This is a genomic window from Neobacillus terrae (assembly GCF_011393025.1).
In the GTDB taxonomy this organism is placed as follows: domain Bacteria; phylum Bacillota; class Bacilli; order Bacillales; family Cytobacillaceae; genus Neobacillus_A; species Neobacillus_A terrae.
The window spans coordinates 1-57671 of sequence record NZ_JAAOEO010000021.1 but is presented as its reverse complement, the minus strand read 5'-3'; the positions used below and the strand labels follow the sequence as shown (position 1 = coordinate 57671).

The window sequence follows — 57671 nt, the reverse complement described above, 5'->3', positions numbered from 1 at the left end:
TGACGGCCAAATATACGTCAGACATTGCGACTCCTCCTTAGGAATTTGACCCAAATAAGGGAACTCCTTTTTGCTCTGCCCTGTTAAGGTCATCAGCAACTGTGTTTTTCTTGAAGTAATGAAACAGAACAAAGATAACGGAAAAGGCCAATATGGCATAAACAAGAACGAATAAAACAAACAACATGCCAATATTAGTGGAAGTTGTAACAGATTGGGCAGTTGTCAGCATGTGGTAGATCGTCCATGGCTGTCTTCCTGTGCAAGCAAAAATCCAGCCAAACTCAATGCCCATAACCGCCAAAGGCCCTGAAGCTACATAAACCCAAATCAGCCATTTGGGGAATCGGTCCTTTTTTAAGACTTTTCTCCAAAGCAATCCTCCAAAAGCTATTACAATTAGCAGGGAACCAACTCCGACCATTGCATTAAATAGTGTGTGCGCAAATAGGGGAGGCCAATCACTTTCCGGAAAATCATTTAAGCCTTTTACCTTTGTATCAAAACTGTTACCGGCTAAAAAGCTTAATGCCCAGGGTACTTCCACGCCCCATTTAACGGACTGAGTTTTTTTATCAGTCAGACCCCCAATAGTCAGTGGGGCATGAGTCTGTGTTTCAAATAACCCTTCTGCTGCTGCGAGCTTTTCTGGCTGGTAACGATGTAAATATTGCGCAGATTCGTGGCCATTTAATGCAGTAAGAAGTGAAAATACTCCTCCAATGACTAAACTAACCATGAGGGCTTTTTGATGAAATTTATAGACCCTTGAACCAAAATCGTTTTTCAGCATTTTGAAGGCTGAAACAGAAGCGATGACAAAGGCTCCAACGATATAAGCAGAGAGTGCAACATGCCCTGAGGTAACTAAAAAGCTCGGATTGAAAAATGCTTTCCATGGATGGACATCAACGATTCTGCCATTTACAATTCGAAAGCCATCGGGTGTTCCCTGGAAAGCATGGACATTTGTAATTAAAACAGCCGATGCCAATGCGCCTATGGCAACTGATATAAGGCTGACAATTCGCATCCAGGGGCGAATGCGTTCAGCAGCATAGACATAGATGGACATGAATAGTGCTTCGATAAAAAAAGCGTATATCTCGATCTGGAATGGCAGCGCCATTACTTTTCCAATGACAGCCATAAATCCAGGCCATAATAAAGACAATTGCATACCCGCAATGGTTCCGGTTGGTATTCCAACTCCCAGTTGAACAGCAAATACCTTTGTCCAGCGTTTGGCCATTACGGCATATTCCTGGTCCTTCGTTTTTTGGTACAGTAATTCAGCTGTTAAAATCATCAAAGGCAGTCCAACACCAATTGTCGCAAAAATAATATGAAATGCCATTGTTGTACCAAATAACGATCTTGCCAATAATAAATCACTCATTTACATGTTCCTTTCTTAAAATGTACTCTTTACCAATAGTGTGAACAAAAGGGAATAGTATTATGTAATATTTCCCACACATCCGAACAAAAATAAAAGCCCCCAGAAAAGGGAGCCTTAATTGTTAAGTGCTATTTTTAATGTTTCCAGATTTTTTTTCATGAGTGTAAAATATGTTTCTTTATCTTTAATGTTTTTATTAGTTAGAATTGCTAGATTATGAATAGGCAGTGCTTTAACTCCAGTTTCATTTCCAACAATTTCACCAAGCTTGGAATTAACATTTTGTTCAAACAGTATATATTTCAGGTGTTCTTTTTCAACTGCTGAAACAATTCCTTCAAGTTTTTTCTGAGATGGTTCATTTGCTGTTGAGAGTCCGGCTATACTGATTTGCTTAATTCCATACCTGGTTTCCCAGTAGCCAAAAGCAGCGTGGGTAACGATAAATTCTTTATGCACAGCATTGTCTGCTGTTTGTTTAAAGTCCTTGTTCAGCTGGTCTAATTCACCAGCAAGCTTATTATAGTTTTGGTTAAAATATTCTTTTTGACCAGGCATCTTTTTTATCATTGCGTCCCTTATAACAGCTGCCATTTCCTTCGAGTAAATAGGATCCAGCCAAACATGCGGGTTAACATCACTATGCCCATCCCCATCATCCGTATTTTCCGGGTTCTTTGGCAGTTTTAAGTTCTTTGCAGCGGCAAGCATTGTAACATTTTCATTTTTTAAGGTTTCCTTTGCTTTTCCGACAAAGCCCTCAAGTCCCAGCCCTATATATTCGAATAAGTCTGAGTCCGCCAAATTCATCATATCCTTCTGGGAAGGTTCAAAGGTATGCTCATCAGCACCTGGAGGATAAATAGTGCTAACCTTGACATATTTTCCGCCAATTCTTTCTGAAAAGTATTGAAGGGGGAAAACGGTGGTGTAAATGGATAAGACATTTTTCTTTTTTTCTGAAGAACTGTTACTCCCTGAACATCCTGATAAGATAAGTCCAAAGGCAAGGACGAGGGAAAAAGTGAAAGATAAATTTTTCATATTAGTCTCCTTAATAATAAGGGTTTTTAAAAAGCAAGTAGGAATGATTACGATTTACTTTATGTATCTTACAAAAAAAATAACCCTGAAGCAAGTAAAAAATTTGTATTACCTAGCTAAAGTTTTATATCCTAAAACATAGAAAGGAATGAGATAAGATGACTGAGAAAAAATTATTGAATGAAATTCTCGACTATAACCAAGAATTCGTCGGAAAAAAGGAATACGAAAAGTATCAAACAACAAAATTTCCAAAAAAGAAAATGGTCATGTTGACCTGTATGGATACCCGTCTGCTAGAATTGTTGCCAAAAGCAATGAATTTTAGCAATGGCGATGTTAAAACCATTAAAAACGCGGGTGCGCTGGTTACCCATCCTTTTGGGAGTATTATGCGGAGTATCCTTGTCGCTGTTTATGAGCTTCAGGCTGATGAAGTGATGGTAATTGGCCATCGTGACTGTGGAATGAGCGGACTTAAAGCGGAGCCTATGGTTGACAAAATGCTCCAAAGGGGAGTTAGCGAAGAAACACTGCAAACATTATCGTATTCCGGGATAGATGTTTATCAATGGCTGCAGGGGTTTGATAAAGTGGAAAATAGCGTAAAACACAGTGTGGATATTATTAAAAATCACCCACTGATGCCGAATGATGTAGTAGTTCATGGCCTGGTCATTGACCCTTCTACAGGTAAGCTTGATCTTGTTGTAGACGGCTACAACAAATAAGCAAAGACTTATTTTCTTCCTGGCCACTTTTCCGGTACTTGATCTATACCGCCAGGATGAAAAGGATGGCATTTTAAAATGCGCAGCAATGTCAGCCAGCCGCCTTTAATTGCCCCGAACCTTTTAACCGATTCAAGACCATACTGTGAGCATGTAGGATAGAATCGGCAGGAAGGGGGCTTTAAAGGTGAAATGGCAACCTGGTAAAAACGTATTAATCCAATAAAAGCTTTCTTTAACATCTATAAAAACTCCTTTTAAAAGCTGAGAAGGTTTATTTGAGTCCAACATACCACAAACAGACTTTAGAGTCTAAGTTATTCAATTCAGATTTTTTGGATGAAAAAGACCAGCGTAAGCGGTATAATAAAGAAAGATTTATAAAGGAGTGATACGCATGCCTTCAGTAGAAAGCTTTGATTTGGATCATAATGCCGTTAAGGCTCCGTATGTTCGCCATTGTGGTGTTCACAAAGTCGGCAGTGACGGTGTTGTTAATAAATTTGATATTCGTTTTTGCCAGCCTAACAAACAGGCCATGAAGCCTGACAGCATCCATACACTTGAGCATTTGCTTGCTTTTAATATTCGGGAGCATTCTGAGAAATATGATCATTTTGATATCATTGATATTTCTCCAATGGGCTGCCAGACAGGGTATTATCTGGTTGTAAGCGGCGAGCCGACTGTCGAGGAAATTATTGACCTTCTTGAAGACACTATGAAAGCGGCTGTGGAAATCACAGAAATTCCTGCGGCAAATGAAAAACAGTGCGGCCAGGCTAAGCTTCATGACTTAGAAGGTGCTAAGCGCTTAATGCGTTTCTGGCTGGAACATAACAAAGAAGAACTGAAACAGGTATTTGCATAAGAAAGTCTAAGCGTCTTCGCTGGATCTAAACACAATAATAAAAAGATTCCTATCCAAGTGAATGGGAATCTTTTTATTTATCTGCTTCAGACTTTTTCTCTTCTTTTTCGGTGTCTAAGTGTGGATTGCCTTCGAGGGGATCCACTGTATGTTTAAAAGTATAGGCCTTCGAAGTGGTAAGAACACTTAGCAGGAGTACGACAATGACAATAATAATCCCGACTACCATAATTGTTATCATAATTTTTCCCCCTTTCCGTATCCATTCTAACATGGCCCTGAATAAATGTGAGTTTTAATTTTTTAGGGATGGGTAAAATATTATTCGGAGGGATGTATATGCCAAATAAATTAGTTGATTCCGTAAATGTTCAAGTTGCCAACTTTACTGTAATGTATGAAAAACTTCATCATTATCACTGGTTTGTAAAAGGCCATCATTTTTTTGAACTTCATAAAAAATTTGAAGAGCTGTATGATGAAGTGACTCTTCACCTGGATGAAATTGCTGAAAGATTATTGATTAAAGGTGAAAAGCCAGTGTCTACATTAAAAGAGTGTCTTGAAACTGCTACCATTAAAGAAGCTGATGGTACAGAACAGAGTGAGCAGGAAATGGTACAGGCGGTTGTTAACGACTTTTCCCAAATAGTAGGGGAAATTAAAGAAACCATCTCCCAAGCAGAAGATGAAGGAGACCCTGTAACAGCTGACATGCTAACAGGAATTAATGAAAGCCTTGGAAAGCATGTTTGGATGCTTAAAGCATTTTTAGGATAAAAAAAGCGTTACTTATACAAAAAGGAACCTATGCCGCGGCATAGGTTCCTTTTTTAAAAGAAGACCTAATATTGATTTGTCACAATGCTAATAGTACCGGAATGTGCAAGACCCCGCGGAAAGGGAACGGCTTTCAGCAAATATGATTAAAAAATAAAAAAAGAAGCTGTTGAGCCACAGCTTCTTTGGTTCACTGGTATGTATGGTCAATGTATATTTCTTGGATAATAGGTTGGGGTGCGGTGCTGACGGAAATCTTCCTGAGCAAATTTCCCTTTTAGGCTCTCGATTAAATATATCCCCATTAGATCATATAATTCCTGCTTATCCATCTCCTGAATTAAACCAATCAGGTCTTCGTGGGACATTTCCTCCAAAAAAGCAAATGCCAGCATATCAATATCCTCTTCATCTCCGGTCAATTTATTGCGATACATCTCGTATAGTTCATCAACTAATTTCATCAGTTTCACCTCCTTAATACAATTCTACTCTTAATTATTCAATACCCCTTCCATAGAATTTTATTCCTTTTGGAAGATTTTTGTTTATTCATTTTATGTAATGACACTGTTGTTAAGTTCCATTAAATGAAAACAAAAAGAATAAATTTTTAAACATTGTGGGAAACGATAAATAACAAGTTAAAGGGGGAAAGTCATGGATCAGCAAAAAAAGACCTATTACATTGATGTAGGCACAGGAGAGATCTCCCGGAGTGAAACAAGTTCAACGTGGAATTATAAAATCAATGCCACCGACGAAGAAATTATCCAGCTTCGGGAATATTTTGATCAAAACTATTCTACTGACTGGCAAAACTTTTTTCGGTCACATGTTCCGGTTGTACAATATCATTATGACCGAGAAAATGATGCTTATGACCGTACCTCACAAAAAATATTTCAGATGCTTTATGATTTGGGAGATGAAGAAGCAAAAACACATATAAAGTCGATTAACATTCTTCCTCCAACACTTTAAGGGAAAATCCTTATCCTGTCCGGATAAGGGTTTTTTGTCGTTTAGGTAATTATAGATTTATACCTTGTGAATAACCTCGGACTAGGTTAATGTAATCTAGCTCCAGCGCCTAGCGACGAGTTTTTAACTCTGGGATGATTGGTTGGTATCTTGCATCAAGTATTACCTTTAAGTGATATTGGTGCATCTTGTATCCATCCCGTATCTCCCTGCGATAACTCAACAACGAAATCCCTTAGATTTCCGTTTATCCTTTATCTCAGTCAAAGCAGGTCTGCAGGACAAGGAAAACTTCAGCAGCTTTTGCATCGCACAAAGGAAAAGCTTCAGGTTTTTCGGGTAAGCAGGTCAGAAAGGCATTGCTCCAGGACGTGACAAATTTAGCCTTTCTTCATATGGCAGATGTCAACTCTTTAGACCAATGTAATACATTCATTTATAATTAACATTAAATAAATGAATGGGAAATGAGGATTATGATCAAGGAATTCTATGACTACTTCAATAATAAAGTTTTTTTTACCTTCGAAGAAGGATTATTTAACAAGGATACAAAGCATGTTTTAGTAATACCCCAAATTAACAATGGCTGGCTGCTGACCAGGCATAAGGAAAGGGGTCTGGAGTTTCCAGGCGGAAAAGTTGAGCCAGGTGAAACACTAGAAGGTGCAGCGCACAGGGAAGTTTACGAAGAAACAGGAGCTTCTCTATCCAGTTTGGTGAAAATCGCTGAATACATGGTTATGAACCATGCTGAATCATTCGTAAAAGCTGTTTATTGGGCGAAAGTCGAAAAGATTGAACAAAAACCTGGTTATATGGAAACGGATGGCCCCCAGATTATAAAAGGAAATTTAGAGGAACTTCGGTTTCAATCAGAATATAGTTTTATTATGAAAGATCAGGTTGTGGGTGAATGCCTGCAATATATTGAAAAAAATTTGAAGTGAAAAGCATAAAAGCACTGTAATTCCAGTGCTTTACGCCTTTATTCTTTTAAAAGTTTTTTCTCGATATAAGCAACAACTTGATACATAATGGTAGCAAAAACAGCTATGACCAGTAATGATAACAAAACAAGTGTGAAATTAAATACCTGGAATCCATATATGATCATATAGCCAAGCCCTTTAGAGGAAACAAGGAATTCACCTACTATAACCCCAACCCAGGATAATCCCACATTTACTTTTAATGTTGAGATAATAGTGGGAAAACTGGCAGGAAGGATCGCTTCCTTGAAGCACTGCGTTCGGCTGGCACCAAAAGTCTGAAGAACTTTAATGTAATTAGGATCTACTTCCCTAAAGGAAGTGTAAACGACGATGGCTGTAATAATAACCGAAATAATAGCGCCCATTGAAATAATAGAGGTAAATCCAGGACCAAGGGCCACAATTAGAATAGGTCCGAGAGCCACCTTAGGCATGGCATTTAAAATAACCAGATAGGGATCGAGTACCTTTGATAAAATAGGGGACCACCAGAGAATAGCTGCCAAAATAGTTCCCAGTAGTGTACCGAGAATAAAGCCCAGTACTGTTTCTGTTAAGGTAACTCCTAGGTTTGTTACTAAAGTGCCATCATGGATTTTATCAATTAATAAAAGTCCTATTTTAGAAGGGGAGCTGAAAATAAGCGGATCCACCCATTGTTTTGAACTGGTTACTTCCCAGCCACCAAAGAAAAAAAGGAAAATTAGGAACTGGGAAAACCTAACCCAGCGTTTTTCGATTATTTGAGAATGAATAAACTTTTCATGGAGGAGTTTAATGTTCAGTTTTTCCTGGCTCAAGAGACTCAAGCTCCTTCCATATTGTTTGAAATATTTTTTGGTAAGTTTCATTGTTTCTTGCTTTAAATGGCGTAAGCTTTCTTAGCTCCTCAGGAATGTCAAAAGTTCTATGAATCCTTCCTGGGCTTGGTGAAAATAGATATACCCGATCACTCATTGAAATGGCTTCCCCAATATCATGTGTAACCAGTATTGCGGTTTTTCCAAATGACTTTAATGTGCTGGAAACTAAATCTTCGAGTCTAAGCTTAGTCTGATAATCCAGAGCAGAAAAAGGTTCATCTAGCATAAGAAGCTTGGGTTCAGTTGCGAGAGTCCTTACCAGGGCAACCCGCTGCCGCATACCTCCTGACATCTGTTTAGGAAACTGGTTTCGAACCTCTGGTAGCCCCATTTGGGAAAGAAGGCTGAGAGCTGCAGCTTTACTGCTGGAATTTAACTTGTTAGATAGTTTTAATCCCAATAAAATATTTTCTTCAATTGTCTTCCAAGGAAATAAATAATCCTGTTGAAGCATATAGCCGATTTGTCTGTCTGAAGGAGAGACTGGATGGCCCTCAAGCAGAACATTGCCGCTTGTTGGTTCAATGAGTCCGGCTATTATAGACAAGAGTGTCGTTTTTCCGCATCCGCTTGGACCAAGGAAGGAGATAAATTCTCCTTCCCCTACCTCAAGCGAAATGTCGGAGAGGGCCGTAGTAGCAGAGGATTTGGAAAAGTAGGTGTGATGAATTTGATCGATCTCTAAGAAGCTCATGAAACGGCCTCCTCGATAATTTATTTTTTTACTTTTTCCGCGATAGCAGTGTTCACAAGTGTTTTATGGCTAATTTCCTTAGGAAGCTCTCCTGCTTCTTTCATAATATTTTGCAGGTTATTCCATTCTTCATTGTCGAGGATTGGATCGGTTGCATAGGTTCCCTGGCTCTTGTACCGGTCTACAACTGTAGTAATGATGGACATGTCAGTATCCGTGAAATAAGGCTGGATTGCTTTGGCGATTTCTTCTGCACTATGTGATTTCACCCACTGCTGTGCTTTGTAGACTGCACGAGTAAACTTTTCAAGATTAGCTTTATTTTTTTTCATATAGCTTTGTTTGGCCATAAAAGTGGTATATGGAACATGACCGGATTCTGTTCCGAAGGAAGCTACAATATGTCCTTTTCCTTCCTTCTCAAAAATACTTGCAGTTGGTTCAAATAATTGAACATAGTCACCTGTACCTGATGCGAAGGCATTTGCTATATTGGCAAAGTCGATATTTTGAATAAGGTTTAGATCCGCTTTTGGATCAATACCATGTTTTTTTAGCACAAACTCACCAACCATTTGCGGCATGCCGCCTTTCCGCTGGCCAAGGAAAGTGGTTCCCTTTAATTGATCCCAAGAAAAATTGTCAACTTTCTTTCTGGAAACTAGGAAGGTGCCGTCTGTTTGTGTCAGCTGTGCAAAGTTAATCACTGGATCATTAGAGCCTTGCGCGTATACGTAAATTGAAGTCTCAGAACCTACCAGGGCTATATCAGTCCCGCCGGAGAGCAAGGCAGTCATCGTTTTGTCACCGCCCCATGTGGTGGTTAACTTAACATCAAGGCCCTCATTCTTGAAAAAACCTTTCTCAAGAGCAACGTACTCTGGCGCGTAAAATATGGAACGAGTAACTTCTGCCACTCTTACCTTTTCTAGTTTCTTTACTTCCTTCTTACCATCGCTGCACGCTGCCAAAGGGAAAATAAGAATACAAATCAGTAAAAGGGAAAAACTGAATTTTAGCCATTTCTTCATGCTTTGTACCTCCTTTATAAAGATAAATCTGGGCTCCATTTTTCGCCTAGAATATCGTATGAAATAGATAAAAATGTGTGAATGCCTATCAGAAAGCGGTACCGAAGTAACTGCTTGAGAACACCGTGTTCATTATTTTTTGGGTAGACAGCATGCAGGATATGGATGGGCTGAACGGAATCTCTTTGCAATTATATCTGTGGCTTATCTGAGCAAACCCTTGATAAGGAAAAGTGGGATGGTCGTTTGGAGTCCTTCAAAAAACCAAGGGCTTTTCTTTATTTGATGTAAACATGTTCAATATTGCTTGTGTACCTGTTACTATAAATCAGCAATCGTTCAAAATTTAAGATCTAAAGTTTGGAGGCGGTTATTTGGAAAAGAAGAATGGATCCATAATAGCAATTTATCGTTTTCCTTCGCCTAATCCTCGAATTAATCTCCGGATTATTACATACTATTCCAATGGCCTTAGGGTAAAAGGAATGCTAGCTGAACCAAAAGGAGGCAGCAGGGATGGCTTTCTGTATCTGAGAGGAGGGATTAAAGGCGTAGGAAAGGTAAGGCCTTCCCGGATTGCCCAGTTCGCTTCAGAAGGATTTACCGTTTTTGCTCCCTTTTATCGTGGAAACCAGGGAGGAGAAGGTAATGAGGATTTTGCGGGGGATGACAGGGAAGATGCTTTCTCTGCATTTTTAATGCTGCAGGAATGGCCGGGAATAGAAAAAATTCATATCTTTGGATTTTCACGGGGCGGAGTTATGGCATTAATGACAGGAATACAATTTTCGGAGGCAGCTTCGGTCGTTACCTGGGGAGGGGTCAGTGATATGGAGCTCACATATTACGAAAGAGAAGATTTGCGAAGGATGATGAAGAGGGTGATAGGCGGTACTCCAGGAAAATATCCTGAACGTTATAAATTTCGTACTCCTCTTTATCAATTGGACAAGCTCGAGCCTCCGGTACTGATTATCCACGGGGCGAAAGATATGAATGTGTCGGCTGAACATTCTTACCGTCTGGAAAAGCGGCTTAAGGAATTAAATAAAAAAGTAAATAGCTGGTATTTCGAGGGCTTTACCCATTATTTTCCTCCTGCTATAAATAGAAAAGTTGTACGTGATTTAACGTTGTGGATGAAATCGCACACGAAAAAATGCTAAAATAAAATTAACTTTAAACTTACCGGCATAAGAGTAATTATTAAGCGGGGAGCGATAATGCATGGGAATGCCTCTTGAATTAAATACCATGATTGTGACAAAGGGAAGGGAAAAAAGAATTGAAGAAAACTTATTTTCCCTCGAAAAAGAAGGCTACAGGCTTTACCCAATTGATATACCTATCGAGGTCAAAAGGGCGATTGAAAGTGAATCAAGCGGAGTAGGGGTTATCCGAAAAGTGGAATGGCAGGGAAACACTACGGTAGTTACCTATCAATTAGTTTCATTAAATTCAACGAACTGAGCAGGATATATTTTTCCTGCTTTTTTATTTTGTAAAAAGTGTAATGCAGTACGCTATTTAACGTCTAATGGTTAAACAAATAGTTCCGAGGGCCTAATGCGGGGGGAGAGCTAATGGAAGCTTCAGAGCAAATCGAGCAATGGTTTTACAAGTACGAAAAAGATATTACTAATTATTTAGTCTACTATACAGGCAGCAGGGATGTAGAAGATATGGTACAGGAAACCTTTTTACGGGCCTTTAAAGGATTTAATCATTTCAGGCACAATTCGAATCATAAAACCTGGCTTATTTCCATAGCAAGAAATACTGCTGCGGATTCATTCAGGAAAAAGGGTATTCTGCAAAAAATTAAAACAAGACTTCTTGAACAGCCGGAAATGAGAATTCAGCCAAGAACAGAGGATAGCATTTTGTGGAAAAACGATTTGGCGGAGCTGTATAAATCTATCAACCAGCTGAAACCTAACTATCGTGATGTCGTTTTGCTAAGGGGCATTGCAGAGCTATCATCTGAAGAAACTGCCGAGGTGCTTGGATGGACTGCAAACAAGGTCAATGTCACTTTTTTTCGTGCCTGTAAAAAGCTAAATGAGAATCTTAAGGGGAGTGAAGAGTTTGGTCAATCTATCGGATAATCAAATGCTTGAACGCTTAAAGGATTTCCCAAAACATGAATTAAGCAGTGAACAAAAAGGACGGACAGTGGAAATGATCAGATCGTTTAAAACTCAAAAACCCAAGAGACAATATAATTTTCAAAGATTTAGGGCAGCTGCTGCAGTGGTTTTAATTTTAATAATGGTTCCTATTCTTTATTTAAGTACAACCAAAAATGACCAAAAAACCCACCAGTCATCAAATACTGCTTCAAGAGAAAAGGTTCCCAATGCTATCACATTTTCAGCAGTAGAAAATAAGGACGGTAAAAATAATATCTCTGGGAATTTAGTGGGAATCCCAAATAAAATTGGGATTAGTGGACCGAAGGAATGGATTGCCGAGGATGACAGGTCAGTGGCCAAAATAATGGTGCTTCTCTGGAATAAAAATAAGAAAGTACACAAGGGAAATTTGTTAATTGAGGGTACCCACGTAAAATCAGGGTTAACAGAACAGCTGGCATCCGTTCCTCTAACTGCCGGGATTTACGGTTCAGATGCTCATGGGATTACTGGATTTAAACCATTTTCTAAAGCTGGTATATGGAATCTTGCTTTTAAAATTGATGGTAAAAATATTGGTGAGTTTTCTATTGAAGTTAAGGAGCCATATGTTAAAATTGGCAGTTCCACTCTTATGTTATCTACCCAGGATGTCCAGGCAGGTGAGTTTAAGGATGTTCTGCTTGAAGTGGAGGGGGAGAATCTTCCAAATAAAATAAATGTTGAATTGTTTAACCCGGAAACAGGTGCTTCTCCGTCAAATTTTCCTTTTGTTAAAATTGATGACTATATAAAAACAGACGGCAAAAAGATTTCATTATACGAAGGTAACCTCATTTTTGAAAGAAGCGGGAATTGGAGAATTTCTGCCTTAAAACAATCCAATCTACTAGTTATCCATAAGCTGGGGGATAGAAAATAGAAAATAGAAAATAGAAAATAGAAAAGGAAAAAATGAAAATGACCCGCCGGAACTAAACCGGACGGGTCATTTTCGTTATATTTATAATACGGGACCGCCTTTTTTAGCTATATCATCTGTAACGTTTGAGAACTTTTTAAAGTTTTCTCGGAATTTTGCAGCTAGCTCTTTTGCTTTTAATTCGTAAGCGCTCGGGTCAGACCAGGTTTTTTGTGGCTGCAGGACCTCATCTGGCACACCTGCAACATGTAATGGAACATGGAGACCAAAGATTTCATCCTTCACAGTTTCAACATTATTAAGCTCTCCCTCAAGAGCAGCTTGAACCATTGCCCTAGTGTAAGATAGCTTCATCCGGCTGCCTGTTCCATATTCTCCGCCAGTCCATCCAGTATTGACCAAAAATACATTAGAATTATGCTCAAGGATTTTCTCGCCAAGCATTTCAGCATACTGTGTTGCAGGAAGCGGTAGGAATGGTGCACCAAAGCAGGTTGAGAAGGTTGCCTGCGGTGAAGTAATTCCGCGCTCTGTTCCAGCAAGCTTAGATGTATAGCCACTCAGGAAGTGGTACATCGCTTGTTCCTTTGTTAACTTTGCAATTGGAGGAAGCACTCCAAATGCATCTGCAGTTAAAAATACTATAGTATTCGGATGGCCTGCAATGCTTGGATCAACTATATTATCAATTGCCTGAATAGGATAGGCTGCACGTGTATTTTCTGTAAGAGTTCCGTCATCATAATCCGCTGCCCGGGATTCGCTGTTTACAACTACATTCTCAAGAACAGCCCCAAAACGGATGGCATCAAAAATTTGTGGCTCTTTTTCACGTGTAAGATTGATACATTTTGCATAGCATCCGCCTTCAATATTGAACACTCCGTTAGGGGACCAGCCATGCTCATCATCCCCGATCAGTCGGCGGTTTGGATCTGCAGAAAGGGTAGTTTTTCCTGTACCTGAAAGACCGAAGAACAGGGCAACATCACCTTCAAGGCCTACGTTGGAGGAACAGTGCATGGAAAGAATATTGTTTTCTGGTAAAAGATAATTCATAACAGAAAATATTGATTTTTTCATTTCACCCGCATACTCTGTTCCGCCAATCAAAACCGTTTTCTTTTCAAAAGAAATAATAATGAAGGTTTCAGAGCTCGTGCCGTCTACTGAAGGGTCAGCCTTGAAGTTAGGGGCTGAAATAACAGTAAACTCTGGGTGGTGTTCAAGCAAATCCTCTTCTTTTGGACGGATAAATAACTGATGCACAAACAGATTATGCCAAGCGTACTCATTTATAACCTGAATAGGGAGCTGTGATTTCTTATCTGCACCAGCAAAGCCTTTAAATACGAATACCTCATCCTTTTCCTTCAAAAATGTAAGAACTTTATTATATAATTTAGCAAAGGTTTCCTCCGAAATAGCCTGGTTTGATTCCCAGTCAATTTTATCTTTTACGGAGGCTTCCTCTACAATATATTTATCTTTCGGAGAACGTCCGGTGTACTTCCCGGTAGAAACACGGACAGCTCCAGTGGAAGTCAACAGTCCTTCATTTCTGTTTAATACTTTTTCCACAAGCTGTGGCACCGATAACTGGATTTGAACATGATCTTCGGCCAGCAATTGAGCTAATTGATCGGGAATGTGAACAGAATTCATACAAAGAATACCTTCCTTTACCGTTTTTATGGACTAAATGAATTTTTAAAGGGTAAATACATCTTGGTCCTATATTTATAATTTTTAAATATCTCTTAAATAGTATAACACATTTACTCCATTAATCTATACTAATATCAAAACATTAATGATCATTATATGAATTATGATTAATCTACTATATTCATCCCCGGTCAAAAAATTATCCTATAAACAGAAAGTTTGTTAAAATATTCACAAATGGAACTGCGAAAAAAAGGAGGGGGTTTTTTAATGAAAATGATTCCTTTATATGATGCAAAGTGTTCCTTATGCCAGGAGACCAAAAAATGGTTTGAAAAGCTTGACTGGCTCAATAAAGTACAATGGACATCCCTGCAGGAATATGAAAACCCAGGTGGAGAAAAACAATTTAAGAGTGCTGACCTGAGAAAGGAAATGCATTTATTGCTGCCGTCAGGAAGGGTTTTAAAAGGTTTTTATGCAGTCAGAAAATTAATGATCCATTTTCCGCTTACTTTTTTGCCAGGTATGATTCTTTACTTCCCCTTTATGGATAGAATAGGGGTCCCTGCTTATCGGTGGACGGCCAAAAACCGCTATAGATTTCTTAGAAAAAACTGTAAGGATGGCAGCTGTTCAATCTGATTTTTGGCTTTAAAAAAATCAAGAGAAAAATATTGACAGTCTTCGACATCAACGTTATGATTGTTCATTGAACGGATACTCTCTTATCCCGAGCTGGTGGAGGGACAGGCCCTATGAAACCCAGCAACCTGCTATACAAAATGAAAGCCCTAATTTGGCTTTTTTACATAGCGAAGGTGCTAATCTGACGCAAGGCTTTGACCTTGAACGATAAGAGTGAAAGGCGCGGAACATTCTGCTATTAAACCTTTCCTCAAACTGGGAAGGTTTTTTGTTTTGCCTTTTGTGAAAACAGATTCTCATAAAAATCCTTTGTTTATTTCATACTACTAAGGGAATGAGTACCGTATCACTGTCAGAGGTTCAAGAAGTATTCCTGTAACCTTAATAAACCTCGATATATCCCATTTATAGGAGGAATTCAGTTGTCAACAAAACGTCGTTTGTTCACTTCTGAATCAGTAACTGAAGGTCATCCGGATAAAATCTGTGACCAAATTTCTGATTCCATTTTAGATGCTATTTTAGCAAAAGATGCAAACGCAAGGGTAGCTGCGGAAACGTCCGTAACTACAGGTCTTGTGCTTGTGGCAGGAGAAATTACTACTTCCACTTATGTAGACATTCCTAAAATTGTGCGCGAAACCATTAAAAACATTGGTTACAATCGTGCCAAATACGGCTTCGACTCAGAAACATGCGCAGTGTTAACTTCCATTGATGAGCAGTCTGCCGATATCGCAATGGGTGTTGACCAGGCACTGGAAGCTCGTGAAGGCAAAATGTCTGACGAAGAAATCGAAGCAATCGGCGCTGGGGACCAGGGCTTAATGTTCGGTTTTGCATGTAACGAAACAAAAGAATTAATGCCGCTGCCAATTTCATTGGCACACAAATTGGCACGACGCCTGACAGAAGTGCGTAAAGAAGAAATTCTTCCTTACCTTCGTCCAGATGGCAAAACACAGGTGACTGTAGAGTATGATGAAAACGATAAGCCAGTCAGAATTGACACTATCGTTATTTCTACACAGCACCACCCGGAAATCGCGCTTGAACAAATCCAGCGCAATCTAAAGGAACATGTTATTAATCCGGTTGTTCCAAGTGAACTGATTGACGAAAACACAAAATACTTTATTAACCCAACTGGCCGTTTCGTAATCGGCGGACCACAGGGTGATGCAGGTCTTACTGGCCGTAAGATTATCGTTGATACTTACGGTGGTTATGCCCGTCATGGAGGCGGTGCCTTCTCTGGTAAGGATCCTACAAAGGTTGACCGTTCAGCAGCTTATGCAGCCCGCTATGTTGCGAAAAACATCGTAGCAGCTGGTCTTGCTGACAAGGTAGAAGTACAGCTTGCATATGCTATTGGTGTTGCAAGACCTGTTTCCATCTCAGTTGATACCTTCGGAACTGGTACAGTTAGTGAAGATGTATTAGTTGAACTTGTTGAGAAAAACTTTGACCTTCGTCCAGCAGGAATCATCAACATGCTAGACCTACGCCGCCCAATCTATAAGCAGACAGCTGCTTATGGGCACTTTGGACGCAGCGACGTTGATCTTCCATGGGAGCGCACTGACAAGGCAGAAGCTTTGAAACAGCAAGCTAAAGGAAGATAATTTAAGCATTGAAAAAAGCAGGGAGTTACATTAAAATGTAACTCCCGTTTTTATTTAGCTAATCAGAATATATATTCATAAATTCTGAACTACCGACGGGCAGGACAAGGAAAGCTTTGTCAGCTAGGCATCAGACGAAGAAAAAACTCTGCTTTTTTAGAGGATGTGCTGTTTTTAAGCTTGATAAGAAAAACAAGGGCATTCCCCAAAAAAACTTTGCGAATGCCAAGTTTTACTAAATGGATGGGAAAGTATAAAGTTTTATCTTTTAAATTGTCTAGCTCCAGCGCCCAGTGAGTTTTCAACCTTGAAAAGCGTCTTTTAGCATCTTGCATCAAGTATGATTGTAGGTGATACTTGGTACAGCTAGTGTCCATCCCGCTTCTCCCTACGATAAGTCAACATCGAACTCAAGTGCTCCTGTGCCACAGCTTTTTCAAAGAAGCTTATGTTCAGCTCGTCGCAAAGTAGCCATTCAGAGAAGCGTTACAGGAAGTTTACTCAGTTAGTTGCTTCGCTGAACGGTCGCTTGCGCTTTTCTTAACATATAGTAGAAAGTGGTTTAAAGTTTCTTTATAATGTGAAAAATGTATTGTTACGATGAAGAAAATTTTTCCTTTTATGTTCAGAGTGCAATTTTTCTTTTATTAATGGTAGTATTAGATAGTGCAATTTCTAGAAGCATAGAAATTAATTAGTTTAGAAATGGAGTAGGTGACGTACATAATGTGTGGCTTCATTGGTTGTGTACACGACAAAGCCCAAGTTTATCGTGACGAACAGAAACAGCAATTTAAAAATATGAATGATATAATTACGCACCGGGGACCGGATGATGATGGATTTTACTATGATGAACATATCCAGTTCGGCTTTAGGCGTTTAAGTATTATCGACATCGAAAGCGGACATCAGCCGCTAACATATGAAAACGAACGCTATTGGATTATTTTTAATGGCGAGGTTTACAACTATGTAGAACTTCGTGAAGAACTTCTCAAGGAAGGACTAACCTTTGCCACAAATTCTGATACAGAAGTTATTATTGCCCTGTACAGCCATTTGAAGGAAAAAGCGGTTGAAAAACTCCGCGGGATGTTCTCGTTTGTCATTTGGGACAAACAAGAGCAAAGCTTATATGGCGCAAGAGATCCGTTTGGAATCAAACCATTCTTTTACTTTGAAGATGGCGAACGCTCATTTTTCGCATCAGAGAAAAAGAGCATTTTGCTTGCACTTGAAAACGATGTTTTGAATTATGACTCTCTTCAGCATTACTTAACGTATCAATTTGTACCTGAGCCTGAAACAATGTCTGCAGGTATTCATAAATTGGAGCCGGGGCATTATTTTACTAAAAAAATTGGCTCGCCAATGGACATCAAACGCTATTGGAAAGCTCATTTTAGCCCTGTGCAAAAATCAGAGCCTGATTTTATTAAAGAAATCAAAGATGTTTTATTCGATTCGGTAAAAATGCATATGCGAAGCGATGTTCCAGTTGGTTCATTCCTTTCCGGAGGAATTGACTCATCTATTATTGCTTCCATCGCTAAAGAATTCCATCCATCTATCAAAACCTTCTCCGTTGGTTTTGAACACAATGGTTTCAGTGAAATTGATGTAGCGAAAGAAACAGCGGATAAACTTGGTGTTGAAAACATCAGTTATATTATTACTCCGCAGGAATATATGAATGAAATTCCAAAAATTATCTGGCATATGGACGATCCTCTTGCAGACCCTGCATGTGTGCCACTTTATTTTGTTGCGCGTGAAGCTCGCAAACATGTTACGGTTGTATTGTCTGGTGAGGGCGCAGATGAGCTGTTTGGCGGCTATAATATCTACCATGAACCGCAATCTCTTGAGGTATTTAATAAAATTCCACGTGTTGGAAAAAGCCTTCTAAAAGGAATTGCCCGAATGATGCCTGAAGGCACAAAAGGCAAAAGCTTTATTGAACGCGGCGTAACTCCGATGGAGGAAAGATATATCGGAAACGCTAAAATGTTTACAGAAGAAGAAAAACAAGAGTTATTGAGTGTTTATCGCAGTGGTCTTGATTATACAGATATCACCAAACCACTATATCAGGAAAGCCGTGGATATGATCCGGTTGACCGGATGCAGTATATTGATATCCATACATGGATGCGCGGGGATATCCTTTTAAAGGCTGATAAAATGACTATGGCTCATTCACTTGAGCTTCGTGTTCCATTCCTGGATAAGGCCGTTTTTGAAACAGCCTCCAAAATTCCAACCAGCCTTAAAACGGCAAATGGCACTACAAAGTATGTGCTGCGTAAAGCAGCGGAAGGAATTGTTCCTGACCACGTGCTTAGCCGTAAAAAGCTCGGTTTTCCTGTTCCAATCCGCCACTGGCTGAAAAATGAAATGAACGAATGGGCAAAAAAAATAATCCGCGAAAGCAACACGGATCATTTGTTCAACAAAGCTTATGTCTTAAGACTGTTGGAAGACCATTGCCAGGGTAAAGCTGATAACAGCCGTAAAATCTGGACAGTACTCATGTTCATGGTTTGGCATCAGGTTTATGTAGAAAAGGTCTATTCTTTTGAAAATGATTTCTCAGCTGAAAAATCTTTTCAGCATTAATATTTATTAGTTGGGAAGGTAGGTAATAGCCTGCCTCCCCATTTGCACCCAGGATTCTTCGAAATCCGCAATGGGTGCTTTTTTATTTTTCACACCTGTAAGTGGGTCATTAAAATAAACGTATTCACGGTCGTACCCAGTTAAAAGAACTGAATGCTCTTTATATGTTATTTTTACAGGGCGAGAAGGGGTACTCCATGTTTGAAACAGGCTTTCATTAAGTTTCTGATAAGAAGTATTTACTATTACCCAAACAGGGCGATTATCAGACAGGTGAATTTTTAATTCGTCAAAATCTGCTCCTGATAAATCATCTACTCTGCCGGGTAGATATTTTTCTGCCAGCTGGCTTATCGGCTTGTGATATACACCGAGACCAGGTTTTCTTAAATCAAACATATTTCCAACAAATCCGACATTAGGGTTTCCAAAAAAAACTTTTCCGGAGGAGATGCTATAGGGTGTTGAATCCTTCTGAATTTCTTTAGCAAGAGTGAGTTTGGATACTTTTACTCCCGCATCGTTTAGCATCATAGCCAGGCTTGTCACCTCGCACCCGCGGGGCAGTTCAGGCAATTGTGAAATAAAGGGTGCATTAAGGATAACTTTTTCCTTTATCTTGATGATCGGTATGCCCATGTTATTCTGAAAAAGTTTTTGGTTTTTATCTGCTTGCTGATTAAAAATACTTTTAATCGTGTTCATAGCCTTTGCTGCATGGGCTGGCTGGAAGTTATCCCAAATAAAGGATGACGCAAGACCCAGAATAAGAAATAAGAATAATAATGCGGCTTTTAGAAAAACACCTGCTTTTCTTTTCATCTTAATAACCAATAGCAGAACTATAAAAGCAGCAATAAAATATAACACATCCATATCAATCACCTAATTCTTTCCCTTTGATATTTATATCGGCAGATAATGGAGTGTATTAAGCTTTAATCGTTCATACTAAGTATTAAGAGGGTTTATTTATTTTAGAGATTTATAAAAAGCACCTTTTTCGGCGTATTCTCTTACGATTCGTTCCATATCTTTTATATCTTCTTCATTTAGTTCCCGGATTACTTTAGCCGGCCTTCCAAACGCAAGTGTGTTAGGGGGGATTTTTTTTCCTTGAGGGACAAGGCTCCCAGCCCCAATAAAAGCTCCTTCGCCGATTTCAGCCTGATCCAGAACAATGGAACCCATCCCGATAAGGGCTTTTTTTCTAATAATGCAGCTATGAAGGATCACCTGGTGCCCGATTGTAACTTCATCTTCGATAACTAAAGGGTTATTTGGGCTTTGATGAAGAACTGAATTATCCTGGATGCTTACTCTCTTGCCTATTTTTGTAGGAGCAACATCTCCCCGTATAACGGTATTAAACCAGACACTTGATTCATCGCCTATGACGACATCTCCTGTTATTGTGGCATAATCAGCAACAAATGCAGAATCAGATATTTGCGGATGCTTATCTTTGTAGGGATATATCATTTGAGCATTCTCCTTTTCATTTATATAATTAAATTTTATCGGAATAACTTGCAGACGAAAAGCTTTTGGCACGGAACTTTGTGCGGAGTATGGTATAGTACAGTTATCGTTGGAACAAGACTTTTAACAGGGGAATCACCCTGATCGAATAAATATCTTTAGGAGTGAAAAAACATGTGGAAATGGGAAGCTGAAGGAGAAGCAAAAGCTGTCATTGTCATGGTGCATGGAGCAATGGAGCATCATCGCAGATATGGCTGGCTGATCGAAAAGTGGCGCCTCTCAGGCTTTCATGTCGTAATGGGAGACCTTCCTGGCCAGGGGATGACAACCAGAGCACGCCGGGGCCATATTGATTCCTTTGATGAATATATCATTGAAGTAAAAGATTGGGTTCAGGCAGCTTACCAATATAATCTTCCTGTTTTTTTGCTGGGTCACAGTATGGGTGGCCTGATTACCATTCGCCTTCTTCAGGAGGAACGGCTGAACCTTGCAGGGGTGATTCTTTCCTCCCCGTGTCTTGGTCTGGTTAATGAACCTTCAAAACTCCTTAAGGCATTATCTTTAGGGTTAAATGCTGCCCTGCCAAATTTAAGGCTTAGTTCCGGACTGACAGTCGACATGGCAACAAGAAACATGGATGTTCGGGAAGCGGATGTTAACGATACTTTGTATGTAACCAAAGTGTCGGTAAGGTGGTACAGGGAACTTTCGGCTGCTATGAAGGAAGCTTTTGTAAGCATTGAAAAAACGCAGGATGTACCTATGCTCCTTATGCAGGGCGGGGATGATAAAATCGTTAAAAAAGATAATGTGAAAGACTGGTTTAACCGGGTTCAGCTCTCGGAGAAACGTTTCAAGGAATGGCCCAAATGCTATCATGAGATTTTTAACGAACCTGAGCGTGAGGAAGTATTTGAATATGCCAATGATTTTGTTAAAAGTCAGCTAAAGGCAATAGGGTATATTCTTGAATAAAGAATTCCCCTAAGTTTATCCACTGTCAATTTAAAATAATTGTCTAGCTGCAGCGCCAAAGATTGGCGCTTGCGCTTTTCTTAGTAAGGAGATTGTCTTTTTTATGAAGCCTATTAGCTTAATGTCAAGGGTGTACCGTAAAATTCTGCCGGCAGCACATCAGGAGCTTGGATACTGGAAAAGCAGGGCGGACCAGATTCCAAACCCGGAATTGCGAAAACAAGCCATTGCAAGTATAGAAACAAAAACGTTCCATTGTGAGGGCGGGTCGATTTTGGCTTTAATGGCTAATGAAGATTATAAAAAAGCCATCAAATTTATTGTTGCTTACCAGACGATTAGTGATTATCTGGACAATCTTTGTGACAGGAGTACTTCTCTTGATCCAGTGGATTTTGCCTGCTTACATGAATCCATGAGGGATGCCTTAAAGCCAGAATGTGAATTTCAAAATTATTACCGTTATCGGGAAGACCAGAACGACGGAAACTATTTGGCTGAGTTATCTGAAACCTGCCGTTCTGTTATAAGAGAGCTCCCACATTATGACTTAATAAAAGATTACCTTATTGAACTGTGTGACTATTACTGCGATCTGCAGATCAATAAGCATGTTATCAAAGAAGAACGGGTTCCACGGCTGGTTAATTGGTTTAACCAATTTAAAATAAACCTCCCTGAAATGGAATGGTATGAATTTTCAGCTTGTTCCGGGTCAACGCTCGGTATTTTTTGTCTAATTTCTTACGCGATGCGTGAGGATTTTAGTAAAGAAGATGCGGATAATATCCGTAAGGGCTATTTTCCTTATATCCAGGGCCTCCACATTCTTCTTGATTATTTTATTGATCAGGAAGAGGACCGTATTGGCGGAGACCTCAATTTTTGTTTTTATTACGACAACCAAAAACAGCTTTTTCAGCGGCTTAAGCATTTTGTGAGCGAAGCTGACCGCTATACAGAAAAGCTTCCTCATAAGAACTTCCATAAGCTCATAAACAGGGGGCTGCTGGGGGTTTACCTGTCGGATGAAAAGGTAAGAAAACAAAAAAATGTCAGATCAATAGCAAGAGAAATAATAAAGGCAGGGGGAGGGGCAAGTTATTTTTTTTACATAAATGGTCTTGCTTACCGATCTTTACAAAAATGGGTGCCTGCTGGGCTTACCCGGATTATCTTTAAATAATAGGAAAAGGGCCCGATCGATTGGATCAGGCCCTTTTTTCTACTGCTACAATAAACGGCGGATTGTTCGCCTGATTGATAAACTGGTATTTCAGTACATGAGCGGATGCCTGTTCAAGACCCTCAAGGTAATGCAGCAGTTCATCCCGCTCAACAGCCCCTTCAGGGTGTCCGTGGTAAACAACAAGTATAATAATTCCTTCAGGTGCCATAATCTCCAACAGCTGACGGATTGCTGAGATTGTTGTATCTGGTTTTGTCACAACCGATTTATTGCCTCCAGGCAAATAGCCGAGATTAAAAATGGAAGCTTTTATTTTACCATGGTGAACTGGGGGTACCAACTCACTTATATGTTCATGTCCCTTTTTAAAAAGAACTACCCTATCAAGAAGATTGTTTTCCTTTAACCTTGATTGGCTGGAGAGAATAGCAGCTTCTTGAATATCAAAGCCATATACTATTCCAGCCTGTCCTACAAGTTTTGCCATATAAACACTATCATGACCGTTGCCAAGTGTGGCGTCTATAGCGATATCGCCGTCAGTAAGTGCCTTTGACATCAATATTCTTGCAAAGGGTAATATCCCATCAAGCTTCATGGTTTATTTTACTCCCTCAGCTTTATAAAATTTCCCCTGCCAGCTGTCACGGCGCTTCATTTCAGCATCTATGGCATTAAGGACTTCCCACTTATTGACACTCCACATTGGTCCTACCATTAAATCAATTGGGCCATCGCCTGTAATTCTGTGTACAATCATTTCTGGAGGCAGTATTTCAAGCTGATCGCAGACAAGGCTGACATAGTTATCAAATGAAAGGAACTCAAGCATCCCTTTTTCGTATTGCTTTACCATTGGTGTTCCTTTTAGCAAATGCAGAAGGTGAATTTTTATTCCTTGAACATCTAGCTTTGCCACTTCCCTGGCTGTTTCCATCATCATTTCGTTGGATTCTAAGGGAAGTCCATTGATAATGTGAGAGCAAACACGGATGCCATGTTTGCGAAGTTTTTCTACACCCTCTACATAACATTGAAAATCATGGGCTCTGTTAATCAGTAGTGCCGTTCTTTCGTGCACTGTCTGAAGACCTAGCTCGACCCATAAATAAGTTCTTTTGTTAAGCTCCGCAAGATACTCAACCACATCATCCGGCAGACAATCGGGACGTGTTGCTATGGATAATCCAACAACGTCTTCCTGTCTAAGTACCGTTTCATACTTTTCACGAAGTACCTCTACCGGAGCATGTGTATTTGTGAAGGCCTGAAAATAGGCCATATATTTACCGTCTTTCCATTTTGTATGCATCTTTTCTTTGATTTCACGGAATTGCTTTTCCAATTCGTCTGCTCGGTTACCTGCATAATCCCCTGAACCTGCTGCACTGCAAAAAGTACATCCACCGTGGGCAACGGTGCCGTCACGATTAGGACAGTCAAACCCGCCATCAAGGGCTACTTTAAATACCTTATGGCCAAATTGATTGCGCAGATGGTAATTCCATGTGTGATATCTTTTATCATCAGCTGCATATGGAAAAGGGTTAGTCTGAAGCATTCAGATTCCTCCTTTTTATATAGTTAAAAATGTTTGTTATGGTTTCGTAGCATCAAGAAGCTAATAACATAAGAAGAATTTTATCACGAAGTAGAACTCATAGCCAATTGTAATTCTTTCCCTTCCATAAACCGCCTTATTTCTCCCAGTAATTATCAGCCTTCTATCGTGATAGGAAAAACAAATTTTAAACAAAATAAGAAATGAAGCAGTTTGCTTCAAATAGCAGCAGTTAGAATACCTGCAATGAAAGGGGATTTAAGATGGCAACCCGACAATCAATGGAAGATTTCTTGCAAAAATGTGAGGATGCTATTCGATATGCCCAGGATCAGTACAGGGAGAGCAGCCTGCAGGAACAATACAATAACGTTGGCTATACAGATGCCCTGCAGCAGCTTGAAGAGAGATATAACGAATTGTGCGACCTTGCCCACAGTGCTAATGCACAGCAGCGGGACCAGCTGCACAGGATGAGACTTCAGCTTCAGCAGGTACAAAATAATATGATACTGCATTAATGTTAGGGGGAAAACAGTTTGAAAAAGCGCTCTAAACGAAATAACCCTGAACAAAAAACAAGGAACGGAATTAATAATCAAGATATCGAATTGGGAAAAGATTATGACCCAGTAAAAGAGTCTAAGAAAAAGTATGAAAAAACAGGTGGACAGCCTGTGAAATCCAAATTTCATCAGGAACAAGACCAATCTTCTTGATGATGTGATAGGAGCAAATAGAAACTCACTAAAAGGAGACTCGTTTCGAGCTCCTTTTTTTGGTTATCGAAATTCTCTCTCGTGGACATTCTTTTGATGGAGGACCGAGGATTTATCGGCAATCAACACAAGGCAAACTAGGAATGGGTCATTTATCCTCAAATAGATTTTCGTTTAGGAATTTTCTGCAAATAAAGACGGGATAATTGGAAGAAATATAGCGGTACAGAAAGTGGAAAAAAAGATTGCATGAAATTACAAAAAAGAATAGAATTACCTTTGATATTTTCAAATATCGCTTCTAAAAAGGATCTGCTCAAATTAATTCTTTTTAGAAGAAATTATAATTCAGTTGCTTTCTTATCGGCTAAATCCTTTGAGATATGACATGGAAACAACAGCATCTTTTACAGGTGCTTTTAATAATTTTGTAAAGGAGTTTTTTTATGCCGCGTGCATTATGGCTCTTGATTATTGGGATGGCAGTCAATGTTACTGGCTCTTCTTTTTTATGGCCTTTAAACACCATCTATATTCATGACCATTTAGGAAAGTCTTTATCGATGGCCGGAGTGGTTCTCATGTTAAATTCGGCTGCAAGTGTAATTGGTAATTTATATGGCGGAAATCTTTTTGATAAAATTGGAGGATTTAAATCCATCCTGCTTGGAATTGGTATTACTCTGGCTGCGCTTGTGGGATTGACATTCTGGCATGGATGGCCGGAATATATTGTCTTATTAACTATAGTCGGCTTTGGAACCGGTATCGTTTTCCCCTCAATGTATGCTATGGCGGGGTCTGTCTGGAAGGAAGGCGGACGAAAAGCCTTTAATGCAATTTATGTAGCACAAAATCTTGGAGTAGCAGTTGGAGCTGGACTTGGAGGAATAGTTGCAGAATATTCCTTTCAGCTCATCTTTTTAGCCAATACACTCATGTATGTTATCTTCCTTTTAATAGCTGTCTTTGGCTATCGGGGTATCGAGATGAATACTGCAAAATACACATCTATCATTAATGAAAACGGTTTGGTTAAAAACCATAGAAAACTGCATGCTTTGATTATTTTATGTATTGGTTATTTACTATGCTGGGTCGCTTACGTACAATGGCAGACGACAATAGCATCGTATACCCAGAAAATTCATATATCCCTGACACAATATAGTTTGTTATGGACTGTTAATGGTGCCTTAATTGTAATTGGTCAGCCATTACTAAATTTGTTCTTGAAAAAGTTTGGGAAATCGCTGAAAAAGCAAATGATCATTGGTATAGTAATTTTTATCATTTCTTTCCTTGTGGCTGCAAAATCAGAGGGTTTTACTGGTTTTATGACTGGAATGATAATACTTACCATAGGGGAAATGTTTATTTGGCCGGCTGTCCCTACAGTAGCAAACGATCTTGCTCCTAAAGGACGAGAGGGATTTTATCAGGGGATTGTGAATAGTACCGCTACAGGCGGCAGAATGATTGGGCCGCTGGCTGGAGGTATGCTGGCTGATTACTTTGGAATGTCTGTTCTTTTTTCAGCAATGATTATCCTGTTCTTAGTATCGATCATTACTACTGCAATGTATGATAGGAAGTTAAAAATAGTTGAGAAAGTCAGCGTGAAAATGACTTCCTGACCCTTTTTTTAGCTAATCAGACTTTATATCCATAAATTCTAAACGCACGACGGACAGGAAGTCCTAGTCAGGCGAAAGGCACAGGACAAGGAAAGCTACGTCAGCTTTGCCTCGCACGAAGAAAAAGCATAGCTTTTTCGAGGATGTGCCGTTTTGAGCGTGATAAGCAAAACTAGGGCCATTCGCCAAAAGGGCTTGGCGAATGCAAGTTTTTCTAAGTAAACTTGCATATGGCTGGGAAATTATATAAAATATCACTAGATAACAAATGAATATTTTATAAACAGTGATTAGGAGCAGTAGTGATTCATCCTGAAATAGAGAGCTGGCGGTTGGTGCAAGCCGGACGGGAACATCATGAACTCGCCTATGAGTTGCAAGTATGAATTAATCAGTAATATTTGCCGTTTTCCGCGTTAAGGATGAATGAAGTGAGTGTTAAACACTAATGTGGGTGGTACCGCGGGAAGATATAATCCTCTCGTCCCTGTTTGGGATGAGGGGATTTTTTATTTTGCTTTAGTTTATTAAAGGGTAAAGGATCTTCCATCCCGTCAGTATTTATTATAAGGAGGACCAGAAATGAATTTTCAGCATCAAAAAATCGAGAAAAAGTGGCAAAAATACTGGGAACAAAATAAAATCTTCAAAACTACTGAAGATAGCGGAAAAGAAAAATTTTACGCTTTGGATATGTTTCCATATCCATCAGGAGCAGGGCTTCATGTAGGACATCCGGAAGGCTATACTGCAACTGATATTCTTTCCCGATTCAAAAGAATGCAGGGGTATAACGTTCTTCATCCAATGGGATGGGATGCGTTCGGACTTCCTGCAGAACAATATGCATTGGATACAGGAAATGATCCGGCTGAATTTACTAAGAAAAATATTGATACTTTCCGCCGCCAGATTAAATCCCTAGGATTTTCATATGATTGGGATAGAGAAATCTCAACAACTGACCCAGAGTATTATAAGTGGACACAATGGATTTTCCTAAAGCTTTATGAAAAAGGTTTGGCGTATGTGGATGAAGTGGCAGTTAACTGGTGCCCGGCCCTTGGAACAGTTTTGGCAAATGAAGAAGTCATAGATGGCAAGAGTGAGCGTGGGGGCCACCCGGTAGAACGCAGGCCAATGAAGCAGTGGGTTTTAAGGATTACAGAATATGCCGACCGTCTGCTTGAGGATTTAAATGAACTGGATTGGCCTGAAAGCCTAAAGGATATGCAGCGTAACTGGATTGGCCGTTCTGAGGGTGCCGAAGTAACATTCGCTATAGATGGCCACGATGAAAGCTTTACTGTTTTTACAACAAGACCGGATACACTTTTTGGTGCAACATATGCGGTCCTTGCTCCTGAGCATTCTTTAGTGGATAAAATAACAACCTCCTCCCAGCGTGAGGCAGTGGATGAATATCTTCAAAAAGTTAAAATGAAAAGTGATTTAGAACGTACTGACCTTGCAAAAGAAAAGACTGGGGTGTTTACCGGCGCCTATGCAATTAATCCGGCAAACGATGAAAAGATGCCTATCTGGATTGCTGATTATGTTCTAGTCAGCTATGGAACGGGTGCCATTATGGCGGTACCTGGCCACGATGAACGCGATTATGAATTTGCAAGAAAATTCGATTTGCCTATCGTTGAAGTAGTAGCGGGAGGAAATATTGAAGAGGAAGCATATACAGGAGACGGCGAACATATAAACTCCCAGTTCTTAAATGGAACGAATAAAGAAGAGGGAATCAAAAAGATGATTTCCTGGCTGGAAGAAAGGGGTATTGGTAAAAAGAAAGTTACCTACCGCCTTCGTGACTGGCTGTTCAGCCGTCAGCGCTACTGGGGAGAGCCTATCCCAATTATTCATTGGGAGGATGGTACTTCTTCCGCTGTTCCGGAGACTGAATTGCCGCTTCTTCTTCCTAAAACAACGGAAATCCGCCCTTCAGGAACTGGTGAATCACCATTGGCCAATATTGCAGATTGGGTAAATGTAACTGATCCGGTTACTGGCAAAAAAGGTCGCCGTGAAACCAATACTATGCCACAATGGGGCGGCAGCTGCTGGTATTATTTAAGATATGTTGATCCTCACAATGATGAGGTCTTAGCTGATCCGGAAAAATTAAAGAAATGGCTTCCTGTAGATGTTTATATCGGCGGCGCTGAGCATGCAGTATTGCATCTTCTTTATGCACGATTCTGGCACAAATTCCTTTATGATATTGGTGTTGTCTCTACCAAAGAGCCTTTCCAAAAGCTTTTCAATCAGGGAATGATTCTTGGGGAAAATAACGAGAAAATGAGTAAATCAAAGGGGAATGTAGTAAATCCTGATGATATTGTTGAAAGCCATGGAGCTGATACACTTCGCTTATACGAAATGTTTATGGGACCTCTTGAGGCATCGATTGCATGGTCTACGAATGGTCTGGACGGGTCACGCAGATTCCTTGACCGGGTATGGCGCTTATTTATGGAAGAAAATGGTGAATTGAATCCTAAGATTCACCAAAACGAAAAATCTTCAAATCTGGAGAAGGTTTACCATCAGACGGTCAAAAAAGTGACTGAGGATTATGAAGGACTTCGTTTTAATACTGCTATCTCACAAATGATGGTATTCATTAATGAAGCATATAAAGCAACAACCATTCCAAAGGAATACATGGAAGGCTTCGTAAAAATGCTATCACCGCTGTGCCCGCACGTGGCTGAAGAACTATGGGAAAAACTTGGCCATTCCGGAACTATTACCTACGAAGCATGGCCTGCTTTTGATGAGGCAAAATTAATTGATAAAGAAATTGAGATCGTCCTTCAGGTAAATGGAAAGGTTAAAGCCAAAGTAATGGTGCCTGCTGATGCAGATAAAGAAGCTCTTGAAAAAACTGCAATGGAAGATGAAAGAGTAAAAGAACAGCTTGAAGGCAAGACCATTCGCAAAGTTATTACTGTTCCGGGTAAACTCGTTAACATTGTTGCGAATTAAGATAGATTGATGATTAGTTAATATATTAAGAAAAAAACGTCCTCTGATAAAACAGGGGATGTTTTCAGAAAGGACGGTAAATTATGATTGAAATAATAACTCCAGAAGAATTGCAGCAAAAGCTTGAAGCAGGGGAAAAAGTTGAGCTGGTAGATGTTCGTGAAGACGAGGAAGTAGCCCAGGGAATGATTCCCGGCGCTACGCATATCAGGATGAGAGATATCCCAGCAAATTTGGATTATTTCTCAAAAGATAAGGAATACGTCTTTATCTGCCGCTCAAGCAGAAGAAGCGAAAACGTATGCCATTATCTTCATGATCAGGGCTTTAAAGTCCGTAACATGGTTGGCGGCATGCTTGAATGGAAAGGCGAAACAAAATAAGTAAAAATTAAAATATAAAGAAAGGAGGCAGGACCAATGGTTCGCCTCCTTTCTTTATTTAGATCCCGTATCTGCAGTTTCTTCCTGCCAATTTGGCACCCCATCGTCCTCATCAAATTCAATGATGACATCGGAAACTCCTTTTTCGGCAAAAATTCTCTTTTCCAACCTGTCTTTAATATCATCCGCTGCAGCGATGGTTAATGTTGGATCGATTTCGATTTCAACCTCAACATGTACTTCTTCCCCTTCTTTAATAACAGAAATATCCTGAATATCTTTTACATCCGGATCTTTCATAATGATATTGCCGATTTTTTCTTCCATTTCTTCATCAGCTACACCAAGAACACCTGCTGCGTTATCTAAAAAGACTTTACCTACCACGAAAAACATTAAAGCGCCGATTATTATGGATACGATTCCCTCTGCCTGGTGGAAGGGAGTAAAGTGCGATATGACAACAGCAAGGATTGCCAGCAATCCGCCTCCCGTAGCGACAGAATCCTCTAGGAAAACGAGCTTAGTAGCCGGTTTTGCTCTCCCAAAATGAGCAAAGGCCTGTGAAATGATAGCCATCCCCTTTGCTTCTATATGGCTTTCATGCAGGATTTCTTTCATCGCCTTAAATAGAACGAAGGATTCAAGCAGTGTAGCACATGCCAGTACAATAACGTTTAATAAAAAACCAGAAGATTCTTTTGGATGAATGATATGAACATAACCTTCTTTTATGGTTTCAAATGACATTATGCCAACAATCAGGACTGCTCCCAGTAATACAAGGTTTACCAATCTACCAAAGCCATTGGGAAACCGGTCGGTTGGCCCTTTTTTGCTCAGAGCTGAACCAATAAACACAAATAGTTGGTTGGCAGTGTCTCCAAGGCTGTGCATAGTTTCAGCGAACATTGCCACATTTCCTGTTGTAAAATAAGCAAATCCTTTAATAATTGCAACAGCAGCATTTACGATTGAAGCCAAAAACGCTGATTTATTTCCTCTTTTTAATAATTGAAAGAAATTCCTCATTTTTTCCCTTCTTTCGTCTAAAATTGCAGGGATAATCGAACCTTTTTAAGTAAGGGCATATTATTTCATCTCCCTTTTTCTCTTATACCCAATTATCCCGAACTTATTTTTAAACATGCATTTTCTTATAAAAATTTTAAAATATGGATAGAATGATAGAAAAAAGGAAAGGGTGAGGACTTTGATACAGGTTAAGCTTTTTGATAAGGAACATGAGAAGGATTTGGAGCGGGATATGAACTATTTTTTAAAAGGAATAGATGAAAAGAAATTGGTTGATATCAAATACAATGTTGCTGCTATCCCAGAGGAAGAAGAGGAAGAACAAATTTATTGTTTCTCTGCCATGATTATTTACAGGGCCTGATCCCACTTATCAGGCCCTATTGTTTTTAGGCTTTAGGAATTCCGTGCAGATTTTGCTGCATTCATTCCAGCCAGCCTTCCGGTAACTAGAGCCGCTGTAATGTTATAACCTCCTGTATAGCCGTGAATATCCAATATTTCACCGCAGAAAAATAATCCGTCCATTATTCTGGAACCCATAGTTTGAGGTTCAACCTCTTTTATGGATACTCCTCCACCAGTAACAAATGCTTTTTCAAGCGGAAGTGTACCATTCACCATGAAAGTGAACTGCTTACAGTCTTTTGAAAAGGATCGAAATTTATCATTACTGATGGTATTTCCCTGTGCTGAAGGGTCTATTCCATTCCGCTCAAGAAGAAACAATAAATATCGCTCCGGAATCAATCCTTTTAAGCTGTTTTTTATGCTTTTTTTAGGATCCTCTTTAACCGTTTTGACAATCTCCTGAAAAATTGATTCCTCGGTCCTGTCAGGCAGGGCATCAAGACTCATGGCTGTTTCTTTGAGGTTCCACTTTTTTAGAGCTTTTACAACAAACTGGCTGCATCTTAGAACTGCCGGACCACTTACGCCAAAATGCGTAAAAATCATATCCATGCGATGAGTAATCAATGGTTTTCCTTTTGGGTTTAGTACACTTAATCCAACACCACGAAGAGAAAGTCCCTGGAGGATCTTGGTTTTAATAAAAGGTTCATTCGATGTGACAGGAACCTCCGTTGGGAAAAGATCTGTTATAGTATGCCCAGCCTTTTCAGCCCAGGCATACCCATCTCCTGTAGAACCAGTATGGGGAACAGATTTACCTCCAACTGCAATCACTATAGACTTTGCTATAATTTTCTCACCATTTTTTAGAAGAACTCCAGAGGTCCGTCCGTTTTCATAAAAAACATCCTTAACAGGTGAGTTTGTCCAAACCTTAATCTTTAGCTGTTCAATTCTCCTGATCAATGCATCTACTACAGATTGTGCCTTATCGGAGGCAGGAAACATTCTTCCGTGGTCCTCTTCTTTTAATGCAATTCCCAGGTTCTCAAAAAATTTTATAATATCTTCATTATTAAAAATGGAAAATGCACTATATAAAAACTTACCGTTTCCAGGGAGGTGCTTTACAATCTCATCAACAGGGAGACGGTTTGTTACATTGCATCGTCCGCCGCCGGAAATCGCAAGTTTTCTCCCCAGTTTGTCCCCTTTATCAATAAGCAGAACTTTTGCTCCGCCTTCTCCCGCTGCAATCGACGCCATTAACCCGGAAGGGCCTCCTCCGATTACTACTACATCAAACTCCATTTCCGTCACCAACTTCATTAATTATTTGTGCAATATATGGAAGTCTTAATATTTAAACTTTAATTACACCCAGCTTCATCGCTGGGCCATTGCGCTTTTCCTATTATAAACATTTCCAGGCAGAGTTAAAAGGAAACTGAAAAGGTGAATTATTTAGGGTTGTTAGTAGCGGAGAGGGGAAAAGAAGAGTAAACTACACATAGTGTGCAAAAAAAGTCGAAACTCGTAATTATATCTATTATTGGCAGGAAGGGATTATATGTCATCAAAGCTTTTAAGAGGAACGTTTATATTAACAATTGGCACAATTCTTTCAAAGGTACTGGGTTTAGTTTATGTGCTGCCGTTCTATAAAATTGTGGGTTCGGATGGAACAGCGCTTTACCAGTACTCGTATGTTCCATATACCATTTTTATAAGTATTGCCACAGCAGGGGTCCCGCTTGCTGTTTCAAAGTTTATTTCTAAATATAATGCAATGGAAGAGTATGCTGTTGGCCGGAAGCTTTTTAAGTCTGGCCTGGTTGTTATGCTAACATCGGGAATTATTGCCTTTTTAATTTTGTATATAGCCTCACCTCTGATAGCCAAAATAAGTTTATCAGAAAATGCTGATGCCCAAAGCCTAAAAGAAGTAGTGACAGTAACGAGAGCTGTAAGCTTTGCGCTAATTGTTGTTCCGTTTATGAGCCTAATACGCGGCTTCTTTCAGGGACATCAGTCCATGGGGCCATCAGCTGTCTCCCAGGTTGTGGAACAGATTGTCCGTGTCTTGTTTACCCTGCTCGGTGCTTATATTGTTTTAAAGGTTTTACATGGAAGTCTCGTAACAGCTGTCAGCGTAGCAACCTTTGCGGCGTTTATTGGGGCAATCGGAAGCCTTGCTATCCTGTTTTGGTACTGGTATAAACGGAAGCCGTATCTGGATGAATTGCTTCTCCATGATAAAGGAACTATTAATATTTCATTGGGCCAAATTTATAAAGAGATAGTGGTTTATGCGGCACCCTTTGTTTTTGTAGGGATTGCCAATCCGCTTTTTCAGGCCATTGACCAAATGACCTTCAGCAGGGCATTTGACCAGATTGGTCTTGCTAAACAAGCAAAGGATGCGTTCTCAATTCTTAACTTTGAATCCCATAAGCTTGTTATTATTCCGGTTTCTCTGGCAACCGCTTTTTCGCTGACACTAGTGCCAAGCATTACAAAAGCGTTTATTGAAAATGACCGCAATAGCTTAGTTTCCCAATTGAACCAGGCTTTTCAGGTTTTGCTGTATCTGACTGTTCCTGCTGCTGTCGGCCTTTCCCTATTGGCTGACCCAGTATATACCGTCTTTTATGAATATCTTCCGGCAGGAAGTGAAGTTTTGCGTGCCTATGCTCCTGTAGCCATTTTATTTGCCCTTTATTCGGTAACAGCAGCCATTTTGCAGGGAATAAATGAACAACGGTTTACGATTCTCAGTTTGCTTGTAGGGTTATTGTTAAAGCTTAGCCTTAACATTCCGCTTATTAAATTAATGCAAACACAGGGGGCTATACTTTCCACCTCTATAGGATATCTGGCAGCAATTATTATCAACCTTTATGTAATAAAAACTTATTCTGGATATCCTTTCCGTCTTGTGATAAGGAGAACTGTTTTGATTTTGGGTATCTCTGCATTGATGTGGGCTGGAACATTTATGGTATATAAAGTTCTATTGCTTTTCTTGTCGCCTGCATCCGCCATGCAATCCATCTTAATTATCATTATTTGCGCAATGGTTGGAGCTGTGATTTATTTATACCTCAGCTTTAAAACAAAACTGATAAATCTTTTGTTTGGTGACAGGGTAGAACGGATTAAGAAAAAATTGCGCCTTCCTATTTAACTATTTCGAGTGAGGGGATATAAATGAGGCTGGATAAATTGCTCTCAAACCTTGGCTTTGGCAGCCGTAAAGAAGTGAAACAGCTTTTAAAGAGCGGGTCTGTCAAAGTAAATGATACTGTTGTAAAGGATGCTAAAATGCATGTTGATCCTGTCAATGAAATCGTTACGCTGAATGGGGAACGAATAGAGTACAGAGAGTTTGTTTATTTGATGATGAACAAGCCTCCTGGTGTTCTCTCAGCTACAGAAGATACGAGAGATGAAACAGTAATAGATTTACTTCAGATTGAAGATCAGGTTTACAATCCATTTCCCGTAGGACGACTTGATAAAGATACAGAGGGACTTTTGGTAATCACGAATGATGGACAGCTTTCCCATCGCCTGCTTTCTCCAAAAAAACATGTCCCTAAAACCTATTTTGCGGTTATAGAAGGAGAAGTAACAGAGCGTGATATTGATGCTTTTAAAAAAGGCGTGACCCTGGAAGATGGTTATTTAACAAAGCCAGGTGAATTAAAAATTTTAAAATCAGGAATTACATCAGACATCGAATTGACGATCACTGAGGGGAAATTTCATCAGGTAAAACGTATGTTTGAAGCAGTTGGCAAAAGAGTTGTCTATCTAAAAAGGCTCTCAATGGGTCCGCTTTTGCTCGATGAAACCCTCGAATTGGGTGAGTACAGAGAATTAACGGATGAAGAAGTACAAATGCTTAAAGGATACCAGGCTAAATAAGATAAATCGCTCATCCGGGGCGACTGTAGACAAACTCGAAGAATTTCGAGTTTGTCTACAGTCTTTTTTTTCTCTATAAATATAGTTGAACAGTTTAGGTAGATTTCCGCGGGCGGGGTTGAGCCGCTGTTCCCTCAGGAGTAGCCCCCCTTCACTACTATCAAGTAAAATTATCTCTAAGGTCGAAAGAACATTGAGGACTAAAAACAAGATCAATGAGCAGGAACAGTCAATGCAAAGAAAGCAAAAATCTTAAAAAGGCTCATTCAACGAATTGATTGAAGCCGAGGGCGCCTGAGCGAAGATTCACCTTTTTTCTGCATTCAGATTAAAAAAATGACAAAATGTCTCGAGAAAGCATCTCTCGAGACATTTTGTCTACAATCTGAAATCCCCATTTTCGGCGATTTTTTCTTTTTCCTCGTTAAGAAAATTATAGATTTTTACCTTGTGGAAAACTCCGAACTAGGTTATTGTAATCTAGCTCAAGCGCCCCGCACCTCGGGATCATAAGCCAAATCACTTCAGAAATCAGGACAAGAAACGCTTCGGAAGCATCCGCATCGCACTAAGGAAAAGCTTTAAGCTTTTCCGAGGATGACTACGTGATTCGTCTTATGCCTGTTGGAGGCCCACAGGACGTGGGTCAGAAAGGCGTTGCCACAGGACGTGGCGTATTTAGCCTTTCATCATCTGAACAGGGCGCTTGCGCCTTTTGTTCATCTAATATATTTTACGATGTCATTTTCACTTTTTTCTGGGTTGTTGTCCATTTTCCCCTGCTGGGACTAATGACAAGGTCATTATAGGCTAGGACATTTAAGTCTCTCTGAATGGTTCGAGGAGTGATACCAAATTCCTCTACAAGCTGCTGTGTGGAAACTGTTCCATTCTTACAAATAAACATGTAGATGCATTTGATACGGTTTAACATCCGGTTAGTCGAAGGTTTCAAAAAACCACTCCCTATCCTTTTTTCAAACCCATGGCAAATTCCTGCGATTGACAGCTGTGCTGAAGTACTGGACTCTTATGAAGTTACTATGTAATTCTTTTCCGCAAACAACTCCTTTTTGGATGGTTGTAGTGCATACTCAGATGTCATACATCTAACCTTATTCTAACTCTCTTCCTTTGGGATTGCTACAATTAAGTTTGAATTAACAAAATATTAACACTATGAAAAACTAAAAACCCCTAACTTTTGCTTCTCCCCTCTCTTGTTGTATATTATATTTTATAAAAAGATGTGTGAATATTATGATTACTTTTTTGCTTTTTTAGAAGAATAATTGATTTTTATTTAATTGGTCCCAGGGATAGGGGAAATAAATATGGAGAACATATTTTTACAAAGCCGATTAGCTAAAATAATTTCGTTTTTTCCTGAAAAATTGTAAGATTAGTTCAAGCCTGGCAGACTATTTGGGGAAGAGAATACATAATGAACAGGGAATGGGACTTTTAAGGAGGATACATCATGGCAAATATTAATTGGATGAATGAAGTAGAAAAAAGAAAAGAAGAGCTTATTAAGGACACCCAGAAACTCTTGCATATCAGGAGCCTTTTGGACGAGGAAAATTCACTGTCAGATGCTCCCCTCGGAAAGGGAGTAAAAGAGGCTCTGGATTTTATGCTTAACCTGGGTGAAAAGGATGGCTTTATTTCCAAGAATGTTGGTAATTTGGCGGGTCATCTTGAATTTGGACAGGGTAAGGAACTGCTAGGCATTCTTTGCCATGTCGATGTGGTTCCTGAAGGTGATGGCTGGACTAGCGGCCCTTTTGATGCAGAAATACGAGACGGGAAAATTTTTGCAAGGGGAGCACTAGATGATAAAGGTCCTACAATGGCTGCATATTATGCAATGAAAATAGTAAAAGAACTTGGACTTCCTTTGAAAAAACGTGTACGCATGATTGTTGGCACTGATGAAGAAAGTAATTGGCGATGTGTGGACCACTACTTTGAAAATGAGGAAATGCCAACACTTGGTTTTGCCCCTGATGCGGATTTCCCTATTATTAATGCAGAGAAGGGAATATCGGATTTTGACCTTGTTCAGAATAAACAAAATGTACCTGCGGAAGAGGCTAGAATTGAGGTTCTTCAATTTGCATCAGGACGGAGATATAATATGGTTCCTGATTTTGCTACCGCCTCATTAATCGTTCATCAGGAACAAAATGAAGTAATACAGCGATTTGAGGATTTTATGAAACAGGCAGGATTAGAAAAGCAATGCCATGTTGATAATGGGGTATTAGTTTTGGAAGTAAAAGGAGTTTCGGCACACGGCATGGAACCAAACAACGGGAAAAATGCAGGACTTTACTTAGGTGAATTTCTTTCCCAACTAAACACAGATACAAATGCAGCTCATTATTTCAAATTTCTGTCTAAGTATTTTGTGAATGATTCAAGAGGAGTTAATCTGGGAGTAGCCTATAGTGACGAGGTTTCAGGTGACCTTACTATTAATGCCGGAAAGATATCTTATTCAAAGGAAAACGGAGGAAGAATAGGGTTAAACCTTCGTTATCCTGTAACAAGCAAGATGGAGGACACAAAAGCTGTATTGGAAAATTTAATAGTAAATGAGAATTTTCATATAGATAATTTTTCTGATTCCAAGCCTCACTATGTTGATGAAAATGACTTTTTAATCCAGACTTTAAAAAAGGTCTATGAGGAGCAAACCGGTGATAAAGCAGAACTTATTGCCATTGGTGGTGGAACCTATGCCCGTTCTTTAAAATCAGGAGTGGCTTTTGGTCCTTTGTTTCCAGGGCGTCCAGATATTGCACACCAAAAAGATGAGTATATTTATATTGAGGATTTACTGAGGGCTACAGCGATTTATGCGGAGGCCATTTTTGAACTAGCTTCTAATGAATAAGTGATCTTTTTAAAAAATACGGCTGCTGTTCGTTGCAGCGATTTGCAAGTAAACGAGGGGAGAATACCAGATGGAAACTGTAATACTCAATGGGGAATTAATTGACAGAAAAGATGCAAGTATCGATGTGGAAGACCGTGGGTATCAATTCGGGGATGGTATTTATGAAGTTATTCGGGTATATAACGGAAAAATGTTTACAGCTGCGGAACATCTAGAAAGGTTCCAAAGAAGTGCTGAAAATATTGGGATGAAGGTTTCTTATTCTATTGGAGAATTAACAGCTCTCCTTCAGCAGCTAGTTGAAAAAAATAGTCTTGAATTAGGAATTGTTTACATGCAGATGTCACGAGGAATTTCTCCTCGGAACCATGCCTTTCCGGCTGCGGAGACAAAACCTACATTAGTAGCCTATACAAGAGAAATGGCCCGCCCCGAAAAAAATATGCAATCCGGAGTTAAGGCAATGCTAATGGAAGATATTCGCTGGCTTCGATGCGATATAAAAAGTCTTAATTTGCTTGGAAATTTGCTGGCCAAACAAAAGGCAGTGGAAGCTGGCTGTTTTGAGGCTATTCAGCATAGGGGAGAGACTGTTACAGAGGGAAGTTCCTCGAATATACTAATTGTTAAAGAGGGAAAAGTACTTACCCATCCTGCAGACAACCTCATTTTAAATGGGATTACCAGAAAGCAGCTGGAACAAATTTGTGTAAATAATAATATTCCTTTTGAAGAATGTACTTTTACAATTGATGAGATGCTGCATGCAGATGAGGTAATCATGACAAGTACAACCTCAGAAGTTATGCCGGTTTGCGAAATTGACGGCAAGGGGGTCAACAAGGGTGTTCCTGGCTCTGTAACACAAAGGCTGCAGAAGCTATTTACTGCTGAAATAGAAAAGCAATGCGGGGAGCTTGTATATTCTGTTTAAAAAACAAAATGCATAGAGCAGGAAATTTAAGAACAAAAAGAAGCGTGTTTCTTTCGAAGCATGCTTCTTTACTTAAAGAAATATTCCTATCTGAATAGATCACTTGACAGGTATCTCTCACCTGTATCACAGGCAATACATACCACTGCCTGATCCGGTGAGAGGCGTTTTGCGACTTCAAGAGCTGCAAAGCAGGCACCGCCGGAAGATGGTCCCACAAGAATGCCTTCTTCTCTCGCAAGGCGGCGAACTGTTTCATAAGCGTCTTCATCACTAATTTGATGGATTTCATCATAGACTTTCTGATTTAGAATTTCAGGAATAAATCCTGGGCTAGTGCCAACTAATTTATGTCTTCCAGGTTTACCGCCAGATAGAACTGGAGATCCTTTAGGTTCTACAACATGTATGGTGATATCCTTATAATGCTCCTTAAGAACTTCCCCAGTACCAGTTATAGTGCCGCCGGTCCCAGCGGTCGCAACAAATGCTCCCAATGGATGATTAATCTCTTTCATTGCCTCTATGATTTCAAGAGCAGTTGACTTTCTGTGTGCTTCAGGATTTGCTTCGTTTTCAAATTGCATCGGCATAAAACTATTTTCGATTTGTTCCACAAGCTCCTGTGCCTTCTTAATTGAACCTGGCATTTTCTCATCTCCAGGTGTTAAAACTACCTCAGCACCATATGCCTTTAATAAATTAATTCGTTCCAATGTCATAGTATCAGGCATAACCAGGATGGCCTTGTAGCCTCTGGCCGCTGCGTTCATAGCCAGTCCAATTCCTGTATTGCCACTGGTAGGCTCAATGATTGTTGCGCCCTTTTTCAAAAGGCCTGCTTTTTCTGCCTCTATGATCATATTAAAGGCTGCTCTGTCTTTAACACTTCTGCTTGGATTAAAATATTCAAGCTTTAAATAAACTGCTGCACCGTTTTCGGGTACAAGACGGTTTAGTTTTAGGAGGGGGGTTTCGCCAATTAAATCAGCGATATTGTCTACTACCTTCATGGAGTATAACTTCCTTTCTTATATTATCCGCTATTAACCGTAACTTATATTGTATACTTTCAAAGGCTTCCCTATTATCATAAAGAAATATTCTTTCCTTTATCAAATGAAAAGTTTTAATAAGGAAAAAATAAACCAGTAACGATCATTAAAAATAGTGAATTTTGTTGAAAGTAGTCTAAAATGAATGAAAAGGACTGAATTTATGGATAAACATGCACACTTCTTTTATGCCCTTAGATTACCGGAAGAAGTAAAACAGGTTATGAATGATCATTTTAAGTCTTTTAAGAACAATCTTCCTTTTGGAAGCTGGGTGCATCATGAGGATTTGCATATTACACTCGCTTTTCTTGGCTCAGCACCTGAAGATATATTGTCATCATCTAAAAGGCTTGTTGGGGAAGCCATAAACGGTTTCTCTTCATTTTCATTGGAAATTGAGCAGCTTGGTTTTTTTGGCAAAGAAGACTCACCAAGGGTTTTCTGGGCGCATACTGGGGAAAAAGAAGAATTGAAATTATTAAGAAATAAGGTATATAACGCATGTACGGTTGCCGGTTTCAAGCTGGAAACACGTCCATTTCGGCCTCATATTACACTGGCCAGAAGATGGAAGGGTACCGAACCATTTGTAATGGACAAAGCCTCCGATCTATGGAAAAGGATTCAGGAGGGCCCCATTAAGTTCCAAGCTGAAGAGGTTGTCTTATATCAAACTCATTTGGAAAGGTCTCCTAAATATGAGGTAATTTCATCCTATCGGCTTAAATAGAGAAAAACACGGGAAATGGGGGAGACGGCAAATGGGACAGTTAATAAAGCTTCAGGATTATATTTCTCGGTACGAAACGGATATTTATTCGTATCCGTCCCGCTTTACAAGGTTAAAAAGGCAGCAATGGGAAAAGACGCGGCAAAATTGGGAAACGGATGGTTTGGATGCTGCAAATCTTTCTTTTTCCCCTTTATTTCCTGAGAATGAAGAGGAAAAAGAAAAGCGTCCTTTTTTTGCTAAAATGAAGGATCTATTAAGGAAAAATAAGAAGGATGAAGAGGTTTGGACGGAAGAAACAGAAGATAATAAAAATGACGAGGAAGAAAATCCTCTCGAATTTACAGTTGATTTCCATGTTAAACCTAAAACAATTGAAGATTTAAAGAAGCAGTATCTTGACCAGCTGTTTCGGTTTCAATTGAAATGGGCCAGCTCGACTTTGTTTGAAAGATCCAACCTGCATCCCAAATTCTTTTTTGATGAAAGGCTAAAATTCTTTCTTCAGCGTTTTCCAGATACTTTTTTATGTATGTATAAACCTATTTTTCTCTTAAAAAAGGCGCCAGTGGAAACGGAGGCAATCCTGCTGACACCTTCAGAAGCCTGGTGTATTAGCTTCTTGGAGGAAGAAGATTTATCAGTTTATATAGGTTCTCCTGACCGTTTTTGGGAGAAAAAGAGAAATACAAAAGAAAGTAAAATATTAAATCCTCTTTTGGCGCTAAATCGTACTGAAAAGATTATAAGGAAAATATTTCATATGAACGAAATTGAACTTCCTATACATAAACTATTATTAAGCCGGAACGGGTATATTGATTACCCGTCATCTCCTTTCGATGTAAAACTGGTGGATTCCAGAAATTTTGAAGAATGGTTTCAATTGATGCGGTCTAATAAATCTCCTCTTAAACACATGCAGTTAAAAGGTGCGCAAGCTCTGCTCCAATACTGCAAGACTTCAAGTCTCAGAAGAATGGAGTGGGAAGAGACGGAGTAGTCCAGCTGGAAATCGAAGCAGCAAAAGTAGAAATCTATATTATTCTAAGGTGATGTATGAAGAAAATCTATTTTATTGTTAATCCTGCAGCAGGATACGGACAATGCTTAAAGACCTGGAAACTGCTTGAAGAAATATTAAGCAAAAAAAATATTAATTATCTGGCCATTTTTACCGAATACCCTGGCCATGCGAAAGAAATAGCCTGGCAGATATGTTCAAAAAGCCATCCAGAAGAAAGTCTTTTGGTTGCTGTTGGCGGTGATGGAACAGTCCATGAGGTGATCAATGGTCTTATCCATTTTCCAAATTTCAATTTTGGATTTATTCCTGGTGGAACAGGGAATGACTTTTCCAGAGGCTTCCTTATTCCTTCGAATCCGACAGAAGCAGCTGAAATGCTTATCAAGATTTCCAGTGAGCCGGGGGTACTAACCGATGCTGGAAAGATAACGATGGATCAGGAGTACTTCTTTATTAACAATATGGGCGTTGGATTTGATGCTTTGATATCTTATGAGGTAAACCGCTCTAAAGCGAAACGGATATTGAATAAGCTGTCCTTGGGCCGGCTTGTTTATGTATATTTTCTCCTCAAAAAACTTGCAGGATATAAACGAGGGAATATAGAGCTTGAGATTGAGGGAAAGCATTATGTTTTTGAGGATGCCTGGTTTGTGAGTGTTTCAAATCAGCCCTTTTACGGCGGAGGAATGAAAATTGCTCCCAATGCATCCACAGAGGATGGATTATTTGATATAACAGCTGTACACAAGATATCAAAAATAAAGCTCCTGCTTGTATTCATAAGTGTGTTTTACGGAAAGCATATTTATTTGAAAGGTGTTAGGACATTTAGAGGAAAAAAGGTGTCAATAAGGTCTTCAATACCTCTTTTTGTACATGCTGACGGGGAACCTATTGGCCAGACTCCCCTTACTATCGAACTCCTGCCGGGGGCTGTCCGTGTGTTAACGAAAACGTCAGAAACCAAGGATAAAAATTTAAATGATTGGGGTGCAGAAAGTGGACTTTAAACGTGAGTTTTTTGCTTATCTAGATGAAATGCAGAGGGTAACCATTTTACTACCCCTTACCTATCATAGTGGAATCTCTTCTGCTTTTTCCCTGCTATGCGGCTCTTACCGATTAGAACTGGAAGTAAAAGAAGTTTCGCAAATTGACCAGTATAGGAAATATATTTGTTCGGTCCCTGAGGAGGTAAGTCTGGGTGTTACCTCCTGGATTATTGATGAACATGGGGGAAGAACCGATTTGCAAACAGGTGCCGTCATCCGCACAGCCCGCTTTGAGGAGAAGTTTTATTACGATGGCATTGACCTTGGGGTCTCTATTAAACAGGGAAAAACACAATTTAAGCTTTGGGCACCTACTGCTGTACAGGTAAAAATTAAATTATTGTCACCTGACAGCCCCTATTTTGAAATTGTAAAATTGCAGAGGGAAGACAGAGGAATTTGGTCTGCCGTGATTCCTGGGGACCTGGAAGGATTCCGTTATTCTTATTTATTATTTATTGATCAGGAATGGAACGAAGCTATTGACCCATACGCAGTATCAGCAACGCCGAATGGGGAGTTTGGCGTGATAGTCAATCTCGAAAAAACAAGAATCAGCCATTCTCCTTTGCCGGCCTTTAACAATCCGGTAGACGCTGTTATCTATGAAACTCATATTAGAGATTTTACAATACATCCAAGTAGTGGAATCGTGGAAAAAGGTAAATATTTAGGAGCGGCCGAAGCAGGGACATCAGATATCCAGGGAAGACCAACTGGAATGTCCTATTTAAAGGACCTTGGGGTGACACATGTAGAATTTCTTCCGTTTAACGACTTTGCGGGAGTAGATGAACTTGATCCGGATCTCCAGTATAATTGGGGATATAATCCTCTTCACTTTAATGTACCTGAGGGAAGCTATAGTTCGAATCCGGTTGATCCCTATTCGAGAATTAATGAATTAAAAGAGATGATTCGCCGCTTCCATGAAAATGGATTACGAGTGATTATGGATGCAGTGTATAACCATGTTTATATAAGGGAATCTTCTCCCTTTGAAAAAATAGTCCCTGGTTATTATTTCAGGCATGATGAACATGGCATGCCCTCAAACGGTACCGGAGTAGGAAATGATATTGCCTCGGAACGGCTGATGGCCAGGAAATTTATTCTTGATTCAGTCCGTTTTTGGCTGGAGGAATATCGAATCGACGGTATTCGTTTTGATTTAATGGGTATCTTGGATGTCACTACGATGAATGAAATAAAAAAAATAGCAGAAAGTATCAACCCTGATGTGATCCTGTTTGGAGAAGGCTGGGATCTTAATACTCCTTTGGAGGCTGGCCAAAAGGCAATCATAAGAAATCAGTCGAAGATGAAGGGGATTGGACAATTTAATGACTTGTTCAGAGATACAATAAAGGGAAGCACTTTTAATTTATATGATAAAGGATATGCCTTGGGAAATGAGCACTATTTCGATACTGCTAAAGAGGTTTTAACAGGCAGTATAGGCTTTAAAAAGAAAGAAAAGGGACTGTTTAGTGAGCCTTCACAATCCGTCAATTATGTAGAAGCTCATGATAATAATACCCTTTGGGATAAACTGCTTGCCTGCTTTCCAGATACAGACACAAATGAACTAAAATTCTATCACCGGCTGGCCACGAGTCTTGTCTTCCTTTCGCAAGGGATTCCGTTTCTTCATAGCGGACAGGAGTTCTTTAGAACAAAGAAAGGCGTAGGAAATAGCTACCGCTCTCCTGATACTATTAATCAGCTGGATTGGGACAGACGGGGCGATTTTAATGAAAACGTGGAGTACATTAAGGGAATAATCAGCCTGAGAAAATTTTTTGGATGCTTCAGAATGAGGACAGCATATGAAATACGCCGTAAAATTACCCAGCTCGAATTACCTTCCCCAATAATTGGCCTTCATTATAATTTGGTAAATGATGACAACGGGTGGTCAGAAGTCCTTCTTTTGGTAAACCCTACACGATCGGCTGCTAAAATAAAGCTGCCTGCCGGGGAATGGACGATTTTTGCAGATAGAGTGCGTGCTGGATTAAATCCTTTCTCTACCTTTGCAAACACAGATACAGAGCTTGAGGCCGTAAGTATTAAAATTTTAGCAAAAAAATAACTGTACCTTGCCTTTTGTTTATTCTCTGATGGGGTTGACGAAAAAAGCATTTTAAGGATAAAATTTATAAAGATGGCTATTGTGATTGATGGTTTCAATAGCTGTCTTTTTATTTTAATAAAGCAATTTCTTTAAATAGATTGGCTAGCCTTTTCGGCAAGCTGTTTAATTTAGATATATTCTTTATCACATATGATAATTGTGAACAATTCCGGTTTAAACGCCCAGGGGACCAGATCGCATAACAAGGAAAGCTGGCGTTTGAAGCAGGATAAATGTAGGTGACCAATTTTGGAAGATTTATTAGGACAAGAGTGGGAAATTGTCCCTGCTGGCGGCGCTACTGGAGAGGCTTTCTTTGCTAGATGTGAAGATCAGGAACTGTTCTTAAAACGGAATTCTTCTCCTTTTCTTGCTGTTCTGTCGGCAGAAGGAATCGTCCCAAAGCTTGTTTGGACGAAGAGACTGGAAAACGGGGATGTAATCTCCGCACAGCAGTGGCTAGAAGGAAGAGAGCTTAAAGCACCCGAGATGAACCAGGATCGCGTTGCCAAGCTTCTCAGGAAAATACACCGCTCCAAACCAATGCTTGGTATGCTTAGGAGACTAGGAAAAGTACCGCTTAAGCCAGAGAATTTGCTGGAGATGGCACAGTCTGATCTAGATGCAGAAATTATCGCTCTTCCAGAGGTACAAAAGGCGTTGGACTTTGTAAGGGAAGAGGCAGGCAGTGTTCAAAGTGATGAGCAGGTGGTTTGTCATGGAGATTTGAACCATAACAACTGGCTGCTTGCAGAAAACAACCAGTTGTACCTAATTGATTGGGATGGTGCCATGGTCGCTGATCCGGCCATCGATTTAGGGCAAATGCTTTACTGGTATGTTCCGGAGTCAGATTGGGATAGCTGGATGGCCATGTATGGGAAAAAGATAACCAGCCATCTAAAGCTTAGAATGAAATGGTATGTGACTCTTCAATCCCTTTCATCTATCCAATGGAATAAAAATAAAGGCCGTCTTCAAGAAATGGAACGGCTTATCGAATTTTTAGCAGTGATTACCAATCATGAAAATTGATCGATATTGCTGACCCAATCAGAAAGGCGATCTTGGTTGGATGTAATATGCTGGTCCAAGTCGGCTGACTGGGCGCCATGCTGTCCGTATTCATAGATCTCCTCAAGAATTGTTTTTACATTTTGGTTTATCTGAGTATTGACCATAAGAGATTTGACCAAACGCTCCAGTTGTTCGCATTCGGCGACAGAACCACAGCAATCAGTTTGATGGTTGTTTAATATATCTTTTAACAAGGTAACCTGGTCATGATGACTTAAAGGCATACACGCACTTCCTTTCGGTTAATAAGGTGATTAAAAGGAATCCACAGATAGGTTGTGGATTCCTTTTGTCATTTATTCACGGATAAAAAATTCCAAATTTAAAAGAGGCTTGCAAGGATAGTCTTTGTTTGGTATGTTTTGAACGATATTATTTTTTGGGAGTTGTAGTTATGCGGCTAAGAAATAAACCCTGGGCAAGGGAAAAAATAGAGCAACATCCACAATATATTGTGCCCTCACCTGAAAACCTTAAAGGTCAATGGCACGAAGCTTTTGCTGAAAAACAGCCTCTTCATATTGAAATAGGAACCGGTAAAGGACGGTTTATCACAGAAATGGCCAAGGCGCACCCTGATATTAACTATATTGGGATTGAGATTTATGAAAGTGTCATTGTAGCGGCACTTGACCGTTTAATCGAAGCAGATCTTCCCAATCTAAAGCTTTTGAACGTCAATGCCACTGACTTAAAAAACTTTTTTGAAAAAAGTGATGTTGACCGGGTATACCTGAATTTTTCCGATCCCTGGCCAAAGGTTCGCCATGAAAAAAGGCGTCTTACCTATAAAGATTTCCTGAAACTTTACGAGGATATTCTTGTGGATGGAGGAGAAATTCATTTTAAAACAGATAATCTAGGACTATTTGAATATTCATTAATGAGCTTTTCGGAATATGGATTGTTATTAAAATTTCTGAGCTTAGATCTCCATCAGAGTAATTATGAAGGAAATATAATGACGGAATACGAAGAGAAGTTTTCCAATAAAGGAAACAGAATATACAGATGTGAAGTTAAATACAGATAATAATTTGGCCAGGTCATTCGACCAGGCCTTTTCTTAATTAATAAGAAGGCATAAAGTTTTACCTTTTTAATTGTCTAGCTCCAGCGCCTAGCGACTTTTCATCCTTGATTAGCTTCCCGGATTATCTTGCATCAAGCATGACCGTTAGGTGATACTTGGTGCAGCTAGTGTCCATCCCGCTTCTCCCTACGATAAGTCAACATCGAAATTTTAAAGTGCTCCTGCGCCATAGAGTATTCAAGGAAGCTAATGTTCAGCTCGTCGCAAAGCTGCATGTTGTCAAATCAGAGGAGAAATAACAGGAAGTTTACTCAGGCAGTTGCTTCGCTGAACGGACGCTTGCGCCTTTCTTATTATTTTTAAATTACTTACATGGATGCTAAAATGGGGAGAAAAGGGGTTGAGGGTAGAAATGGAAACTTTAAAATTTGGTAAGGCGGCGCTTACATGGCTGCCTGGCGGTGTAACAAATCTTGATGGTGGGGCAATGTTTGGAGTAGTACCCAAACCATTATGGGAGAAAAAGTATCCTTGTAATGAAAAGAACCAGATTGAGCTTCGGACTGATCCAATTCTTCTTCAGGCCGAAGGAAAAAACTTTTTAATCGAAACCGGCATAGGAAAAGGAAAATTAACCGAAAAGCAGTTAAGAAATTATGGGGCTTCTGAAGAGTCAGAGGTAGAGGAAGCATTATCAAAGCTTGGACTCTCAACTTTTGACATCGATTATATTTTAATGACCCATCTTCATTTTGACCATGCATGCGGTTTAACAAAAAAGGAAGAGGAAGGTTATACTTCTGTTTTTCCAAATGCAAAAATAATTGTGTCACAGATCGAATGGGATGAAATGAGAACGCCTAATATTCGTTCGAGAAATACATACTGGGAGGAAAATTGGGAAGCCATACAGGAACAGGTAGAAACCTTTGAAGAAGAGTGGAGCTTTGGTCCAGTCAAAATGGTTCACACAGGCGGCCATAGCGATGGACATGCTATCATTGTGATTGAATCAGATGGAGAGACTGTTGTTCATATGGCCGATATTATGCCAACTCACGCCCATCAAAATGTTCTCTGGGTGCTTGCATATGATGATTATCCAATGGACTCAATTTCGGGAAAACAAAAATGGCTGGAATACGGCAAAAAGAAAAATGCCTGGTTTACCTTCTATCATGATGCCTATTATCGGGCGGTAAAGTGGGACGAGGATTGGAAAATAAGCGAGAGTGTGAAGAGAGAAAGATAGGGACAAAAATTAAGCAAGTACGAATTCGTACTTGCTTTACTTTTTATCGTGCACTTAGCGACTAATTACAGGATAGCAGCTTCGCTAATCGGACGCCTGAGCTATTTTCTTACCAAAAGAAAAATGGAAGAACGAATCCTGCTGCAAATGGGATGAAAGCTCTAGGTCCCCAAAATGGTCCTGGGCGCCTAAAGCCATAACCATAGCCCTCCTGGCCATCGGATCCACCAAATTCTTCGATTTCCAGACCGTCTTTTCGAACCTTTACGACCTTTCCGATTGCCCATTCTCCTTGAGCATTTTTAAACTTTACCATTTGACCCTCTAAACGACGTGCTTTTTCATAATTTAAAGACATCGGAATTCTCCTTTCCATAATACTTGCTATAGAATATGGAGAATTCCAAAAGATGTATAGACAGACAAACTATACTCGTCTTTTTTTTGGGGGATTGTAAAGGAGATACCTTACCAAATTTATAAAGGCAAAAACTGAGCTGGGATATGATAGCCGACCTCTCAAGGCCAAAACTAGGCGGGATTCTATGAGATTTGTCCCTGAGCCGGTCTGTCAAGGATAAAACTAGGCGGGATTCTATGAGATTTGTCCCTTAGTCGGTCTGTTAAGGCAAAAACTAGACGGGATTCCATGAGAAAGCTCATTGAATGGGTCTCTCAAGGACAAAACCCAGCCTGATTGTACGTAAAATGTCCCTAAGCCGGTATATTCATGTCAGTTGATTAACTTCAAGAATTGTTCCGGTAGTTGCATCTGCAATAAACTCATACTGTTCCTGGCTGCCCTGGGTAATTCCGCCTTTGTAGACCTTATATGTAAGCTGGTTTTTTACATAAGGCTCCGCTTCCATATGAATCCAAGATCCGGTGACGGGCCCGCTTACTTTAAATTGTTTTTTTACATAGTTAAGGACCTTTTCAGATGAAACATTTGTCTTTTGGGATACGGTCTCTTTTATTGCATATCCGCCTGCTATACCAATCGCTGTCCCGATAAAAAATGATTTCCAATTCCAATTCATCACAGCACCTCCAAAACTCAATAAATTAGTATTTCAATTGACATAGTTATATATACCAACAGTATAACGTACAGGTGATAAAGAAGATAATAGAATTACCTGAGTTCTTAATCAATAGGGTGGAAAGAGTTCAGATGTTTCTGTAAAATAAACGTATACATATAAGCTTAAATGAAAAGGAGCCTGGACATGAACGAGAAAACATTAAAGCTTTTCCAAACACTTACAGAGCTTCCGGGAGTATCGGGAGATGAACATTTAGTCAGGAAATTTATGAGAGAGCAGCTTGAGCCTTATGCTGATGAAATCATCCAGGATAATCTTGGAAGCATCTTTGGGGTAAAGAAAGGCTCTGAAAGTGGTCCTGTTGTTATGGTTGCAGGCCATATGGATGAAGTAGGCTTCATGGTTACTGCTATCACTGATAATGGAATGCTCCGTTTTCAGCCCTTGGGCGGCTGGTGGAGCCAGGTTCTTCTGGCACAAAGAGTACAAATTTTAACAAAAAATGGTCCTGTTACTGGGGTTATAGGTTCTATCCCTCCACACCTTCTCGATGAAGCTAAACGAAACAAGCCAATGGAAATCAAAAATATGCTAATTGATATTGGTGCAGATGACCGCGCAGATGCTGAAAGAATTGGAATTCGTCCGGGACAGTCAATCGTACCGATTTGCCCATTCACTCCAATGGCAAATGAGAAAAAAATTCTTGCCAAAGCCTGGGATAACCGTTATGGCTGTGGACTGGCTATTGAACTTCTGCAGGAACTGAAGGACATTCAATTGCCAAACCTTCTCTATTCTGGTGCCACTGTACAGGAAGAAGTTGGTTTAAGAGGAGCACAGACAGCTTCAAATATGATTAATCCAGATATCTTTTTTGCATTGGATGCCAGCCCGGCTAATGATATGTCGGGAAGTAAAAATGAATTTGGCCAGTTGGGAAAAGGCACGCTGCTGAGAATTCTCGATAGATCCATGGTAACACACCGGGGAATGCGTGAATTTGTTCTTGATACAGCAGAATCCAATAATATCCCATATCAATATTTTGTTTCCCAGGGTGGAACCGACGCAGGAAGGGTCCACACCTCCAATGAGGGAGTGCCAAGTGCTGTTATCGGTATTTGCTCCCGCTATATCCATACCAGCGGCTCTATTGTTCATGTGGATGACTATGCTGCTGCAAAGGAATTATTGGTAAAGCTTGTTAAAGCCTGCGATAAAACTACGGTGGATACAATCAAATCTAACAGTTAAGAAATATATAGAAGCGGAAGAGGGCATTTACCATGCCCTCTTTTGTTGGAATATGAGTGAGTTAGTGCATTTGTCGAAAACGAAGTTATTGTTTTTAAGGAGAGATCAGAATGAGAGTAGTCATAGGCTCAAAAAATCCTGCAAAAAATGAGGCAGTTAAAAATGCTTTTTTACATCAAAAGGCAGAGTTTATCTCATTGGATGTTTCTTCTGGTGTTAATGCCATGCCTTTTTCTGATGAGGAAACAATAAAAGGTGCTGTTAATCGTGCATTGGCATCTTTGGAACACGCCAATGGCGATTTTGGTATTGGCCTTGAGGGAGGGGTTCAGGAGACAAGCCATGGCCTGTTTTTATCAAATTGGGGAGCACTTGCGGCAAAAGATATTCCTCCTATTATTGCAGGAGGCGCAAGAATATTGCTGCCGGAAGAAATCGCTGTTAGATTAAGGGACGGAGAAGAACTAGGGCCTGTAATGGATGATTATGCAAGAATACAGAATGTACGAAAAAAAGAAGGAGCCATAGGTATCTTTACGAATGGGTTTATTGATAGAGCTGAAATGTTTACTCATATCATGAAACTACTTTTAGGACAATATCAATACCGTACTAAGTAAGGCCAAAGAATTTTGTTTTTATTGGAGCCCTTTGGGGGAAAGATAAAAGTGGGTGCAAAATCCGGTTCAAATATTAGACCCGATGCCAAATAGACTGTTATGATGATAAAAACGAGCGAACAGGAGGAATTGGGATGAAAGAATTAGAATCAATGGAACAATATGAGCAAATGAAAAACGAAGGCAAGTATTTATTTGTATTTTCTGCAGATTGGTGCCCTGACTGCAGGGTTATCGAACCTGTTTTACCTGATATTGAAAAACAATTTGAAGAATTCACGTTCATTCATATTGATCGTGACAAGTTTATCGAGATTTGCCAGGAACTTGATGTTTACGGAATTCCGAGTTTTATCGGCTTTGAAAACGGAAAAGAGCTTGGCCGTTTCGTAAGTAAGGACAGAAAAACTCCTGAAGAAATTACAGGCTTTTTAACTGGCTTGCAATAAACCGAAGCATCCCTCTCCATCTCATTTTGAGGTGGAGGTTTTTTATTGTAGAATTAGTTAAGAGAATCGAGGGATAGCAATGAAGATGGACAGTATTAAAATGAAAAAACTGCTGGAAGAGCGCCTTAAGCAGGAAGATAGAAAGATCTCCTATGACAGGGAGAAGGACCAGCTAAGGATTGAAAGCAGAGTAACGGGCAAAGGGATTACTGTATCACTTGGCGGGATTATTGCCAAATGGCACACTCAGAAAGAAAAAGCCATTGATGAAGTGGTTTACTATATTAGTGAAGGGCTTTCTGCAATGGAAGGCCAAATCCAGCTAACTGAGCATGAAAAAAAGATTTTTCCTGTTATCCGTTCTGCCTCATTTGCTTCTGAAGCAGAAGAAGGGGTTCCTTTTTTATTCGATGAACACACAGCCGAAACAAGAATTTATTATGCGTATGACATGGGAACCACTTATCGCCTGATTGATTCAAGGATAATTCAAAAAGAAGGCTGGGACGAAGCGAGAATCAGGGAAATAGCCATGTTTAATGTCCGCTCTCTTCCTACACCATTAAAAGAGGATCAGGTTGCCGGAAATGTATTTTATTTCCTGAACTCCAAGGATGGGTATGATGCAAGCCGCATATTGAACAAAGTGTTTATAAATGAAATGCAAAAAAAGATAACCGGAACGATGGCTTTAGCTGTTCCCCATCAGGATGTCCTTATAATTGCTGATATTCAAAATGATACCGGTTATGACATTTTGGCTCAAATGACAATGGGGTTTTTTGCAAATGGTCCTGTGCCTGTGACCGCTCTGTCCTTCCTATATGAAAATGGAAGTCTTGAACCCATCTTTATTTTGGGGAAAAATCGAAAACTTTAATGAAAGTTGATCACTTAATAAGTGGTCTTTTTTCATTTCTTATATAACAAAAATTACAGATTGCAAGTATTTAGGCCTATTCTGCAGTTTTGTGTCGAATTTTTTCGAAATACTGCTAAAATAGAATGATATAGAGGAAAGAAGAAAGAGTGATAATGTTGAGTTGGATTCATAATATTCTCCAAATGTTTAAAGGACATGAAGATTTGGAAGATGACATACAAAGCCAAACAGCCATCGAGCCTGTCGAGAACCAGGTCCCATTGAAAAGAAGACAAACTGGGAAGGAAGTGGAAGCAAGAGTTGTTTATCAGTATCCAAAAGGAAACTTCCGTTTTCCGCTTATTCCTGATGGGAAATCAAAAATAGTAAGCGATAGAAGAAATCGCGAGCCTGTAAAAGAAACAATAAAAGAAGAAAATACTAAAATTCAAAAAGTGAAAAAGCCAAGCTCGCCTCCTCCCGCTGTTAAAAAACAGGTGACTCCACCAAAGAATGGACATCCATTTAGACCAACGGAAATTCCTTCTCCTGTTTTTGGATTTGCTAAGCCAAAGCCCATTGAGGTTGTGGAACATGAGCTCACCAATTTTAGTATGGGAGAGCCGCTTCAAAATAACATACCTGTAGTCAATGTAGTTGAAGAAAAAGTAATTGAATTAGTTGAAGAAAAAGTTCTTTCTCAAGAAAATATAGTTTTCGAGAAGGAGACTTATAAAGACAATGTGGAAAATGAAATGGAAACCAAAGTTTCCGTTAATGAAGATGAAGTAATCCAAGACAAAGTGATTATTCCAACTGGGGAAGAAGTGCCCGTCTTGTTTGATGATGAACCTAAAGATGAAGTAATCCAAGGCAAAGTGATTATTCCAAGTGAGGAAAAAGCGCCCATCTTGTCTGATAATGAACCTAAAGATGAAGTAATTCAAGGTAAAGTGATTTTTCCAAGCGAGGAAGAAGCGCCTATCTTGTCTGATGATGAATTTAAGGATGAAGCAATCCAAGGCAAAGTGATTATTCCAAATGAGGAAGACGCGCTCATCTTGTCTGATGATGAAACTAAAAATGATGATAGTAAAGTTTCCAGCCATGTGATTGAAACACTCATTATTAGGTCTAGTTCTGAGGACATCCCAACTCCAACTGAAGAAAATAATTATTCGGAAAACCAGCTATTAGAACAAGAGCAGTCAAATGAACCAAAACAGGATCAAGAGCTTGGAAATATTGAAAACAACGACCTTTCGATCAGCAACTCACTAAGCTTCGAAGAAGAGGGGGAATTCAGCGGGGAAACGAAGGAGAATTTCATTCATGAAATGCTGCCTGAAGAAGCCCAGGAAGCAAAGGCTGAAACTGTTCCCGCTGCTGCAGAGATAAAGAGTGAAACTGTTCCTGCTGCTGCAGAGCTAAAGGCTGAAACTATTATTCGTGATGAAGCTAATGAAGATTTTCCATTAGAAGAAACGGAATCAAAACAGGAGATCATTCAGGAACGTGAACAGCCACGACGAAATCATTTGCCATTTAACGTTATGATGTTAAAGCAGGATAAACGCAAATGGGAACAAAAAAGTTTCGGAGGAAGAGAAACCATTAAGCCGGCAAAGGAGATTTCAAATAATAAATCTCCAGCAGTCCCAATGAAAACGGAAACTGAAAAGCCTGCTTCAAGTAATCCATTAAATAATGATTTGGAAGATGACAGTGACTTGATGCGATATCATTATCCGGAACGGAGCTTGTTAAATCCTCCTGTCTCTAATGTAATAGATAATGAGTGGCTTAAAAGCCAGGAAGAACTTTTAAATCAGACTCTTCACAATTTCAATGTTGGTGCCAAGGTAGTTAACGTAACCCAAGGGCCGTCAGTCACACGTTTTGAAGTACAGCCGGAGCCTGGTGTCAAAGTTAATAAAATTACAAATCTCTCAGATGATATAAAACTTAGCCTGGCTGCGAAGGATATAAGGATCGAAGCGCCCATACCAGGCAAGCATACGATCGGCATTGAAGTTCCTAACCAAATTTCAAGGCCTGTTCCAATCAGCGAAATTATAGAGACTAATGTCTTTAAGGACAGCACATCTCCTTTGACCGCTGTGTTGGGGCTGGATATCTCAGGCAAGCCGATCATCACTGATTTGAAAAAAATGCCGCATGGCCTGATTGCAGGTGCTACAGGCTCAGGAAAAAGTGTTTGTATTAATACCATTCTGATTAGTTTGCTGTATAAAGCAAGTCCTGAAGATCTTAAATTGCTTCTGATTGACCCCAAAATGGTGGAACTGGCTCCTTATAACCAAATCCCTCATTTAGTCAGCCCGGTTATTACCGATGTTAAGGCAGCTACTGCTGCACTTAAATGGGCAGTTGAGGAGATGGAACGCCGTTACGAGTTATTTGCCCATGCAGGAGTGCGGGATATTGGCAGGTTCAATGAATTAGCTTTACAGCATAAGAGATATTCAGAAAAACTTCCATTCATTGTTATTGTTATTGATGAGCTGGCAGATTTAATGATGATGTCGCCGGCTGATGTTGAGGAAGCCATTTGCCGAATCGCCCAAAAAGCAAGGGCATGCGGTATTCACCTGATTATTGCTACCCAGAGGCCATCTGTTGACGTTATTACAGGATTAATTAAAGCGAATGTACCAACAAGAATTGCATTTTCTGTTTCATCTCAAATTGATTCAAGGACGATTATAGATATTAGCGGCGCAGAGAAGCTTCTTGGCCGTGGAGACATGCTTTTTCTTGAAAATGGTTCTTCTAAACCTGTCAGGCTGCAGGGGACTTTTGTGTCAGATGAAGAAATTGATCTTGTTGTTGCCCACGCAAGAGAGCAGCAGGCACCGAATTATTTATTTGAACAAGAGGAATTGCTGAAAAAAGCTCAGGTAACAGAAGAGGAAGATGAGTTGTTTTATGAAGCTTGCGAGTTTGTGATTGACCAGGGCGGTGCATCAACTTCCAGCTTGCAGCGGCGCTTTAAGATTGGGTACAATCGGGCTGCCAGACTAGTAGATATGATGGAAAAGCAAGGGTACATTTCAGGAGCAAGAGGAAGCAAGCCAAGGGAGGTCCTGATATCGGAGGCCGATTTGGAATCGATCCAGGAGGCAGGAGCCTTCTAGTAGATGTATTAATATAATAAAGGGTATCTTTTTCCAAAAAAGACAAATAATAAGAGAAAATATTTTGCCGAAAAGAAGTAAAAAACTGTTCTAAACCTTGCTGTATAAGTGTTTCATATAAAAGCAGGCAAGCAATAGGTTTAGGAAATCGCGAAAGGGGGAATATGATTGCTTGCGCAGAATTCCCCGTATTTAAAAGGTTATGCTATAATATTTTAATATGTTAAACCTCATACGCCGAGTACATAACTCTGGTACAATGAGCAATTACAGATAGATGTCATATACTGTTTTACAGATAGACGTTGGTTGGAGGTTCTTTTACATGACTACTCACCATTTCGTAGGTATTAAGGGGTCTGGAATGAGTGCACTGGCACAAGTTCTGCACGACATGAAGTTCGATGTGCAAGGCTCCGATGTCGAAAAGCGATTTTTTACTCAGCAGGCTCTTGAACAATCAGGAATAAAGATCCTTCCCTTTCAAAAAGAAAATATACAGCCGGGATTGACCATTATTGCGGGCAACGCTTTTCCTGATACGCATGAGGAAATTCAGGAGGCGATGAAGCTTGGCCTTCCGGTCGTCCGCTATCACCGCTTTTTGGGAGACTTCATGCAAAACTTTACAAGTATCGCAGTGACGGGAGCGCACGGAAAAACGTCCACAACTGGGTTACTTGCGCATGTTATGCAAGGGGTTAAGCCTACCTCATTCCTGATCGGAGACGGAACGGGAAAAGGTGAGGATGGTGCTGAATATTTTGTTTTCGAAGCATGCGAATATAGAAGACATTTCTTATCCTATTTTCCTGATTATACGATCATGACGAATATTGATTTTGACCATCCTGATTACTTTGCCAATATTGAAGATGTGTTCTCTGCGTTTCAGGAAATGGCTCTTCAGGTAAAGAAGGGCATCATTGCTTGTGGGGACGATGAACAGCTTCAAAAAATCCAGGCGAAGGTTCCGGTATTATTTTATGGGCTTGGGGAAGAAAATGATTACCAGGCGAAAAATGTAGTGAATACACCTGAAGGTACTACTTTTGATGTTTTTATCAGAAATACGTTTTTTGATACTTTTTCTATTCCCACTTTCGGAACTCATAATGTTTTAAACTCACTAGCAGTTATAGCTCTTTGCCATTACGAGGAATTGGACACTGAAATTGTAAAAGAACGCCTTACAACATTCCAGGGTGTAAAGAGAAGATTTTCCGAAAAAACAATGGGCTCACAAATTCTTATTGATGACTATGCGCATCACCCAACTGAGATTAAGGCTACACTCGATTCAGCAAGACAAAAATATCCTGATAGAGAGATTGTTGCGGTATTCCAGCCGCATACATTTACAAGGACCCAAACCTTTCTTCAGGACTTTGCGGACAGTCTGAATATTGCCGACAAGGTATATTTATGTGAAATTTTTGGCTCAGCCAGAGAAAATCATGGTAAATTGTCCATTAAAGATCTTCAGGATAAAGTAAACAATTCCGAAATTCTTAACGAAGAAAATACATCCATACTCCAGCAGCATGAAAAAAGTGTCATCCTTTTCATGGGAGCGGGAGATATCCAAAAGTTCCAGGAAGCATATGAAAAGTTACTAACAGTGTAAAAAAAGAGGGTGATCCGGAATGATTTATACCCCGAATAACGGACACGATTAAAAAAGTGCCCCCTTATTCGGGGTTTTTTGTGTTCCTCAGAAAAAATCCCGTTTATAATGAGTCCAATGAGTATGAGCGGAGGATTATGATGAGTCGGAATTTATAT

At 39.8% G+C, this 57671-nt stretch carries 58 protein-coding genes, 1 riboswitch and 1 other annotated feature (1 of these 60 running past the window's edge); of the genes, 37 read left to right on the top strand and 21 right to left on the bottom strand.

Annotation, left to right across the window (positions count from 1 at the left end):
* From G8761_RS21515 to G8761_RS21505, 3 genes are all read right to left on the bottom strand, one after another.
* Positions 1-25, bottom strand: the 5' portion of a protein-coding gene (locus tag G8761_RS21515; protein WP_166030028.1) for a cytochrome d ubiquinol oxidase subunit II. Its footprint begins 1019 nt before the window's first position; 25 of the gene's 1044 nt are visible here — the first part of the coding sequence; it begins with the start codon at positions 23-25; its stop codon lies off the left edge, out of view.
* A 12-nt stretch (positions 26-37) separates the two neighbouring features.
* On the bottom strand, positions 38-1399 hold the full coding sequence (locus G8761_RS21510; protein WP_166030027.1) for a cytochrome ubiquinol oxidase subunit I: 1362 nt from the start codon (positions 1397-1399) through the stop codon (positions 38-40).
* Positions 1400-1516: 117 nt separating this feature from the next.
* A complete protein-coding gene (locus G8761_RS21505; protein WP_166030026.1) occupies positions 1517-2446 on the bottom strand; it encodes a metal ABC transporter solute-binding protein, Zn/Mn family in 930 nt (309 codons plus the stop codon).
* 158 nt (positions 2447-2604) lie between these two features.
* Here G8761_RS21505 and G8761_RS21500 point away from each other — a divergent pair, with 158 nt between their 5' ends.
* A complete protein-coding gene (locus G8761_RS21500; RefSeq protein WP_166030025.1) occupies positions 2605-3177 on the top strand; it encodes a beta-class carbonic anhydrase in 573 nt (190 codons plus the stop codon).
* An 8-nt stretch (positions 3178-3185) separates the two neighbouring features.
* Here G8761_RS21500 and yidD read toward each other — a convergent pair whose 3' ends face one another.
* Positions 3186-3419, bottom strand: a complete 234-nt coding sequence (gene yidD / locus G8761_RS21495; protein ID WP_166030024.1) for a membrane protein insertion efficiency factor YidD — start codon at positions 3417-3419, stop codon at positions 3186-3188.
* A gap of 155 nt (positions 3420-3574) precedes the next feature.
* Between yidD and G8761_RS21490 the strand changes: the two genes are divergently transcribed.
* On the top strand, positions 3575-4048 hold the full coding sequence (locus tag G8761_RS21490; protein ID WP_166030023.1) for an S-ribosylhomocysteine lyase: 474 nt from the start codon (positions 3575-3577) through the stop codon (positions 4046-4048).
* A 73-nt stretch (positions 4049-4121) separates the two neighbouring features.
* On the opposite strand, the gene ytzI is transcribed toward G8761_RS21490, so the two are convergent.
* Positions 4122-4289: a YtzI protein gene (ytzI, locus tag G8761_RS21485; RefSeq protein WP_166030022.1), complete on the bottom strand. Its 168-nt coding sequence runs from the start codon at positions 4287-4289 to the stop codon at positions 4122-4124.
* A 98-nt stretch (positions 4290-4387) separates the two neighbouring features.
* Between ytzI and G8761_RS21480 the strand changes: the two genes are divergently transcribed.
* Entirely contained in the window at positions 4388-4828 is a 441-nt protein-coding gene (locus G8761_RS21480) for a Dps family protein (RefSeq protein WP_166030021.1), read from the top strand.
* Positions 4829-5034: 206 nt separating this feature from the next.
* Here the strand turns inward: G8761_RS21480 and G8761_RS21475 are convergent, their stop codons facing one another.
* A complete protein-coding gene (locus G8761_RS21475) occupies positions 5035-5292 on the bottom strand; it encodes a DUF6154 family protein (RefSeq protein ID WP_166030020.1) in 258 nt (85 codons plus the stop codon).
* A 196-nt stretch (positions 5293-5488) separates the two neighbouring features.
* Between G8761_RS21475 and G8761_RS21470 the strand changes: the two genes are divergently transcribed.
* Both G8761_RS21470 and ytkD read left to right on the top strand, forming a co-directional pair.
* The gene (locus G8761_RS21470) at positions 5489-5812 is read left to right on the top strand and encodes a hydrolase (protein WP_166030019.1); all 324 of its coding nucleotides are present in this window, start codon (positions 5489-5491) and stop codon (positions 5810-5812) included.
* A 476-nt stretch (positions 5813-6288) separates the two neighbouring features.
* Positions 6289-6762, top strand: coding sequence for an RNA deprotection pyrophosphohydrolase (ytkD, locus tag G8761_RS21465; protein ID WP_166030018.1), 474 nt, complete (start codon positions 6289-6291; stop codon positions 6760-6762).
* Between the two features lie 38 nt (positions 6763-6800).
* Here ytkD and G8761_RS21460 read toward each other — a convergent pair whose 3' ends face one another.
* From G8761_RS21460 to G8761_RS21450, 3 genes are read right to left on the bottom strand one after another with little or no spacing between them, the layout of a single operon-like run.
* A complete protein-coding gene (locus G8761_RS21460; protein ID WP_166030017.1) occupies positions 6801-7607 on the bottom strand; it encodes an ABC transporter permease in 807 nt (268 codons plus the stop codon).
* Complete coding sequence (locus tag G8761_RS21455; RefSeq protein WP_166030016.1) at positions 7582-8364, bottom strand: ABC transporter ATP-binding protein; 783 nt, start codon at positions 8362-8364, stop codon at positions 7582-7584. The genes G8761_RS21460 and G8761_RS21455 overlap by 26 nt, the downstream gene beginning before the upstream one ends.
* Before the next feature lie 20 nt (positions 8365-8384).
* On the bottom strand, positions 8385-9395 hold the full coding sequence (locus tag G8761_RS21450) for an ABC transporter substrate-binding protein (protein WP_166030015.1): 1011 nt from the start codon (positions 9393-9395) through the stop codon (positions 8385-8387).
* Positions 9396-9769: 374 nt separating this feature from the next.
* On the opposite strand from G8761_RS21450, the gene G8761_RS21445 reads away from it, so the two are divergent.
* The 4 genes from G8761_RS21445 (at position 9770) to G8761_RS21430 (ending at position 12452) form a co-directional block, all read left to right on the top strand.
* Positions 9770-10561: an alpha/beta hydrolase family protein gene (locus G8761_RS21445; protein ID WP_166030014.1), complete on the top strand. Its 792-nt coding sequence runs from the start codon at positions 9770-9772 to the stop codon at positions 10559-10561.
* Between the two features lie 61 nt (positions 10562-10622).
* On the top strand, positions 10623-10865 hold the full coding sequence (locus tag G8761_RS21440; RefSeq protein ID WP_166030013.1) for a DUF2584 domain-containing protein: 243 nt from the start codon (positions 10623-10625) through the stop codon (positions 10863-10865).
* A 113-nt stretch (positions 10866-10978) separates the two neighbouring features.
* On the top strand, positions 10979-11503 hold the full coding sequence (locus G8761_RS21435) for an RNA polymerase sigma factor (RefSeq protein ID WP_166030012.1): 525 nt from the start codon (positions 10979-10981) through the stop codon (positions 11501-11503).
* Positions 11484-12452 carry a hypothetical protein gene (locus tag G8761_RS21430; protein WP_166030011.1) on the top strand — a complete coding sequence of 323 codons (969 nt, stop codon included), beginning with the start codon at positions 11484-11486 and terminating at the stop codon, positions 12450-12452. Before G8761_RS21435 ends, G8761_RS21430 begins: the two co-directional genes overlap by 20 nt.
* Before the next feature lie 81 nt (positions 12453-12533).
* On the opposite strand, the gene pckA is transcribed toward G8761_RS21430, so the two are convergent.
* Positions 12534-14117: a phosphoenolpyruvate carboxykinase (ATP) gene (gene pckA / locus G8761_RS21425; RefSeq protein WP_166030010.1), complete on the bottom strand. Its 1584-nt coding sequence runs from the start codon at positions 14115-14117 to the stop codon at positions 12534-12536.
* Positions 14118-14390: 273 nt separating this feature from the next.
* Between pckA and G8761_RS21420 the strand changes: the two genes are divergently transcribed.
* The 3 genes from G8761_RS21420 to asnB all read left to right on the top strand — a co-directional run bounded on the left by G8761_RS21420 (position 14391) and on the right by asnB (position 19015).
* Positions 14391-14765, top strand: coding sequence for a thiol-disulfide oxidoreductase DCC family protein (locus G8761_RS21420; RefSeq protein WP_166030009.1), 375 nt, complete (start codon positions 14391-14393; stop codon positions 14763-14765).
* 80 nt (positions 14766-14845) lie between these two features.
* A riboswitch (SAM riboswitch) is annotated at positions 14846-14982 on the top strand.
* A 208-nt stretch (positions 14983-15190) separates the two neighbouring features.
* Positions 15191-16393: a methionine adenosyltransferase gene (gene metK / locus G8761_RS21415; protein ID WP_166030008.1), complete on the top strand. Its 1203-nt coding sequence runs from the start codon at positions 15191-15193 to the stop codon at positions 16391-16393.
* A 726-nt stretch (positions 16394-17119) separates the two neighbouring features.
* Positions 17120-19015: an asparagine synthase (glutamine-hydrolyzing) gene (gene asnB, locus G8761_RS21410; protein ID WP_166030007.1), complete on the top strand. Its 1896-nt coding sequence runs from the start codon at positions 17120-17122 to the stop codon at positions 19013-19015.
* 6 nt (positions 19016-19021) lie between these two features.
* On the opposite strand, the gene G8761_RS21405 is transcribed toward asnB, so the two are convergent.
* Both G8761_RS21405 and G8761_RS21400 read right to left on the bottom strand, forming a co-directional pair.
* A complete protein-coding gene (locus G8761_RS21405; protein ID WP_207789301.1) occupies positions 19022-19891 on the bottom strand; it encodes a C39 family peptidase in 870 nt (289 codons plus the stop codon).
* Positions 19892-19987: 96 nt separating this feature from the next.
* The gene (locus G8761_RS21400) at positions 19988-20497 is read right to left on the bottom strand and encodes a gamma carbonic anhydrase (RefSeq protein WP_166030006.1); all 510 of its coding nucleotides are present in this window, start codon (positions 20495-20497) and stop codon (positions 19988-19990) included.
* 174 nt (positions 20498-20671) lie between these two features.
* Here G8761_RS21400 and G8761_RS21395 point away from each other — a divergent pair, with 174 nt between their 5' ends.
* Together G8761_RS21395 and G8761_RS21390 are read left to right on the top strand one after the other, a co-directional pair.
* Complete coding sequence (locus G8761_RS21395; RefSeq protein WP_166030005.1) at positions 20672-21478, top strand: alpha/beta hydrolase; 807 nt, start codon at positions 20672-20674, stop codon at positions 21476-21478.
* Between the two features lie 103 nt (positions 21479-21581).
* Complete coding sequence (locus G8761_RS21390; protein ID WP_166030004.1) at positions 21582-22664, top strand: tetraprenyl-beta-curcumene synthase family protein; 1083 nt, start codon at positions 21582-21584, stop codon at positions 22662-22664.
* 25 nt (positions 22665-22689) lie between these two features.
* Here G8761_RS21390 and mnmM read toward each other — a convergent pair whose 3' ends face one another.
* Together mnmM and mnmL are read right to left on the bottom strand one after the other, a co-directional pair.
* A complete protein-coding gene (gene mnmM, locus G8761_RS21385; protein WP_166030003.1) occupies positions 22690-23265 on the bottom strand; it encodes a tRNA 5-(aminomethyl)-2-thiouridylate-methyltransferase MnmM in 576 nt (191 codons plus the stop codon).
* A gap of 3 nt (positions 23266-23268) precedes the next feature.
* Positions 23269-24228, bottom strand: a complete 960-nt coding sequence (mnmL, locus tag G8761_RS21380) for a tRNA modification radical SAM protein MnmL/YtqA (protein ID WP_166030002.1) — start codon at positions 24226-24228, stop codon at positions 23269-23271.
* Between the two features lie 263 nt (positions 24229-24491).
* On the opposite strand from mnmL, the gene G8761_RS21375 reads away from it, so the two are divergent.
* The 5 genes from G8761_RS21375 to G8761_RS21355 all read left to right on the top strand — a co-directional run bounded on the left by G8761_RS21375 (position 24492) and on the right by G8761_RS21355 (position 29967).
* Positions 24492-24749, top strand: a complete 258-nt coding sequence (locus G8761_RS21375) for a YtzC family protein (protein WP_166030001.1) — start codon at positions 24492-24494, stop codon at positions 24747-24749.
* Between the two features lie 18 nt (positions 24750-24767).
* A complete protein-coding gene (locus G8761_RS21370) occupies positions 24768-24947 on the top strand; it encodes a glycogen biosynthesis protein GlgD (RefSeq protein ID WP_166030000.1) in 180 nt (59 codons plus the stop codon).
* A 446-nt stretch (positions 24948-25393) separates the two neighbouring features.
* The gene (locus G8761_RS21365; protein WP_166029999.1) at positions 25394-26584 is read left to right on the top strand and encodes an MDR family MFS transporter; all 1191 of its coding nucleotides are present in this window, start codon (positions 25394-25396) and stop codon (positions 26582-26584) included.
* A 277-nt stretch (positions 26585-26861) separates the two neighbouring features.
* Positions 26862-27076, top strand: a binding site (T-box leader).
* 90 nt (positions 27077-27166) lie between these two features.
* Entirely contained in the window at positions 27167-29584 is a 2418-nt protein-coding gene (gene leuS, locus G8761_RS21360) for a leucine--tRNA ligase (protein ID WP_166029998.1), read from the top strand.
* A gap of 83 nt (positions 29585-29667) precedes the next feature.
* Complete coding sequence (locus G8761_RS21355; protein ID WP_166029997.1) at positions 29668-29967, top strand: rhodanese-like domain-containing protein; 300 nt, start codon at positions 29668-29670, stop codon at positions 29965-29967.
* A gap of 54 nt (positions 29968-30021) precedes the next feature.
* On the opposite strand, the gene G8761_RS21350 is transcribed toward G8761_RS21355, so the two are convergent.
* On the bottom strand, positions 30022-30999 hold the full coding sequence (locus G8761_RS21350; protein ID WP_166029996.1) for a cation diffusion facilitator family transporter: 978 nt from the start codon (positions 30997-30999) through the stop codon (positions 30022-30024).
* Between the two features lie 181 nt (positions 31000-31180).
* Between G8761_RS21350 and G8761_RS21345 the strand changes: the two genes are divergently transcribed.
* Entirely contained in the window at positions 31181-31366 is a 186-nt protein-coding gene (locus G8761_RS21345) for a sporulation protein Cse60 (protein WP_027322098.1), read from the top strand.
* Positions 31367-31398: 32 nt separating this feature from the next.
* On the opposite strand, the gene G8761_RS21340 is transcribed toward G8761_RS21345, so the two are convergent.
* Positions 31399-32667, bottom strand: coding sequence for a BaiN/RdsA family NAD(P)/FAD-dependent oxidoreductase (locus tag G8761_RS21340; RefSeq protein ID WP_166029995.1), 1269 nt, complete (start codon positions 32665-32667; stop codon positions 31399-31401).
* Positions 32668-32926: 259 nt separating this feature from the next.
* Here G8761_RS21340 and G8761_RS21335 point away from each other — a divergent pair, with 259 nt between their 5' ends.
* Entirely contained in the window at positions 32927-34543 is a 1617-nt protein-coding gene (locus G8761_RS21335) for a putative polysaccharide biosynthesis protein (RefSeq protein WP_166029994.1), read from the top strand.
* A 23-nt stretch (positions 34544-34566) separates the two neighbouring features.
* Complete coding sequence (locus tag G8761_RS21330; protein WP_166029993.1) at positions 34567-35286, top strand: pseudouridine synthase; 720 nt, start codon at positions 34567-34569, stop codon at positions 35284-35286.
* A 733-nt stretch (positions 35287-36019) separates the two neighbouring features.
* Here the strand turns inward: G8761_RS21330 and G8761_RS21325 are convergent.
* Positions 36020-36241: a DeoR family transcriptional regulator gene (locus G8761_RS21325; RefSeq protein ID WP_081680106.1), complete on the bottom strand. Its 222-nt coding sequence runs from the start codon at positions 36239-36241 to the stop codon at positions 36020-36022.
* Positions 36242-36766: 525 nt separating this feature from the next.
* Between G8761_RS21325 and pepV the strand changes: the two genes are divergently transcribed.
* Positions 36767-38188, top strand: coding sequence for a dipeptidase PepV (pepV, locus tag G8761_RS21320; protein ID WP_166029992.1), 1422 nt, complete (start codon positions 36767-36769; stop codon positions 38186-38188).
* 70 nt (positions 38189-38258) lie between these two features.
* Positions 38259-39125: a D-amino-acid transaminase gene (gene dat / locus G8761_RS21315; protein ID WP_166029991.1), complete on the top strand. Its 867-nt coding sequence runs from the start codon at positions 38259-38261 to the stop codon at positions 39123-39125.
* 86 nt (positions 39126-39211) lie between these two features.
* Here the strand turns inward: dat and cysK are convergent, their stop codons facing one another.
* On the bottom strand, positions 39212-40138 hold the full coding sequence (gene cysK, locus G8761_RS21310; protein WP_166029990.1) for a cysteine synthase A: 927 nt from the start codon (positions 40136-40138) through the stop codon (positions 39212-39214).
* A gap of 205 nt (positions 40139-40343) precedes the next feature.
* On the opposite strand from cysK, the gene thpR reads away from it, so the two are divergent.
* The 5 genes from thpR (at position 40344) to G8761_RS21285 (ending at position 46167) form a co-directional block, all read left to right on the top strand.
* The gene (gene thpR, locus G8761_RS21305; RefSeq protein WP_166029989.1) at positions 40344-40913 is read left to right on the top strand and encodes an RNA 2',3'-cyclic phosphodiesterase; all 570 of its coding nucleotides are present in this window, start codon (positions 40344-40346) and stop codon (positions 40911-40913) included.
* A 31-nt stretch (positions 40914-40944) separates the two neighbouring features.
* Positions 40945-41916, top strand: a complete 972-nt coding sequence (locus G8761_RS21300; protein WP_166029988.1) for an NERD domain-containing protein — start codon at positions 40945-40947, stop codon at positions 41914-41916.
* 56 nt (positions 41917-41972) lie between these two features.
* On the top strand, positions 41973-42953 hold the full coding sequence (locus G8761_RS21295) for a diacylglycerol/lipid kinase family protein (RefSeq protein WP_166029987.1): 981 nt from the start codon (positions 41973-41975) through the stop codon (positions 42951-42953).
* A complete protein-coding gene (gene pulA / locus G8761_RS21290; protein ID WP_338001013.1) occupies positions 42943-45090 on the top strand; it encodes a type I pullulanase in 2148 nt (715 codons plus the stop codon). Before G8761_RS21295 ends, pulA begins: the two co-directional genes overlap by 11 nt.
* A 291-nt stretch (positions 45091-45381) precedes the next feature.
* A complete protein-coding gene (locus G8761_RS21285; RefSeq protein ID WP_166029985.1) occupies positions 45382-46167 on the top strand; it encodes a phosphotransferase family protein in 786 nt (261 codons plus the stop codon).
* Here G8761_RS21285 and G8761_RS21280 read toward each other — a convergent pair.
* Complete coding sequence (locus tag G8761_RS21280; RefSeq protein WP_166029984.1) at positions 46155-46433, bottom strand: YtzH-like family protein; 279 nt, start codon at positions 46431-46433, stop codon at positions 46155-46157. The two genes, G8761_RS21285 and G8761_RS21280, sit on opposite strands and share 13 nt — an antisense overlap.
* Before the next feature lie 170 nt (positions 46434-46603).
* On the opposite strand from G8761_RS21280, the gene trmB reads away from it, so the two are divergent.
* Positions 46604-47242: a tRNA (guanosine(46)-N7)-methyltransferase TrmB gene (gene trmB, locus G8761_RS21275; protein WP_166029983.1), complete on the top strand. Its 639-nt coding sequence runs from the start codon at positions 46604-46606 to the stop codon at positions 47240-47242.
* 412 nt (positions 47243-47654) lie between these two features.
* Complete coding sequence (locus G8761_RS21270) at positions 47655-48494, top strand: YtnP family quorum-quenching lactonase (RefSeq protein ID WP_166029982.1); 840 nt, start codon at positions 47655-47657, stop codon at positions 48492-48494.
* A 109-nt stretch (positions 48495-48603) separates the two neighbouring features.
* On the opposite strand, the gene G8761_RS21265 is transcribed toward G8761_RS21270, so the two are convergent.
* Positions 48604-48852, bottom strand: a complete 249-nt coding sequence (locus G8761_RS21265; RefSeq protein ID WP_166029981.1) for a hypothetical protein — start codon at positions 48850-48852, stop codon at positions 48604-48606.
* Positions 48853-49222: 370 nt separating this feature from the next.
* Positions 49223-49534 (bottom strand): PepSY domain-containing protein, encoded by a 312-nt coding sequence (locus G8761_RS21260; RefSeq protein ID WP_166029980.1) that lies wholly within the window; start codon positions 49532-49534, stop codon positions 49223-49225.
* Between the two features lie 189 nt (positions 49535-49723).
* Between G8761_RS21260 and G8761_RS21255 the strand changes: the two genes are divergently transcribed.
* The 6 genes from G8761_RS21255 to murC all read left to right on the top strand — a co-directional run bounded on the left by G8761_RS21255 (position 49724) and on the right by murC (position 57513).
* Complete coding sequence (locus tag G8761_RS21255) at positions 49724-50797, top strand: M42 family metallopeptidase (protein ID WP_166029979.1); 1074 nt, start codon at positions 49724-49726, stop codon at positions 50795-50797.
* Positions 50798-50907: 110 nt separating this feature from the next.
* Positions 50908-51417, top strand: a complete 510-nt coding sequence (locus tag G8761_RS21250) for a DUF84 family protein (RefSeq protein ID WP_166029978.1) — start codon at positions 50908-50910, stop codon at positions 51415-51417.
* Positions 51418-51551: 134 nt separating this feature from the next.
* A complete protein-coding gene (locus G8761_RS21245) occupies positions 51552-51866 on the top strand; it encodes a thioredoxin family protein (RefSeq protein ID WP_166029977.1) in 315 nt (104 codons plus the stop codon).
* A gap of 79 nt (positions 51867-51945) precedes the next feature.
* Positions 51946-52746, top strand: a complete 801-nt coding sequence (locus G8761_RS21240; RefSeq protein WP_243450111.1) for a DUF1444 domain-containing protein — start codon at positions 51946-51948, stop codon at positions 52744-52746.
* Between the two features lie 155 nt (positions 52747-52901).
* Positions 52902-55886, top strand: a complete 2985-nt coding sequence (locus G8761_RS21235) for a DNA translocase FtsK (protein WP_338001012.1) — start codon at positions 52902-52904, stop codon at positions 55884-55886.
* A gap of 325 nt (positions 55887-56211) precedes the next feature.
* Positions 56212-57513 (top strand): UDP-N-acetylmuramate--L-alanine ligase, encoded by a 1302-nt coding sequence (gene murC, locus G8761_RS21230; protein WP_166029976.1) that lies wholly within the window; start codon positions 56212-56214, stop codon positions 57511-57513.
* The last annotated feature ends 158 nt before the right edge of the window (positions 57514-57671 follow it).

What these genes read in the sequence shown, in the direction of transcription:
- G8761_RS21510 (WP_166030027.1), bottom strand. Translation starts at nt 1,399, where the DNA reads ATGAGTGATTTATTATTGGCAAGATCGTTATTTGGTACAACAATGGCA.
- G8761_RS21505 (WP_166030026.1), bottom strand. Translation starts at nt 2,446, where the DNA reads ATGAAAAATTTATCTTTCACTTTTTCCCTCGTCCTTGCCTTTGGACTT.
- G8761_RS21500 (WP_166030025.1), top strand. Translation starts at nt 2,605, where the DNA reads ATGACTGAGAAAAAATTATTGAATGAAATTCTCGACTATAACCAAGAA.
- yidD (WP_166030024.1), bottom strand. Translation starts at nt 3,419, where the DNA reads ATGTTAAAGAAAGCTTTTATTGGATTAATACGTTTTTACCAGGTTGCC.
- G8761_RS21490 (WP_166030023.1), top strand. Translation starts at nt 3,575, where the DNA reads ATGCCTTCAGTAGAAAGCTTTGATTTGGATCATAATGCCGTTAAGGCT.
- ytzI (WP_166030022.1), bottom strand. Translation starts at nt 4,289, where the DNA reads ATGATAACAATTATGGTAGTCGGGATTATTATTGTCATTGTCGTACTC.
- G8761_RS21480 (WP_166030021.1), top strand. Translation starts at nt 4,388, where the DNA reads ATGCCAAATAAATTAGTTGATTCCGTAAATGTTCAAGTTGCCAACTTT.
- G8761_RS21475 (WP_166030020.1), bottom strand. Translation starts at nt 5,292, where the DNA reads ATGAAATTAGTTGATGAACTATACGAGATGTATCGCAATAAATTGACC.
- G8761_RS21470 (WP_166030019.1), top strand. Translation starts at nt 5,489, where the DNA reads ATGGATCAGCAAAAAAAGACCTATTACATTGATGTAGGCACAGGAGAG.
- ytkD (WP_166030018.1), top strand. Translation starts at nt 6,289, where the DNA reads ATGATCAAGGAATTCTATGACTACTTCAATAATAAAGTTTTTTTTACC.
- G8761_RS21455 (WP_166030016.1), bottom strand. Translation starts at nt 8,364, where the DNA reads ATGAGCTTCTTAGAGATCGATCAAATTCATCACACCTACTTTTCCAAA.
- G8761_RS21450 (WP_166030015.1), bottom strand. Translation starts at nt 9,395, where the DNA reads ATGAAGAAATGGCTAAAATTCAGTTTTTCCCTTTTACTGATTTGTATT.
- G8761_RS21440 (WP_166030013.1), top strand. Translation starts at nt 10,623, where the DNA reads ATGGGAATGCCTCTTGAATTAAATACCATGATTGTGACAAAGGGAAGG.
- G8761_RS21435 (WP_166030012.1), top strand. Translation starts at nt 10,979, where the DNA reads ATGGAAGCTTCAGAGCAAATCGAGCAATGGTTTTACAAGTACGAAAAA.
- pckA (WP_166030010.1), bottom strand. Translation starts at nt 14,117, where the DNA reads ATGAATTCTGTTCACATTCCCGATCAATTAGCTCAATTGCTGGCCGAA.
- G8761_RS21420 (WP_166030009.1), top strand. Translation starts at nt 14,391, where the DNA reads ATGAAAATGATTCCTTTATATGATGCAAAGTGTTCCTTATGCCAGGAG.
- asnB (WP_166030007.1), top strand. Translation starts at nt 17,120, where the DNA reads ATGTGTGGCTTCATTGGTTGTGTACACGACAAAGCCCAAGTTTATCGT.
- G8761_RS21405 (WP_207789301.1), bottom strand. Translation starts at nt 19,891, where the DNA reads ATGGATGTGTTATATTTTATTGCTGCTTTTATAGTTCTGCTATTGGTT.
- G8761_RS21400 (WP_166030006.1), bottom strand. Translation starts at nt 20,497, where the DNA reads ATGATATATCCCTACAAAGATAAGCATCCGCAAATATCTGATTCTGCA.
- G8761_RS21395 (WP_166030005.1), top strand. Translation starts at nt 20,672, where the DNA reads ATGTGGAAATGGGAAGCTGAAGGAGAAGCAAAAGCTGTCATTGTCATG.
- G8761_RS21390 (WP_166030004.1), top strand. Translation starts at nt 21,582, where the DNA reads ATGAAGCCTATTAGCTTAATGTCAAGGGTGTACCGTAAAATTCTGCCG.
- mnmM (WP_166030003.1), bottom strand. Translation starts at nt 23,265, where the DNA reads ATGAAGCTTGATGGGATATTACCCTTTGCAAGAATATTGATGTCAAAG.
- mnmL (WP_166030002.1), bottom strand. Translation starts at nt 24,228, where the DNA reads ATGCTTCAGACTAACCCTTTTCCATATGCAGCTGATGATAAAAGATAT.
- G8761_RS21375 (WP_166030001.1), top strand. Translation starts at nt 24,492, where the DNA reads ATGGCAACCCGACAATCAATGGAAGATTTCTTGCAAAAATGTGAGGAT.
- G8761_RS21365 (WP_166029999.1), top strand. Translation starts at nt 25,394, where the DNA reads ATGCCGCGTGCATTATGGCTCTTGATTATTGGGATGGCAGTCAATGTT.
- leuS (WP_166029998.1), top strand. Translation starts at nt 27,167, where the DNA reads ATGAATTTTCAGCATCAAAAAATCGAGAAAAAGTGGCAAAAATACTGG.
- G8761_RS21355 (WP_166029997.1), top strand. Translation starts at nt 29,668, where the DNA reads ATGATTGAAATAATAACTCCAGAAGAATTGCAGCAAAAGCTTGAAGCA.
- G8761_RS21350 (WP_166029996.1), bottom strand. Translation starts at nt 30,999, where the DNA reads ATGAGGAATTTCTTTCAATTATTAAAAAGAGGAAATAAATCAGCGTTT.
- G8761_RS21340 (WP_166029995.1), bottom strand. Translation starts at nt 32,667, where the DNA reads ATGGAGTTTGATGTAGTAGTAATCGGAGGAGGCCCTTCCGGGTTAATG.
- G8761_RS21335 (WP_166029994.1), top strand. Translation starts at nt 32,927, where the DNA reads ATGTCATCAAAGCTTTTAAGAGGAACGTTTATATTAACAATTGGCACA.
- G8761_RS21330 (WP_166029993.1), top strand. Translation starts at nt 34,567, where the DNA reads ATGAGGCTGGATAAATTGCTCTCAAACCTTGGCTTTGGCAGCCGTAAA.
- pepV (WP_166029992.1), top strand. Translation starts at nt 36,767, where the DNA reads ATGGCAAATATTAATTGGATGAATGAAGTAGAAAAAAGAAAAGAAGAG.
- dat (WP_166029991.1), top strand. Translation starts at nt 38,259, where the DNA reads ATGGAAACTGTAATACTCAATGGGGAATTAATTGACAGAAAAGATGCA.
- cysK (WP_166029990.1), bottom strand. Translation starts at nt 40,138, where the DNA reads ATGAAGGTAGTAGACAATATCGCTGATTTAATTGGCGAAACCCCCCTC.
- thpR (WP_166029989.1), top strand. Translation starts at nt 40,344, where the DNA reads ATGGATAAACATGCACACTTCTTTTATGCCCTTAGATTACCGGAAGAA.
- G8761_RS21300 (WP_166029988.1), top strand. Translation starts at nt 40,945, where the DNA reads ATGGGACAGTTAATAAAGCTTCAGGATTATATTTCTCGGTACGAAACG.
- G8761_RS21295 (WP_166029987.1), top strand. Translation starts at nt 41,973, where the DNA reads ATGAAGAAAATCTATTTTATTGTTAATCCTGCAGCAGGATACGGACAA.
- G8761_RS21280 (WP_166029984.1), bottom strand. Translation starts at nt 46,433, where the DNA reads ATGCCTTTAAGTCATCATGACCAGGTTACCTTGTTAAAAGATATATTA.
- trmB (WP_166029983.1), top strand. Translation starts at nt 46,604, where the DNA reads ATGCGGCTAAGAAATAAACCCTGGGCAAGGGAAAAAATAGAGCAACAT.
- G8761_RS21270 (WP_166029982.1), top strand. Translation starts at nt 47,655, where the DNA reads ATGGAAACTTTAAAATTTGGTAAGGCGGCGCTTACATGGCTGCCTGGC.
- G8761_RS21265 (WP_166029981.1), bottom strand. Translation starts at nt 48,852, where the DNA reads ATGTCTTTAAATTATGAAAAAGCACGTCGTTTAGAGGGTCAAATGGTA.
- G8761_RS21260 (WP_166029980.1), bottom strand. Translation starts at nt 49,534, where the DNA reads ATGAATTGGAATTGGAAATCATTTTTTATCGGGACAGCGATTGGTATA.
- G8761_RS21255 (WP_166029979.1), top strand. Translation starts at nt 49,724, where the DNA reads ATGAACGAGAAAACATTAAAGCTTTTCCAAACACTTACAGAGCTTCCG.
- G8761_RS21250 (WP_166029978.1), top strand. Translation starts at nt 50,908, where the DNA reads ATGAGAGTAGTCATAGGCTCAAAAAATCCTGCAAAAAATGAGGCAGTT.
- G8761_RS21245 (WP_166029977.1), top strand. Translation starts at nt 51,552, where the DNA reads ATGAAAGAATTAGAATCAATGGAACAATATGAGCAAATGAAAAACGAA.
- G8761_RS21240 (WP_243450111.1), top strand. Translation starts at nt 51,946, where the DNA reads ATGAAGATGGACAGTATTAAAATGAAAAAACTGCTGGAAGAGCGCCTT.
- G8761_RS21235 (WP_338001012.1), top strand. Translation starts at nt 52,902, where the DNA reads ATGTTGAGTTGGATTCATAATATTCTCCAAATGTTTAAAGGACATGAA.
- murC (WP_166029976.1), top strand. Translation starts at nt 56,212, where the DNA reads ATGACTACTCACCATTTCGTAGGTATTAAGGGGTCTGGAATGAGTGCA.